This window comes from Rhodococcus sp. BP-261 (genome assembly GCF_019835205.1).
GTDB classification, from domain to species: Bacteria; Actinomycetota; Actinomycetes; order Mycobacteriales; family Mycobacteriaceae; genus Rhodococcoides; species Rhodococcoides kyotonensis_B.
Genome location: NZ_JABUCO010000024.1, coordinates 1 through 57671, shown reverse-complemented (window position 1 = coordinate 57671; position 57671 = coordinate 1). Strand labels below are relative to the sequence as shown.

Here is a 57671-nt window from a genome sequence, read left to right as displayed (position 1 = left end):
GTGGGGGCTGTCGTCGTCGGACGTGCCGTCGTCGTCGCGACGTCGGCGATCGCGGGTGCTGCGAACGCTGCGGCGGCGGGAGCTTCCTCCGGCTCCGGCGTCGGAGCGGTGATACCGAGTGCCACCAACGCCGGAAGGAGAGCGACGGCCGGCGTCGCCCAGATCAGTCGGCCGCGCGAGGGCGCGACGAACAAGTACAGGCCGCCTGCAGCTGCCGCACACAGTCCGACGACGAGGCCGGCGAGGGAGAAATCGACCAGAGAGGTCAGCACGAACAGGACGCCGAGCACGAGCGCGACCCATCCGATGATCTTGCCGAAACGTGGTCGTGGAGTCTTCGGGCGCTCGGCACCGGGAAAGACATAGGGCTGGGAAAATGGATCGGTCATGACGGAGTCCTCGAGAATCGGGCTGTGGATACGGCGCACGAGCACCGCGGATCGACAGACCTGACCGAGGGGCTCCGAGCAGGAATCCGGCGGCCGCGGGCTGCTTCACGACTGACATCGCCGAATTCCGAGCACCATGTCGGTCGACGCGCCCGTCTCGTTACAGACCGATCAGAACTCTTTCGAAAGGTCGTCCTCCCCGAACGGCTCGGCGAGTTCGACGCCTGCGAGAACTGCACGCCGGAGGGCCTTCGGGACCTCGAGCGAATCGTCCTCTCGAGCGAGGACTTTCTGCTCCTGCAGCGAACGCACCCGGTAGTCGATCAGCTGCGCGGTGCGGAGATCCTCGTCCTCCAACCCCTCGTAGTCCTCGTCGGCGTTGTCGAGAGGGAGGTCGTCGGTCATCGCAGCCAGCAACGTCTGCACGGCGAACGTGTTGGCGAGACCCATCGAAACGTCGTCCTCGCTCGACGTCAGCTGGTGGCGGATGTGGTGGGTGAGCAGGTCGCGGAGGGTGCCCAGCGACCGGGAGCGCAATCCGTCGACAGCAGGTCCCGGAACGACGGTCTCACCGTCGACCGCCAGAACGTCCGATGCGAACGCCACGGCCCATCGATCGAGAGCGGTGAGGTCCACGAGCTCGGTGTTCTCGTTCGAGTCGCTCAGCGCAGTTGCGAGCTCGGGAACGTCCATCATCGACAGCCCGGGCCCGACTCGGTCGACGATCTCGTCGAGGCCTGCAACCAACGGGAGAGCGGACAATGCGGCCGATTCGTCGTCCTCGGAGACGTCGGGAAGCTCGATGTCCTCCGGGGCGAGGATGTCGGGATCGTTGTCGATGAAGTCGGTGAGGTCTTCCATGACGTGCGCGAAGTCGTCGTCCGACCCGCTCCACCCGTCCGACTCGTCGAGGTAGGTCAGGAACTCGAGGACGGTCAGAATCATGTTGGATGCCGCTGCGGGGCCGTTGTCGGGATCGGAATCCTCGATGCGGGTGGCGGCGTCGACGAGGAAGTGCGCGTCGTTCGGCGTCCAGGCGGTGGGGGAGAACCCGGGGTTCGCTCGAAGCATCTGGCTGAGCGTGGTTCGTACGAGGGAGACGATTCGATCGGCGTGTTCCGCCATCTCACCTTCGTCGAGCCACACAGCGAAATCGTCGAGGACGGCGGACGGCAGGGCCGGTGTGCGCGTCGACGACGACTGCTGACGTCGTTGTCGTGCCTTGATCTTGGCTGCGCGCTTCTGTCCTCGACTTGCCGGTCCTTTGGATCCCATGACGTCGAGAGTAATCGGGTCGCTCGTCCCGTCACACATCGATGGGCCGTGGCATCCGTCTACCGGCTGCCACGGCCCATCGATGTCCGTCGAGAGAAGTTGACTACCTTGCCAATTCGACGTCCGTCGCGGTTGCGTCGTCGTCCGCGAACGGGTCGCCGTTGCGTGGGGCGTTGTACCGATCCAGGTCGAGGATGCCCTCGCGCTTGGCGACGATGGCCGGAACGAGCGCCTGGCCGGTGACGTTGACGGCCGTGCGGCCCATGTCGACGATCGGCTCGACAGCGAGGAGCAGTCCGACACCGGCGAGCGGAAGTCCGAGCGTCGACAACGTCAGGGTCAACATGACGGTGGCGCCGGTGGTGCCTGCCGTTGCGGCGGAACCGATCACGGACACGACGATGATCAACAGGTAGTCCGTGAACGTCAGTCCGACGCCGTAGAACTGAGCGACGAAGATGGCAGCGATCGCGGGATAGATTGCGGCGCAACCATCCATCTTCGTCGTGGCTCCCAGCGGCACGGCGAACGACGCGTACTCACGGGGCACGCCCAGGTTGCGCTCGGTGACGCGTTCGGTGAGCGGCAGCGTGCCGATCGACGAGCGCGAGACGAACCCGAGCTGTGTGGCAGGCCATACGCCGGAGAAGAACTGACGAACCGAAAGGCCGTGAGCACGAACGATGATCGGGTACACGACGAAGAACACGATTGCGAGCCCGACATAGATCGACACCGTGAAGACGCCGAGCGAACCGATCGCGTCCCATCCGTAGGTTGCGACGGCGTTGGCGATCAGCGCAGCGGTGCCGATCGGTGCGAGGCGGATGATCCACCACAGAACCTTCTGCACGATCGCGAGAAGCGATGCGTTGAAGGTCAGGAACGGTTCGGCCTTCTCGCCGATCTTGAGTGCGGCAATTCCGATCGCAGCGGCGATGACGAGCAACTGAAGGATGTTGAAGCTCAGGGAAGACGTTGCGGTGCTGGCGAATCCGTCACCGGCAGCCGTGGTCGTCACGGACGTCTTCGAGCCCAGAGCGAAGAAGTTGTTCGGTACGAGCCCGGTCAGAAACGACCACCACGAGCCGACACTGCTCGGATCCTTGGCCGACGACATCTCGACGCCGGTGCGTGAACCGGGTTGCGCGACGAGGCCGATCACGATGCCGATGATCACTGCGATGAACGCGGTGATCGCGAACCACAGAAGCGTCTGCACGGCCAGCCGGGCAGCGTTGGCGACCTGACGAAGATTTGCGATGGAGCTGACGATCGCAGTGAAGACCAGAGGTACGACGGCGACCGTGAGCAGCTTCACGTAACTGGAGCCGATGGTCGCGACGGTGCCGACGAGCCAGTTCTCGTTGCCGTCGGCGGCGTCGGGCATCGACCGAGCAATGAGGCCGATGACCACACCGAGCACGAGGCCGGCGACGATCTGAGGTCCGAAGGACTTCGCCCATGCGGGCACGCGAGATGGACGGGTAGCGCTGGGCGCAGACATGAACATGCCTTTCGAGAAAGAGAAAACGAGGAAAAGTCCCCGAATCAGAGAAGAAGGTGCCGAGTCGAATCGGTCACCGACAGATAGCGCTCGCCTGCAAACGGAGGTCGACGTAGCGTCGACTGGTCAGGAGGGGCATCACTTACTGGAGGTTACCCCTAGGCCCGAACGCCGCCTCCAGCGCCCGGGCCAAGGCATCACCTACGGCGGGAGATCGCGAAGGTGTCGGCGACGGTCTGCGTGCCCCATACGAACGGCGGAGGGCCACCCGTCAGTCGGCGCGCAATCTTGCGGTTGTCGTCGAAGACCCGCTGTATCCAGAGTAGGGCCGTCGCCACTGCCACCTGCACGAGGTGCGCGACCGTCTCTGCGAAGCTCTGCAGCACTGTGTGGGGAGGCTCCACATCGTAGGACTGCGCCACCAGGCTGACGTACTCGTTCAACGTCTTCGAGCATGCGTTCAAGTGGTCGATGCAGTGGTAGGTGTTGGCATACAGAACGAATGACTTCTTGCGGACACCGTCTCTGGGAATTTTCTGCCAGTGATCGGTCGTCGGAAAATCTGGACGCGAGATCGATTCCGCCGACCACGGTTTTGGTCCGATTTCCCGGATCTCGAACATGTCGAATTCGCCGTCGGGTTTCGAATGCCACTCGTCGTGCAAGTCCGCGAAATGCACGATGATCTCGCTGACATGTGTCGTGAAATCGCGGATCAGGTTCGCGGCCGTCTCGCTCACCCGGTCGGGATCGAACCGAAACATGGCCTGACCGATGTCGCTGAATGCCTCGTCGATCGACGTGGCGGCCATCGCGATTCCAGTTGCCGCGCGCCGGACGCGGTCGTAGTGCTCGTAATCGTGCTCGTCGTAGTCCCGCTGTGTAGTCATGCGCGGGAAGGTAGCGGAAGCTACCGACAAGAAAGGTCGAATGATGTTGCGCGACAGTAAAAATCAACGATTCAATAATTTACACGGAATCCGCCGATGAGGGTGATGGCGTTGCCGTCGGGGTCCTCGATCGCCGACAGTCGCACGCCCTTGCTCGCGTCGACGATGTCTGCAGCGACGATTCCACGCGTCGCGAGTTCCTCGATGTGCTTCTCGAGATCGTCGACGGCGAAGTTCAGCATCGACGAGCCGGCACGCTCGGGATCGACGGTCACCTGCACCCAGGCGCCCTCGATGACCTGCCACTCGACGAGGGTAGGCATCGGGTTGTTGTCCGCAGGTCGAGAGAAGAACGCTTCGTAGAAAGCATTCGCCTTGTCGAGGTCCGCGACGGGCACGACTGCGAGGACGTGTGCGAGAGCCATGGCTTCTCCGATCGAAGTCGAAATACGGTCGGAGAAGTCGACCGTCGTCGACCCTGAAAGTCATCGTGCGTGCGAATGTACAGCCGGCTGTACATTCGCGCGCACGTGCGGCGCAGCCGCCCGTCAGGCGAACGTCTTCTTCAGATGCGCGACCACACCCTCGACAGTGGCAGGCGATTCACGATGGCCGAGGTAGCCGTCCGGCCGAATGACCAGGGCCGACGGGCCGTCGATGCCGTACGCCTTGGCGAATTCGCCCTCGGAGTCGACGACGACGGTCAGCACTGACTCGACCGGCCTCGACGACAGCAGATAGACGTCCACCAAGCCGTGCGCGGCGGCTGTCGCGGCGTCGGCGAGATCCTCCATCTCGTCCGGTGACCCGTCGGCATAGAGCAGCAGGGTGTGATTCACCCCGCCGAACAGTTCGAACAGCCGAACGGGATAGGCCACCATGTCGCGGGTGAGACCGCGGGCGTCGGGCGCACGCTCGCCGGGCTGCACCGTCGTCGCCGACGCGTCGGCCCCGGAGATCAGGGGGCTGTCGGCGTAGGAGATCAGCAATTGAGCCTGCCTGCGCATGGCCGTCTCGACCGACGTCTCACCGGCCCCGATTCCCTCGCGCGCGCTACGTACCGTCCGACCGACCACTTCTTCGCCGACGGGCCGGCGTTCGGCGTCGTAGGTGTCGGTCAGTCCTGGAGCCGCGACGCCGCGGACGGCCAGCGCGACCTTCCACGCGATGTTCTGGGCATCCTGGATTCCGGTGTTCATACCCTGTGCGCCGGTCGGTGGATGGATGTGTGCGGCATCCCCTGCGACGAACACTCGACCACGACCGTAGGCGTCGACGATGCGGTGGCTGATGCGGAACACCGACGACCAGCGCAGGTTCGACGCGGTGGTCGGTTCGGGGGACAGCTGGTCGAGGACGGCTTGGATGTGTCGTAGCTCGGGTGTGGCGCCGCCCGCGAAGCCGTGTGCAATGCCGTCGGCTCCCGCGTCGGGTGCCGAGAGTTCCGGAGGCACGAGCATCGACATGCGGTAGCGGCGTCGACCCGGAAGCGGAATCGCGACGAGGATGCCGTCCTGGGATCCGTCGTCGGCGGTGTGCGAGATGCGAATGCCGTAGCCGGAAGGCAACGACCAGTCCACCTCGACGTCGCCGAGCATGTAGCCCTCGGCGAATGCGTCGCCCTCGAAGGTCAGGCCGAGTTGTTTGCGCACGACACTGTGTGCGCCGTCGCCGCCGATCAGATACTGCACGCGCTGGGACGTTCCGTCGCTGAGCGTCGCGGTGACGGCATCGTCGTCCTGCGTGAAACCCGCGAGAGCAACTCCGCGTTCGACGGTCCCGCCGAGTTCGGCCAACCGTTCGCGCAGGATGCGCTCGGTCTCGTACTGAGGGAGCATCGCGAAGCCGTAGGGGACGTCCGCGGGCAACGAAAGCTCGATGCGTCCGACCTCGGAGCCGTTCTGGAACATGATCTGCCCGCGCATCATGATGGCCGCGTCGAGAACGGCGTGCAACACACCGATGTTCTCGAACACTTCGAGCGTACGAGGCTGAATGCCAACGGCTTTCGCGTACTGCGGCGGTTCCGTCAGCGGGTCGATCACACGGCACCCTATGCCCCGTCTGCGCAGCTCGATCGCGGCCGTGAGGCCGATCGGCCCGGCTCCTGCCACCAGTACCTCGACGTCCATGTCGCCACCCATCGTCTCGTGGTCCTTCTTGCCCGACATTGTCGAGCGGGGATACGGCTACGAGAGAGGTAAACGCCGGAAGTCATGCGGAACGGGTGAGGAGCCGGACCGGTGGGTCAGAGCTCGCTGGTGATGCGGTGATAGATACCGCCGGAGGTCAGGCCGCCGTCGACGACCATCTCTGTTCCGGTGATGTAGCGGGACGCGTCGGACAGTAGGAACGCAACCGACTCGGCGATTTCCGACGCGTCGGCGACGCGTCCGGCGGGCACCGACTTCAGGCTCGTGTCGACGAAATCGGACGACCCCGAATGCAGCAGGGGAGTGTCGACGAGTCCCGGGTGAATGGAATTGACGCGCACCCCGTGTTCGGCGAACTCGAGCGCGCCTACCTTGGACAGCCCGCGGACACCCCACTTGCTGGCGCCGTATCCGGCCGCGAAGTAGCCGACCATGCCCGCGATCGACGAGACGTTGACGATCGAGCCGCCGTCGCCCCTCTTCAGAAGCGGCGCACAAGCTTTCATGCCGTAGAAGACGCTGGACAGGTTGATGTCCATGACCCGTCGCCAGTCCTCGATCGTGGTGTCCTCGATCCCGAACCGGTGGCTGACGCCCGCGTTGTTGACGAGGCCGTGCAGATCGTCGTCGGCTGAGGCGATACGGGAGGCGAGTTCGGTCCACGACGCGGGTTCGGTGACGTCGAGCTGGAAGAACTCCGCCTGTCCGCCGCCCGAGACGATCTCGTCGACGACGGACAGCCCGGGTTCGACAGCGATGTCGGTGACCCACACCTTGGCGCCACGAGCGGCCAGCATCGACGATTCGACTCGTCCCATACCGCTGCCGGCACCGGTGACGACGATGGATCTGCCGTCGAAGTTCATGGCGCTATCCCGTCTTCAGCTCGGTGCCCCTGGTCTCGGTCACGAAGAAGACCGCGACGAAGGTGAGCAGCGCGCAGAAGACGAAGTAGCCGGCCGGGGCGAGGGCGTTGCCCGTCAGCGAGATCAGCCACGTCGCGATGAACGGAGCCGTACCACCGAGCAGCATGTTGGTGGTGTTGTTGCCCAGAGCGAGACCGCTGTAGCGAACCGACGTCTTCAACATCTCGACGTAGGTGACGTACGACGCGCCGTTGACCACCGAGACCGCGATGAACAACACCGACTGGCCGACGACGGCCTGCCACAGGCTTCCGCCCGCCATCATCATGAACATCGGAACGCCGAGGATGATCGACGCGAGGCTGCCGCCGAACAGCACGGGCTTGCGACCGTACCTGTCGGCCATGTACCCGGCGATGGGGAGCGTGATGACACCGAGCACCAGAGCCAGCGACGTCGACAGGAACGCTGCCTGCGCGCTCTGGCCACCCTCGGTCTTCAGATACGTGGCCGCGTAGACCGAGGCGATGTAGTAGCCGCCCGTGATGAGAGCACCGAGGAAGATGATCTTCACGACGCTTCCGCCGGACGTGCTCAGCAGCTCCGAGATGGGCAGCTTCTTCGTCTCGCCCTTGTCCTCGAGCTCCTTGAACTCCGGGGTGTCGTCGAGCCTGCTCCGAATCCAGATGCCGACGCCACCGATGACGAGACTGAGCAGGAACGGGATGCGCCACGCCCACGAGAGGACCTGCTCTTCGGTGAAGATCGTGTTCAGTCCGAGCGCGCACAGCGACGCCAGCAGCGATCCGAGGTAGGTGCCGGTATTGACCATCGACGTCTGCGTGGCACGCCAACGGGTGGGTGCGGACTCGGAGACGAACGCGTTCGCGCCGCCGAGCTCACCACCCGCCGCGAAGCCCTGCAGGCATCGGCAGAGCACGAGCACCGACGTCGCCCACACACCGAGTGTGACGTAGGTGGGAAGCAGGCCGATACCTGCGGTGGCGATGACCATCAGCAGGATCGTCCAGGACAGGGCGTTCTTGCGGCCGTACTTGTCGCCGATGTGTCCGAAGAAGATGCCGCCGGGCACGCGCAGGAAGAACGCGACGGCGAACGCCGCGAACGTACCGAGCAACGCTGCGGTCGGATCCTCGGATACGAAGAACAGTGCGGCGATCGTGGTGGCCATGTAGCCGTAGATGCCGAAGTCGTAGTACTCGACGACGGTTCCGACGACTGCTGCGCGGATCACCGTCAACGGGGATTGCTTCACCGTGGTCGGCCCATCGGCGTGGTTGCTGTGCTCGGGGTGCACGGCGCTCTCGTTCGTGGTCATGACTGCTTCCTCAAAGGGTCAAGGGTAGGGAGTGCGGGGATCAGATCGCCAGAGCAGCTGCGGTGGACTTCACGAGCGCTGCAGTGCGGCCTGCGATGCGGCCCATCGTCAGCGCGTTCGCGACGGCGTTGCCGCCACCGACGTAGCGAAGGCCGAGAACGCCTGCCCCTGCCTCACCGGCTGCGAACAGTCCGGGGATCGGAACACCGTCGGTGTCGAGAACGGCTGCGTTCCGGTCGATTTCGAGGCCGGCATGGGTGCAGACCAATTCGGCGGGAAGGATGCGTGCGGCGTAGAAGGGCCCTCGATCGATCGGGTCCGGATCCGTCGTACTGCCCTTGTTCGCCAACGTGCGATGGCGAAGGAAATCCGGGTCCTCACCGTTCGGCAAGTTCTGGTTCCACCGCGCGACCGTGGCCTTCAGGGTGTGTGCGGGTACCTGCATCGACGTGGCCAGCTCGTCGAGCGAGTCCGCGCGCAGGGTCCGTCCCGCCTCGGCTTCCTCGGCGACGCGGTCGGCGGCCCAATCGGCATATCCGACAGGCAAATTTAGGCGGGCGTTCTCGTCGAAGACAATCCACGCCGATCCACCCTGATGATCGATGATTCCCGTGGAGACCGCATACGAGGCGTCCTCGTCCATGAACCGTCGACCGGCGGCGTTGACGTAGACGCGCGACTTCGGCGGAAAGCCCGACTGCCAGTGGTGGTACCGCTGGAAGTAGACCGTCGGGAGCATGAGTCCCCAGCCGTCCCCGGTGATCGACGCGTCGACCGCGTCGGCGAACCGCAGATGGTCGCCGCGGCTGCCGTCGGCGGCGACGACGAACAACGATTCGCCCGCTTTGTTCGCAACCGGGTAGTGCTTGTCGACGAACGTCGGATCCTGCGCGAAACCTCCGGATGCGACGACCACGGCACCCGCTCGAAGTTCGACGTCGTCGGCGATCACACCGACGACGCGGCCGTTCTCGGTGAGCAAGGCCTGAACCCGGGTGTCGAGAACGACCTCGATCCCGTGCCGTCGTCGCGCGGCGTCGAGTACCTGGACGAGGCCGTATCCCTGATCCTTCGGCACGTGCCCACGCCAGACGTCCTCGACACCTGCCTGGCTGAGCCCCGGCTGGTGCGCGTTGCCGGACACCTTCGCCGGGATCTCGACACCGAGCTCGATGAGCCACTCGAGCGTCGGGCCCGCGTTCTCGCAGAACGTACGGATCAGTCCGGGAGCCAGCATCCACTGGTTCAGATCCATGTAGTGCTGGAAGAACTTCTCGGCGCTGTCCTCGATGCCGAGTTCGCGCTGGACGGACGTTCCGGCTGCGGTGAACAATCCAGCGGACAGGGCCGTCGAGCCTCCGAGCTCCTTCATCGCCTCGAACAGCAGCACGGACGCGCCGTTCTCGGCGGCGGTGACGGCCGCCGCGAGCCCCGCACCGCCACCACCGATGACGACGACGTCGTAGTCGATGTCGGTCGAATCAGACATGGCGCGATCCACCGTCGACGGCGATGCTGTGCCCGGTCACGTAGCGGGCGCTGTCCGACAGCAGGAACAGAAGCGGTCCGAAGACTTCCTCCGGGGCACCGAGGCGGTGCAGCGGAACCGCGTCGAGAGCCTTCGCGAGGGCCTCGGGATCTTCCTGGACCCACCGCGTCATCTCGGTGTCGATGTAGCCCGGCGCGATGGAGTTGACGCGGATGCCGATGTCGCCGAACTCGACGGCGAGCGACTCCGTCAGATGCGCGACGGCTGCCTTGGATGTGCAGTAGGCGCCGCGACCCTTACGGACGCGCAGAGCCGACACCGAGGACATGTTGACGATGGCGCCGCCCTCGCCCATGTGGCGGGCCGCGGCCTGGGAGCCGAACAGCACTCCTTCGACGTTGACGCTCAGCGTCGCGTTGATCTGCTCGGGCGTGATGTCGGCGGCCAGCGCGAACGGGAAGATGCCTGCATTGTTGATCCAGAAGTCGATACGACCGAACTCGGCCAGAGCCGTCTGCGCAAGAGCTTCGTGGTCCTCGGCAACGGTGACGTCGATGCGGGCGCCGACGACCTTGCCCGGCTCGGAGACGAGCGCGTCGGTGGCCAGCTCGCCGTTCAGCTGCTCCGCTGTTTCCTTCATCTGCGCGTCGTTGATGTCGGCGCCGACGACGTTCACACCGCGAGCCGCGAGGCCCTTGGCGAACACCGAGCCCATTCCGCGCGCCGCGCCGGTGACGACGGCGACCTTGCCCGCGAGTTCGGGGTAGACCGCGGTCATCGTGCGGTCGACGACGCGTCCGGGATTGGTGCCTGTCATGAATTCTCTCCTCGTGCAACAGATGTCTCGATCGGGTCGGTCGTGCGGTCCCGTCGGGGAGGGCTTGCGACGTCCCGAGATGTGTGCTATAATCGCACGCAGCGTGCGATACTATCGAACTGTAGGTGGTCCACCTCACACACGTCAATAGGGGCGACTCATGACTCACGTTCAGCCAGGTCGAGAGGCTGTTCAGCTCGACTCGGGCATGTCCAAGACGCTGCATCACGGCCTCGTCGTTCTGGAATTGCTGGCCGAGCGACCGAACGGTCTCTCGATCACGGAGATCGCCGACGGCATCGGGGTGCATCGCACGGTCGCTCATCGACTCGTGCGGACGTTGGAAGCGCACCATCTGTGTCGGCGCGACGACTTCAAGCGAATCACGTTGGGCGCCGGTCTCGTCGCGCTCGCCGAACCCGTCGAGCAGGATTTGCGGACCGTGGCGCGCCCGGTGCTCGAAGAACTCGCCGATCAGCTCGGCGCGACGGTGCACCTCGTCGTGCGCGAAAACAGTAGCGAGGTACGGGCATTGATGGTCGTCGAGCCGCGCGGAGCGAAGGTGCACGTCGCGTTCAAGGGCGGCCAGGTGGACCCGATCGACCGAGGCTCGGCAGGTTTGGCGATGTTGGCATCGTTGCCGGCCGTGGAAGGCGAGCGCGAGGAAGTGACCCGGGCCCGCGCCGTTGGCTACGCGGTCACCCAGGGTGAGGTCATTCCGTCGGTAGGTGGTGTGTCAGCGGTGATTCCGGGCCGCCGCGGGGACGCGTTGGCAAGCCTCGGCGCATCAGTCTTCGAGATCGACGACGAGAAGCGCCTCGGTGCAGCGGTCGTCGCCGCGGCGGCACAGTTGGGGCGGTTGTTGCGTTAGGCCGGAACGATACGGCCTCGGACGTCACCGAAGCCGATGCGGGGCCCGTTCGGTCCGGGTGCGCTGGCGGCGATGACGACGTCGTCGCCGTCCTCGAGGAACGTACGGGTCTCGTCGCCGAGTGAGACCGGTTCCCTTCCGCCCCAGGTCAGTTCGATGAATGCCCCGCGTTGGTGCTTCTCCGGACCGGAGATGGTGCCCGACGCGAACAGATCACCCGTGCGTGAGGTGGCGCCGTTGACGGTTTCGTGGGCGAGCATCTGGGCGGGGGACCAGTACATCTCGCGGTACGGCGGACGCGCGACGTCGTATCCGTTCCACGTGACCGTCAGATCGATATCGAGTGCCCAGGACTGTGTTTCGCGCAGATACTCGAGCGGCTCGGGATCCTGCACAGGCGTCGAGACACGAGCCGCTTCGAGCGCGAGCAACGGCACGACCCACGGCGAGATCGACGTCGCAAAGCTCTTTCCGAGGTTCGGCCCCAGCGGAACGTATTCCCACGCCTGGATGTCGCGTGCGGACCAGTCGTTGACGATCACAGCGCCGAACACATGCTCCGCGAACCGATCCGGGGTGATCGGTGCATCCGACGGGACGCCGACGACGAAGCCCATCTCGGCCTCGATGTCGAGGCGCGTGCTCGGACCGAAGGTCGGCGACGCCTCGTCGGGCGCTTTACGCTGGCCGTTCGGGCGCGTGATGTCCGTTCCGGACACGACGACGGTGCCGGAGCGGCCGTGGTAGCCGACGGGGAGGTGCTTCCAGTTGGGCATCAACGGTTCCGAATCGGGCCGGAACAGACGACCCAGGTTGCTGGCGTGGTGCTCGGACGCGTAGAAGTCGACGTAGTCGGCGACGTCGAACGGCATGTGCATCGTGACCGTGTCGATTGGATGTACCGCGTGCGCCGGAACCGAATCGCCGGTGATGGCGTCGGTGATCGCGTCGCGAACCTCGACCCATCTCGTGCGGCCCTGGGCCATGAACGAATTCAACGACGCCTCGGCGAATACGTCGTCGTCCAGCGCAACGGCGAGGTCGACGACGTTGTCGCCGTAGCGGATTCCCACTCGCCGGTCCGTTCCTGCGGTGGAGAAGACACCGTAGGGCAGATTGTCGATTCCGAACTCGGAATCAGGAGAAATGTCGATGTGTGTCATGAAGGCTCCTTCGGAGCTCGTGAGCAGAAATGTGTAGAGGGCTATACATTCGCGCTCACGTGGGGTCGATGAGTCCTAGTGCGACGAGGTCGTCGAGGGGTTCTTGGATACTGCAGGTACCGAACGACAGAAACACTCGCTCGGTGTCGATCGCAGCGACTTCCTTCGCGACGACGTCAGGATCGCGGATCGCGAGGATGCTGCTCAGTTCGTCCGTCCCGGCGCCCCCTGCCGCGGCCTGCGCTGCCAGCAGCACGTTGAGATAGCCGTGCTGTTCGAAACCGTTGTCAGAGCCGGTGTTTCGGATCGCGTGATGCAAACCTGCAGTGGCTTTGAACCGAATTCCGCGACGCGACGCCTCGGCGATTCCGGCGGCCAGTTCCGCTTCGCCCGGATACAGATCGGCCGTGATGCCTCCGGTACGGAACTTCGCGCGGTAGCCGCGGCGTTCGACCGCGTCCAGCATCTCGGGTCGACGGTCGTCGCGGGGGATCTCGACGTAGACGTCGATGTCGTCACCGACGGCGTCGAGTGCACTCAGGTCGGTGCCGTCGGGAATCGCCACCTCGACAGCGACGACGGATACGCCCGAGATCGACAGCGCCGCTTCGATTCCGGGGACAACGCTCGACGGGCCCCCGGGCGCCGTCAGCGAGACGCGCACCGGCGACGGGACCGACGTCAGTTCACGCAGCCGGGGAATCGGGAACACGAACGGTCCGACGAGATCTGCAAAGGCCGCGTCGCGGTAGCTGAGGTGCTGCGGCACCGCGGCGCCCAGAGGTGCATTGCCGGGCGGGAACAGTGCTGCGTCGTCGCACAGACCACGGAAGACAGCAGGGATCACGACGCGGGTCCCCTGCCTGCCCACGTCCATGCGTACGCGGTGTCCTCGCAGGCGAGCGCGCCTTCTCCGAGTTCGAGCGGCCGGAACGTGTCGACCATGACGGCGAGCTCGTCGAAGAACTCGACGCCGATGCTGCGTTCGTACGCACCGGGTTGCGGGCCGTGTGCATGGCCGCCGGGGTGGATCGAGATCGAGCCCTGTCCGATACCCGAACCCTTGCGGGCTTCGTAGTCACCACCGACGTAGAACATGATCTCGTCGGAATCGACGTTGGAGTGGTAGTACGGCACCGGAATCGACAACGGGTGGTAGTCGACCTTGCGCGGCACGAAGTTGCAGATGACGAAATTGTCGCCCTCGAACGCCTGATGCGCAGGCGGCGGCTGGTGCACGCGACCGGTGATCGGCTCGTAGTCGGAAATGTTGAACGTGTACGGGTACAGGCAGCCGTCCCAGCCGACGACGTCGAACGGGTGGTTCGGGTAGACGTAGCGGGTGCCGACGATGCCGGTGGAGCCGCGGTGCTTGACGAGGACCTCGACGTCGGTGTCCTCGACGAGCAGCGGTTCGCTCGGCCCGTGCAGGTCGCGTTCGCAGAACGGTGCGTTCTCGAGAAGCTGGCCGTACTTCGACAGGTAGCGCTTCGGCGGCACGATGTGGCTGTTCGCCTCCATCGCGTAGGCGCGGACCTCGCCGTCGGGAACCCAGCGGTGCGTCGTCGCGCGGGGGATGAGTACGTAGTCGCCTTGACGTGCCTGCAGTGCGCCGAAGACGGTTTCGACTGTGGCGCTGCCGGATTCGACGTACACCATCTCGTCACCGATCGAATTGCGATACAGCGGCGACGGTTTCGCTGCGACGACGTACGAGATGCGGATGTCGGCATTGCCGAGAATCAGACGACGGCCGGTTACCACATCGGTCTCCGCGACGACCTCCGGCGGGAAGAGATCGTGCAGCTTCAGGTGGCGCGGCTTGAGCGGGTGGTTCGGCGTCGTCGACTGATCGGACAACTCCCAGACCGTCGCATCGACGATCGCCGACGGGATGTGGCGGTGATAGAGCAACGACGAATCGGAGGAGAAGCCCTCCTCGCCCATCAGCTCCTCGTAGTACAAACCGCCGTCGGGAGTCCGATGCTGAGTGTGACGCTTCGGCGGTACCGATCCGAGTTGCCGGTAGTAGGCCACGGGAATCTCCTAAATGTATCCAGAGCTGATAATAAACACATTAACTAGTTGGACGTGACCCACGCAACCCCTCAGGGCGTCAGTTGCGCCCTCTGACATCGAACTGGCTGCGGTTGGTGATCAGCTTGTTCAGGAGCATCACCAGAATGCGCTGCTCGGGCTCGGTCAGCACGCTCGCCCATGCGTTCTCGCGTTCGTTCTGGTCGGCGAAGGACTCGACCATGCGGGCGTGGCCTTCCTCGGTGAGTGCGAGACGCACCGAGCGGCCGTCCGTTTCGTCCGGGGTGCGTGCGAGCAGGCCGTCGGAGATGAGGGTTTTCGACAGATTCGACACCGCGGCACGGCTCATGCCGGTCAGTTCGGCTGCGCGTTTCGGTTCGATCGGGCCGGCCAGCCACGTCACGAACAGCAGACGGAACGACGACCAGGACCAGCCGCGCGGCCGATGGATGGATGCCTCGAGGTCGTACGTGACGATGTTCGACGCGCGGTTCAGTGTCAGCAGTACCTCGGTGGCGAGCTGGTGCTCGAAACCGTATTCGGACGCGAGCTTGGTGTTGGCGGTCTCGATGAACGACCAGAAATCGGGTTCGGCGGAATCGGTCACCCGACCACTGTAGTCAGTGACGGCATTTAGTTAACAGATATATCAAGCGTCGTCGCGCGACACGGTGCGGTTCGCGATGAGCCACCGGCCGTCCCGGAGAACGACGCGATCGTGCACGGCGGTGAAGCGAACGATTCGCGTGTCACCGCCGCGGGGAGTCGCGACGATCTGCAGGTAGCAGTCGACGGTCAGTTCGTCGTCGGTCACGCGGTCGATCGCCAGGTTCGTGATGACGTGGCGACGCCTCTCCTGGGCATCCGCTGCGCTGTCGGAGAACCGTTGCGCGAATGCGGTCAGGGCTGCGGAACCGACCTCGGGTTCGGGGTAGCTGGGCGAATCGAAGACGCCGTCCCCGGTGAACGTGGCGGCCCACTCGGCCGCTCGCCCCGAATCGATCGCGTGACTCTGGCGACCGTAGAGCAGCTGGACGGCGACGGCGGTGGCGGTATCGATCATCGGTGTAGTCCTCGAATCCGACGGCGTTGGTGCGATAAACGCACGCGCAGTGCGATTGAACGCGTCGAGAGTATGTCGGTGCCTCGAGTAGGGTCAAGTAGCCGGATCGGGGAGAAGCGGGAGAGCGGGGAACGACGTTGGTACTGAAGGTTCATCGCGCGGCACGGTCCAGCGCGCTCGCCTCCGGGCTGGTCGAGGTTCTGTCCACCCCGCTCGCCGATCCCTTCGTCGCCGAGGTCGTCGCCGTGCCTGCACGTGGTGTCGAGCGGTGGTTGACGCAACGGCTGTCGATGTCGCTCGGCTCGTCCAAGGCCGACGGAATCTCCGCCAACATCCAATTTCCCTCGCCCGCAACACTTGTCGATCAGGCTCTTGCTGCGGTCGACGGACTCGACGCAGACCAGGACCCCTGGGCCAGAGGCCGGATGCTGTGGACGATTCTGCAACTCGTCGACGAGTCTCTGGGGCAGCCGTGGTGTTCGGTACTGGCTGCCCATCTCGGCCACGGTGTCGACGAGGAGCGAGCGGGACGACGTTGGTCCACCGCGGCGCACCTGGCCGATCTGTTCCGAAGCTACGCCGCCGATCGACCGTCCATGCTCGTCGACTGGGCTGCAGGCGTCGACACCGACGGGCTGCGTGCATCGCTGACGCCGGACCTTCTCTGGCAGGCGGAGTTGTGGCGGGCGGTGCGGGCACGGATCGATTCGCCGAGTCCGGCGGAACGGTTGGAGCCCAGTTGCGCTGCGCTCGTTGCCGATCCGTCGGTTCTGGACTTGCCGGAAAGAATCTCGCTCTTCGGCCCCACCCGCCTGACTACCGATCAGCTTCGGGTGATCGCCGCGATAGCGGATCGACGCGACGTCCACATGTGGATTCCGCATCCCAGCCCTGCGATGTGGGACGGTCTGACCGCGGCGCCCCGACCGCGTCGTCGGCGCGAGGACCGGTCGGCCGTCGCAGTGTCGCATCCCCTGCTGTCGAGCCTGGCACGTGATGTTCGCGAACTGCAGGGGCGACTCACGAGTCTCGACGTCGCGATCGATCATTCCGTCGTGCCGGACGACGCGACGCGTGCGACGCTGCTCGGGCGGGTGCAGTCCGACATCGCACACGACCGGACGCCGACCCGTTCCGCGGAACCGGACGGCACCATCGCGGTACACGCCTGCCACGGCGCACCGAGACAGGTGGAAGTACTTCGTGAATCCCTGCTGCGCCTGTTCGACGAGGATCCGACGTTGCAACCACGCGACGTTCTGGTGATGTGCCCCGACGTCGAGACCTATGCGCCGCTGGTGCGGGCTACGTTCGGACAGCGTGGGCTCGGACATCCGGGACACGAATTGAGGGTTCGTCTCGCCGACCGCGGTTTGCGGCAGACCAACCCGTTGCTGGCAGTCGTCGCGGCGTTGCTCGACCTTGCCGTCGACCGGGTCACGGCAAGTCAGGTGCTGGACCTCGCGGCCTTCGAGCCTGTGCGACTGAGGTTTTCGTTCACCGACGACGACCTGGAACGGCTACGTGAGTGGACGCAGGCATCCGGTGCGCGGTGGGGGATCAATTCGCGCCAACGCACGAGATACGGGCTGGGCGACTTCGGTCAGAACACCTTCAATTTCGCGATGGACCGGCTGCTGCTCGGCGTCGCCGCCGACGAGACCGCGCACGAATGGCTCGACCTTGCACTTCCGCTGGACGACGTGGACGGCAACGACATCGATCTCGCCGGAAGACTTGCGGAATTCGTCGACAGGCTCGCCGTCGTCGTGCGGGATCTGCAGGGGCCGCAGGCGACAGCGAGGTGGCGAACCGCTCTCGTGCGTGCGCTCGACCTGCTCACCGACACGACCAGTGCTCAGTCATGGCAACGGGCACAAGCGCTTCGAGAACTGCACGACGCGACCCAGCACGGTGACGAATCCGAACTCCGGCTGGCCGATGTGCGCGCGATGCTCACGCGGGCGCTGGCCGGACGACCGTCGCGTGCCAACTTCCGTACCGGAGAGCTGACCGTGTGCACGATGGTGCCGATGCGCTCGGTTCCGCACCGGGTCGTCGTGCTCCTCGGTCTCGACGACGAGGTATTTCCCCGCGCGGGTGGCGTCGACGGCGACGACATCATGGCGCGCAATCCAGCTCCCGGTGAACGCGACGTTCGCAGCGAGGACCGCCAACTGTTGCTCGACGCGGTGATGTCGGCAGGAGAGAAGTTGCTGCTGTTCTACACCGGCGCCGACCCGGTGACCGGGATGGTCAAGCCGCCCGCGATTCCGCTCAGCGAATTGCTCGACGTCGTCTCCACCACGGCCGGCGCCGACGTGGTGCGTCGGCACCCGCTGCAGCCGTTCGACGCGCGGAACTTCGACCCGCGCGCACCCCTCAGTTACGACCGTGCAGCGCTGGACGGCGCGCGTGCAGCGGAGCAGGAACCCGTACCCGCACCGGCATTCCTGGACGCTCCTCTGCCACCGAGGCAATCCGGCGACATCGATCTGAACGAACTCATCGCCTTCGTCGAGCATCCGATCGCGGCATTTCTGAAGCAGCGCATCGGAATTCGAGTGCCCGATCTCGAGGACGACGTGTCCGATTCGTTGACAGTCGCGCTGGACGGGCTGCAGAAGTGGGACATCGGCGACCGGATGTTGGCCGAGAGGTTGGCAGGAACTCGGGTCGAGGATTTCCGCGCTGCGGAATGGCGTCGGGGAACGCTGCCGCCGTTCGCACTCGGGGAGGCGCAGCTGCAGGACATCACCCGGGGTGTCGATGCGCTGGTCGAGGTCGCCGAAGACGTGCACGGCGGTGATCCGGACGTTCTCGACATCTCGATCCGTCTCGAATCGGGGCGGCGTATCACCGGTACCGTCACCGGAATTCACGGCAGCACGATTGCCAGGACGTCGTACTCGCGGCTGGCAGCGAAACATCGCATCGCCGCGTGGGTGCGGGTGCTCGCCGCCCAGGTTCAGGACGATTCACGTCGGTGGACGGCCGTCACCACGGGCCGAGGACCGGGTCGTCGTGCAGCGTGGCGGTCGACGATCGACGCGCCGATGGATTCTCTGGACCAACTCGAGCGGCTCGTTCGACTGCGCGACGCCGGACTGGCGAGCCCATTGCCGGTCGGTCCTGCGGCGTCGGCTGCGTACGCAGAAAGGCGTTGTCGCGGTGCCTCTCCCGACGAAGCGATGGACGCCGCCGAGAAGGCCTGGAACGACAAGTTCGGCGACGTCACCGACAAGAGCATCGGCTATGTGTACGCCGGCGCCCCGTTCACGGCCGTTTCCGACTCGCCGCCCCGTCCTGACCTGCCGCGATGGGGCGAGGAGACGACGGCGTTCGGAACGGTCGCATGTCAGTTGTGGAGTCCGCTTCTGGACGCCGAGACCGAGGGGCAGCCGTGAACGACTTCGATCTGCTCGCACCGTTGCCCACCGGCACGACGGTGCTCGAGGCCAGCGCGGGAACGGGCAAGACCTATGCCATCGTCGGTCTCGCGACCAGGTACGTCGCGGAGGGCGTCGCAGACATCTCGCAGTTGCTGCTCGTGACTTTCTCGCGTGCGGCGACGCAGGAACTGCGCGAGCGGACACGCAATCGCTTCGCGGAAGTGGCTGCAGCGCTGCAGGATCCGTCGGCGTCGACGCACGCGGATGCGCTCGTTCGCTTTCTGGCGGCCGCGTCGGAGCACGAGGTCTCCGTACGTAGGCTCCGGCTGCTCAGGGCGCTGTCGGACTTCGACTCGGGCACCATCGCGACGACACACAGCTTCTGTCAACGCATGCTCGACGGTCTCGGCATCGCCGGAGAGCGCGAGCCCGAGGCAACATTGGTCGAAGCCGTCGACGACATGACCGCGGAGGTGGTCGACGACATCTATCTGCGGCGGTACGCCCGGTCCGAATTCGACCCGCCGATCGGACCGGCCGACGCGCGGCAAGTGGCGCGGCAAGCAGTACGGGACAGGCAAGCTCGGCTGGTTCCCGAACCGGGCGAGGATTCCGAGGCAGGGCATCGAGTTCTGTTCGCGGAAGAGGCTCGCGCGGAGGTGCAGCGGCGCAAACGGGCTGCCGGAGTGCGCGATTTCGACGACTTGCTGGGCCTTCTCCACGGCGTACTGACGGACCCCGAACACGGCGAGTCCGCGTGTGCCCGGGTGCGGGAGCGATTCCGCGTCGTCCTCGTCGACGAATTCCAGGACACCGATCCGCTGCAGTGGGACATCTTGCGACGCGCGTTCCACGGGACGTCGACGCTTCTTCTGGTCGGTGACCCCAAGCAGGCAATCTATGCCTTCCGCGGGGCCGAGGTGCTCAGCTACCTCGACGCCGTTGCCGTCGCGGATCGGCACCTCGAATTGAAAACCAACTGGCGCAGCGACTCCGGATTGTTGCAGGCGCTCGAGACCGTGTACGCGGGTGCCGCGCTCGGCCACGACGACATCGTCGTCCACCCCGTCGGATCGAGCAACGACGTGTCACGAATGGCGGACGCCCCGCCGCTGAGGGTGCGCTACTTGCCCAGAACGGGGGCCGGTCCGCTGGGCCGAGCGGGCTTTCCCGTCGTGGGTGTGCTGCGGGATCGCGTCGCCGACGACGTCGCCGCCGATATCGTCGACCTGCTCGAATCCGGGACGCAACTGACGCTGAATGGGTCGGGACGCGCCGTCGAACCCGGTGACATCGCCGTACTCACACGAAACCGCGGGCAGATCGCGATGGTGCGTGACGCGTTGGATCGGGCGGGAGTGCCGTCCGTTCTCGCCGGTGGCTCCAGCATCTTCGAGACCCCGAGTGCGACGCAGTGGCTGTGGTTCCTGCAAGCGTTGGAGCAGCCGCATCGATCCGATCGGGTGCGTCTCGCCGCGCTGACCCCGCTCCTGGGTTGGACCGCGAAGACTCTCGACGAGGGCGGCGACGATGCGGTGGCCGACGTCAGCACCAGCCTGCGTGAATACGGAATGCTGTTCGCGCAGGCCGGGTTCGCTGCCGTGTTCGAGAAACTGTCGTCCGAGACGCGTCTCGAGGCGCGCCTGCTCGGCTTACGTTCCGGGGAGCGCCATCTCACCGATCTCCGACACGTCGCGCAACTGCTCAATCGTGCGGCGGTGGAAGAATCGTTCGGTCCGAGCGCGCTGACGCGATGGCTCACCGACCGCATCGAGGATCCTGCGTCGGGCAGCGTCACCGATCGCAGTCGGCGGCTCGACAGCGACGCGGCCGCCGTCCAACTGGCGACGGTACACGCCAGCAAGGGGTTGGAATTCCCGATCGACTACATCCCGTACGCCTGGGACGCGGCGAAGAATCCTTACCCGAGCACCCTGCTGCTGCACGATGACGACGGTCGCCGCGTTCTGGACGTCGGTGGACGCACCGGACACGGCTATGCTGCGCGAAAACTCCTCTCGGACAAAGAGGAAGCCGGGGAAGAGCTCCGCTTGCTCTACGTCGCGTTGACGCGGGCACAGTGTCAGGTCGTGCTGTGGTGGGCGCCCTCGTTTTCGACATCGGCATCCCCGCTTCATCGGCTGCTCTTCGCGCGCGTTCCCGGCATCGCTCAACCGGACGAGAAGTCGAAGGTGCCCGACGACGCCGCCGTCGGACACCTCTTCGAATCCTTGGCCGGATCGGCAGGGGGACTGATCTCGGTCGAAGCCACGCGGGGAGCGTCGCCGCGACCGATTCGGGCAACATCGGCAGGTGCCGGGATCGAACTCGATGCTGCGACATTCCGACGCACCCTCGACATGCAGTGGCGTCGGACGTCGTATTCGGCGTTGACGGCGTCGGCGCACGACGCGCCGGGTGTCTCCAGCGAACCGGAATCGCCCGTCAAGGACGACGAACCCGAGGAAGCGCCGCCGATCGACGACGCACTGGACGGAATACCGTCGCCGATGAACGGACTACCTGCAGGTGCGGCGTTCGGCACGTTGGTGCACGAGATCCTCGAGCATCTCGACACGTCGGCCGTCGATCTGGACGCCGAGGTGCTGGCGAGATGCACCGAGGCCGTCGACGAGCGTCTCGCAGACATCGACCCGCGCGCGCTCGCCGACGCGCTCCTGCCGGTGCTGCGTACACCGCTCGGCTTCGGCACACTCGCCGACATCGCGCCGACGGACCACTTGGCGGAGTTGGACTTCGAACTTCCACTGGCAGGTGGCGACGACCCCGTCACGAGGATCGTCACCCTTCGCGGCATAGCTGCGCTGATGCGCGAACACCTGCCGTCCGACGATGCGCTCTCGTCGTACGCCGATCAACTCGAGCACCTCGAATCCTCGCCGCTGCGTGGATATCTCACCGGGAGCATCGACTCGGTGTTGCGCATCGCCGGTCCGAGGTACGTCGTCGTCGACTACAAGACGAACAGACTGTCGCGGGGTGATCTGACGGTCATGCATTTCACCCGCGAACGCATGGCGCAGGAAATGCTGAGGTCGCACTACCCGCTGCAGGCGTTGTTGTATTCCGTTGCGCTGCATCGGTACCTGCGATGGCGCCAACCCGGATACGATCCCACACGGCATCTCGGCGGTGTTCAGTACCACTTCGTCCGGGGCATGGTCGGTCCCGAGACCCCGGCGGGTTGCGGTGTGTTCGACTGGAACCCACCCGTCGAACTCGTGACATCGGTATCGGATCTATTGGCGGGAATCGAACCATCATGATCGACGCGCAACTCGTGCAGCGCGCCAAGGGCCGGCTGCGTGTGTTCAACGAAGCGGGCGTGCTCGCGGCCGCGGATGTCCATGTCGCACTGCGGCTCGGCGCACTCGGGGGAGAATCGTCCGACGACGTCATGTTCGCGACGGCGCTCGCGGTCCGCGCCGTACGATCCGGCTCGGTCTGCCTCGACCTGCACCGGCTACGCGACATCCCGGTCGACGAGGATTCCGACATCGATGTCGACGCCCTGCCGTGGCCCGAGTTGGCCGACGTGCTGGCCGCGCTGCGCGCGAGTCCACTCGTCGTCGGCGGACAACGGGGTCCGCTGCGGCCACTCCGGTTGGTCGACACGGACGAAGGTGAGCTGCTCTACCTCGATCGGTACTTCCTGCAGGAGCGCACCATCCGGCACGTGCTCGACAGCAGGGGACTCACCCGGCCGAGCGTGGACGCCGAAGTGGTTCGCGCGCAACTGGATTCGCTGTTCGTCGACGCCACAGGTGCACCGACTCCAGCGCCGGATCGCCAGCGGATCGCCGCAGCGCTCGCGGCGACACAGTGGACTGCCGTCATCGCGGGTGGTCCGGGAACGGGCAAGACACACACCGTCGCGCGAATCCTCGCGATGTTCGTGCGCCAGCTCGGCCCGTCGATCCGTATCGGTCTCGCAGCGCCGACCGGCAAGGCCGCGGCTCGTCTGCAGGAATCGGTGACCGAGCAGTCGGCGGAGCTCGGGCTCCCCGACGGTCTGACCGCGATGACCCTGCACCGGTTGCTCGGATGGCAACGAGGAAGCAAGAGCCGATTTCGGCACAACGCGTCGAACCGGTTGCCGTACGACGTCATCGTCGTCGACGAGACGTCGATGGTGTCGCTGACGATGATGTCTCGACTGCTCGAGGCCGTCCGAGCCGATACCCGGTTGATCCTCGTCGGCGACCCCGATCAGCTGACGTCGGTCGATGCAGGCGCTGTGCTGGCCGATCTCGTGGCGCGACCCGTGCGCGCAACCACGAATCCGGCGCTCGCCGACGTCATCGCCGAAGACCTCGACGCGCAGGACGACCCGAACGAGGCAGCGCTGGCGCCGGTCGAGCGACACCGTCTGAGCAGCGGCGTGGTCCGGCTGAGCCGTGGGCGACGGTTCGGCGGTGCCATTGCCGAGCTCGCCGTCGCCGTGCGCGACGGTCGGCCGGACGACGTGATGACGTTGCTCGACAGCGGCCACGAGCAGTTGTCGTTCCACGCCCCGACGGACTTGGACGCCCTGCACGCCGACATCCTGAGCACCGCAGCCGCGGTCACCGACGCTGCGCGCGCAGGTGCCGCGTCGGATGCGCTGACGAGACTGGAGTCGCATCGATTGCTGTGTGCGCATCGGCAGGGCCCGTTCGGCGTGCAGGACTGGGCACGCCGGGCGATGGAATGGGTGGGGGAGGCGTCGGGCGCTTTTCTCGATCCCGCCCGCTGGTACGCAGGTCAGCCCTTGCTGGTCACGGCCAACGATCACGAGGCGCGGATCTACAACGGTGATACCGGAGTGGTGGTCGACGTCGGCGACGGTTCCCTGATGGCAGCTTTCCAGCGGGGTTCGCAGCCCCAACTGGTGCATCCGAACGTGTTGTCGTCGGTGCAGACGGTGTACGCGATGACGATTCACCGCAGCCAGGGAAGCCAGTACGACACCGTGTCGGTGATGCTCCCGGCTCAGGCGTCGTCGCTGCTGACGCGAGAGCTGCTGTACACCGCGATCACCCGCGCCCGACGACACGTGCGGATCATCGGTACGGAAGCCGCGGTGCGCGCGGGCGTCGAACGCCAGGTGCTACGAGCCAGCGGACTTCGCCGCACTGTCCGGCCCTGACGAGGTGGCGCTGCCGCCGACGCGCAGGCTGTCCGCAGTGTGCGACCACGAGCGGGCCTGACGCCGCCACACCCGCGACGACATCTCGGATCCGTCGGTGCGGCAACGGTCGGCGTGCTCTGCGCATGCGCGGGCATGAGCGCGGGCGAGAATGCGGAGTTCGCGCAGATCGGCGGTGCCGCAGACCGATCTGACGGTCGCCGAGTCCACGATCGATCCGACGAGCTCGCAGAAGGTGTGCAGCGACCGAAGCGGCGTCGGTAGCGAGTCGACCGACGGTGTGACCGATCGCGTGGTGGATGCACGAGGACGGGCGACGTCGGTGACGTGTGTCAGCGCAACCGGGCCGCTGCCTTCTTCGCCGGGGCCGACCGTCCACGCGCTGAGAAACGACGGATGCGGGACGTTCCAGACTTCACGGAACGTGGCAACTGCGACGGTTGCGAGCAGGTCGGCCTCGTCGCGTGGGCCGTCCAGCGTGTAGTCCATGATCGTTCCGTCGACCGTCGGCCGGCCGGGTTCGGACCATCCGAGGCCGTGCAGCCTGCGATCGCTCGCGTCGCGGTCCGGGTCTTCCGGATACAGGTAGGACGGGAGAGCCGCGACGCACACCATGCGCTCGGCGTCGACCGCCACTACGTCGACGTACGGGCGCTGACCACGTTGGCCATGTGATGCCTGGGCCGATGTGATGGTGATGTAGGTGCCCTCCGGCATGGTCGCGACATGCACCGCGAGATTGCTCTCGAATCGATGCCATGCGTCCGCCACGACCGCGTCGAACCCCGCGTCGAACCCGCCGACGCGGCCTTCACGTCCAGCACCCACATGCGCTCCTTCGTCGATCACCGTGTGCACTCTCGAAGTCCAGCAGAAGTGAAGATAGCCGGTGGGTCCGACAAAAAGCGTGAGGCGCTCGCGGTGGCGAGCAGGGGGACGAGGACTCAGTACACGTCGCGCAGGTAGCGCTTGTCACGCTTGAGTTCGGCCACGTAGTCGTCGGCCTGATCGGATGTGCGCCCGCCGTGCTCGACGATGACATCGTGCAGCGCGGCGTCGACGTCCTTGGCCATGCGCGTCGCGTCGCCGCAGACATAGAAGTAGCCGCCCTCTTCGAGCCAGGCGTACAGTTCCTTGCCGCTCTCGCGCATCCGATGCTGGACGTAGATCTTCTCGTTCTGATCGCGCGAGAACGCGAGGTCGAGCTTGGTGAGCACACCGTCGCGCGAGAAGCCGTCCAGCTCGTCCTCGTAGAGGTAGTCGCTGCCGCGATGCTGGTCGCCGAAGAACAGCCAGTTGCGTCCCGACGCGTGACGCGCACGTCGTTCGTGCAGGAACGCGCGGAAGGGCGCGATGCCGGTGCCGGGCCCGACCATGATGACGGATGCATCGTCGTCGGTGGGAAGCCGGAAGGACTTGTTGGCCGACAGGAACACCCCTACCGTTGCGCCCTCGGACACTCGGTCCGCGAGGAATGTCGAACACACACCACCGCGATCGCGCGCGGCCGACCGGTAGCGCACACTCGACACCGTCAGATGCACGGTGCCTTCGTGCGCGAGCGGCGACGACGAGATGGAGTACACGCGGTGTTGCAGCGGGCGCAGGAGGCCGAGCAGTTCCGCCGGTTCGAGCGCCAGCTTGTCGTCGAGAGCGAGCACGTCGAGGACGTCCTTACCCCAGGTCCACGCGTCGAGTGCTTCGCGGTCTCCGGTCGACAGGACGTGGCAGAGCTCGTCGTCGCCGGTGCGCTCGGCAACCGTTTCGAGGAGATCCATCGACGGAACGCCGATCTCGTACGAATGGGTGAGCAACTCGTCGAGTCGTTGTTCGGCGCCTTTCACGACGACGGTCGTATCCGGTGACACGCCCACACGGCCGATCAACGCGTCGACCAGTTCGGGATTGTTGACCGGCTTCACACCGAGGCCGTCGCCGACTTCGTAGTTCAGGCCGCTGTCACCGAGCGCGAACGCGTAGTGCCGTATTTCCTTGGTGGACTCGGGGCCGGACAGGACGCGGTTGGCCAGCACCGTCGCTCGGTACGGATTCTTGCGGTTCCACGGCGAGCGCTTCGAGGCGGCTCTGGCAGGCGTGGCCGCAGGTGCCTCCGGCGCGACGTCGCTGTTCGGACGGTCGACCGTCCTGGTTGCCCCCTGTGCTTCCCGTCGTGCGTCGATGTCTCGTCCCGCCTTACCGTATTCGTCGTAGCTGGTCTCACCCAGCGCCACTGCGAAAACAACTTATCCAGTGTAGGGGCTGAACCGGCGGCCACAGCGTCTGGGAACGTTGTGTGTTGTCCGGCATTTTCTCGTCGACCTCGGTGCACGTCACAATCGGTTCCGCAGGTCGACCGGCTCGGAGATCTCGATTCGGCCGGGTCTACGGCTGTACCCGCTGCAGGACTTCGATGCCGTGGGCTTCGGATCGGACCACGTAGCCCGACGCCAACGCCGCGTCGACGGCTTTCGCATCGCCCTTCGCGTCCGCCGGCCATCCAGCAGGATCTGCGCGATCGACGACGATCCAGTCGGGCGTCGTCGTATCGGTCGATCGCTGCGGAAACACCGAGACATCGTGCGTCGCGACGAACTGCGGAACGAGGTTGTTCGACGCGGCGATCGTCTCGTCGTCGGGAATCATGCGTGCAACCTCGGCGGTCTCGACAGCCTGCGGGTCGATCCGCCAGCCGTCCGGAGTGACCAGGCGCGCCATCGGCAGGAACGGCAGCGCGACGAGTGCGACGGCCGCCACCGCCGTAAAGATCGTGCGTTGACCCCGCAACGAGAGTTGTCCGTGGCGTCGACTACGGGCGACAGCATCGACGAGTGCCGCGAACACGACGACCATCAGGATCGCGTTGTAGTGGAAGATCGGTTTCCAGAAGTTGGAGTTGTCGCTCAGGAACCGCCACGCGACGGTGGGAACGGCGACGAGCAGCAGCGGCGACCGCAGCGCCGCGAAGGCGGTCACGGCCAACAGAAGAAACGCAGTGGCGGCGCGGGAGTCCCCGTCGACGAAGCCGTGGGCCGTGTCTGCGATCCCCGATCCGAGCGGCGGCATCTTCGAACCCTGGCCGTACGAGTCGTTGCTGCTCAGCAACGGAATGATGACCTTGACGGCCAGAACGAGCCAGCCGAGGCCCCACACGATGGTCAGCAGGCCGAGCAGGCGGTTGCGGCCTACGGTCCAGAACGCCACCAGGGCGCCGATGACGGCGACCGTCAGACCCATGTCCTCCTTGACGAAAACGAGAGGTAGCGCCCACAACAGCGCAGGCAGCCACTTGCGTTGCCCGAGAGACACCATCGACATGGCAAGCAACGGCATCGCGAACGCGATCTCGTGGAAGTCGAAATTCAACGCAGCCTGTACTCCCCACGACAACCCGTACGCGACGGCCACGACGACGCCGACAACCGTGCTGAATTCACGGACCGCCCAGCGTGTCAAGGGAATTGCCGCAGCCGCGAACAGCACGGCCTGGGCGACCAACAGCGTCTCGGCCGACGGAAAGACCCGATAGACCGGCGCCAGCAGCGCAGTGATGGGGGAGAAGTGATCTCCGAGGGTGTTGTACCCGGTACCGAGCAGATTCGACGTCGGGGCATGCAGTTCCGCGTACGACGAGATCTGCTGGACGAAGATGCCGAGATCGAAGCCGGACGTCCGCAACTGGCGGTGTCCCATGACCGACAACATCGCGTACAGCGGCGCGAGCAGGACGAATGCTGCAGCAGCCACCACGCGATCGGCGGTGAGAAGGCGTCCGGGCGTACCGACGGACGGCGAAACGAGTTCTGGTTCGGCCGTCGTGAGCTGGGGTGCTTCGGTGGCTGTCACAAAGAGTGCTGTTTACCGGACGGACCTAGGACGAACCTGAGAATCGCAGGTGGAAGGGGTGGTCGGTCCTTCGATGTCCAGATCGGGCACCCTCGCATCGAAGATGTGTCACTATGGCGCGGAGAATTCGGGCCGATGGGGAGTCGGCGGGGGCGCTTCGGTGAGCACAGGATCGTGCGCGTGCGTAGGGCGGGGGAAGTAGATGGATCTGTTTCAGATCGTCGTGATCACCATCGTGGCGGTCGCCTCGGTTGCGGTCATCGCCGGTTTCCTGGTGATGGTGGTCGGCAGCGAACGTCGGGCCACCGGGCGGGCGAAGACACGTATCGCTCCCGGCTGGTACCCGGACGCGCACGACGAGTCGCTTCTGCGGTACTTCGACGGCCGCGTGCCCACACAGAAGACCGCCAAACGCGAGGTGATCTGACGACCGGTCAGGCGTCCTGCTCGGCCCGTCTCCGTCGTCTGCGTGACCGTCGTGACGGGGGTTGCGACGAAAGATGGTAGTAGAGGGCGTCTTCGGAGTCCTCGACCACGACACGCACCTCGTCGCCGACCTCGAGATAGTCGTCGACGGCGATGCGATCCTTGACGCCGATGACGGCCTTGACCGAACGAGCGGGAATGAGTCCCCGCCTGCCGTCGGGCCCGACGGCGAGGGCGTACCTCGGGCCCGTCCGCGTCACACGCGCCGAGATGATCTCCGGATCCTTCGGCACCGGCGTCGGCTCGGCGACCGGATCGCTCGACACGGACGTTTGCGAATCCAGTTGCGCTGCAAGCTCATCGGCCATCAGATCGACCTGCAGCAGAAGTTCCGCCATCTGCCGTGCGCGGTCGACATGCTTCTTCGACGCCTTCAGCGGCTCACCGGGTTTGTACATGTCCTCGTGCGTCAGTTCGCCCCACGCGTCCTGCAGTCGCGTCTTCACCTGAACCTCGACCTTGACGTCGAGGTCACCCTGATGCGTGGCTACCCGCACGAGCAAGATCGCGTGATAGGCGCGATATCCGTTCGGCTTGGGGAATTCGACGTAGTCCATCGGTTCTCTGGCGAACCGCACGGAACAGTCGGGGTCGTGGCACGCGGCCTCCAACGCGTCGACGAAGGCGTGAAGATCGCGGGGACTCTTGCACAGAACCTTGATTCCGATCAGATCGCCGAGCGCGTCGACGACATCGTCGACGTCGGTCGGCGGAGCAATACGTCCCTCGGCGATCTTGCGTCGCAGTTTGTCCGCGGCACGTGCTGGATCCTTGATGCGTGCGGTTCCGGCGTTGAGACGGTCTCGGTCGACGTTGTCGAGAATCTCGTCGGCGATGGTCTCGAGAAAGTTCTGAGCAGTCACGAGCGCCGCCTGCCAGGCTCGCCCTCGCTGCAGATAGAGGTCGTCGACGAGTTCGTCGATGGTGCTCGCCGCGGTCACCTGACGAAGGCTAGCGTAGGGAACCCGAAATCTTTCCTCCCACGTGTCGGTCTCGAGCATTATCGTGTTGAGGCATGACGGCCACGGTTGCTGAGGGTGACGCGTTCGTTGCACAGTTCGACCCGTACCGGCGCGAGCTGCTCGCGCACTGTTACCGGATGACGGGGTCGATCCACGATGCCGAAGATCTCCTGCAGGAGACCTACATCCGAGCCTGGCGCGGCTACAGCAAGTTCGAAGGCCGATCGTCGATGCGGACGTGGCTCTACCGGATCGCCACCAACACGTGTCTCACCGCGCTGGAGGGAAAGTCGAAGCGGCCGTTGCCCACCGGGCTCGGTGCGCCCAGTTCCGATCCGACCGACGACCTCGTCGAGCGGCACGAGATTCCGTGGCTCGAACCCATCGCGGACTCCGACTTGAGCGACTCCGGTGACCCCGCATCGATCGTCGTCGGACGCGAGTCGATTCGCTTGGCGTTCATCGCTGCACTGCAACACCTTTCGTCCCGTCAACGGGCGGCGCTTCTGATGCGCGAAGTACTCCAGTGGAAAGCGTCGGAGGTGGCCGAGGCGCTCGCGACGACCACGACGGCCGTCAACAGCCTGCTGCAACGTGCGCGCGCCCAGCTCGACGAGATCGCACCCTCCGAGGACGGCGTCGTCGAGCCATCGTCGGCGCAGACACAGGAACTACTGACGAAGTATGTCGACAGCTTCGAAAACTACGACATCGCCCAACTCGTGGAGCTGTTCACTCAGGATGCCGTCTGGGAGATGCCGCCGTTCGTCGGGTGGTACCAGGGTGGAGAGAACATCGGCGCCCTCATTCGCGGAAATTGTCCCGCCAAGGGCGCAGGCGACATGCGGATGGTCGCCACCTCGGCCAACGGGCAGCCGGCGTACGGGCTCTACATGCGCGACGCGTCGGGGACCCATGTGCCGTTCCAACTGCACGTGGTCGACATCGCCGACGACAAGGTCTCGCACGTCACGTGTTTCTTCGATCTGACTCTGTTCGAGCGTTTCGGGTTGCCCGAGCGTCTTCGATAGGCGGCGCGCTGGGCTCGCTACCGAGCCCAGCGCCCTGACCACCTACTCCGACGGCACCGCGCTGGGGTCCATCCACATGACCTCCCAGACGTGGTTGTCCAGGTCGCGGAACGCGCGGCCGTACATGAAGCCGTGGTCCTGTGCCTCCATCCACGACGTACCGCCGGCGGCGATGGCCGAATCGACGAGTGAATCGACCTCGTCACGGCTGTCGGCCGAGATGCACATCAGCACCTCACGCGATCGAGTGGTGTCGGCGATGTCGTCCGAGATGAAGTCCTTGAAACGGGCGTCGGAGAGAAACATCACCGTCGCCTGGTCGCTGATCACCATCGAAGCAGTGTTCTCGTCACTGAACACCTCGTTGAATTCGAAGCCCAGTGTCGAGAAGAAATTTTTCGTCGCCGCGACGTCCTTGACCGGCATGTTGGCGAACAGCATTCGTGCCATGTGAACAGCTCCTCAATCTGTGATCGTGTCGGTGAGAACCGCGATTGCCCTCGCTCGTATGGACGGGACCACATCCGGAAACTCATCGCAATTCGGGCAAGCAATTTTTCGCAGCATTCGGCGGCGCGACGAGTCTGTAGCAAGATGGACCCACGGGAACGAGCCGACGGCGCGTTCCCGTTGTTCGTCGAAGAGGAGAATTCATGGATTTGGGACTGGCGGGTAAGGCGTTCGTCGTCACGGGCGGAACCGAAGGACTGGGTCTGGCCAGTGCGCGCGAACTACTGCGCGAGGGAGCGAAGGTGACGGTGACGTCCCGGTCCCAGGACAAGGTGGACGACGCCGTCTCGGAACTCGGAACCCACCGGCCCAACGCGGTGCATGGAATGGTTGCCGACAATGGTCATCCCGCGACGGCGGGTTTGGTCGTCGACTCGGCCCTCGCGCACTGGGGCAAACTCGACGGCCTCGTCGTCAGTGTCGGAGGACCACCGCCCGGTACTGCACTCGGTTCCTCGGATGGCGACTGGCAGAACTACTTCGATTCGGTCTTTCTGGGGGCGGTCCGACTGGTACGCAGCGCAGCAGCTGCGATGACCGAAGGCAGCGCCATCGTGCTCGTCTTGTCCAGTTCGGCGAAGAGTCCGATCACCGGATTGGGGATCTCGAACGGTCTTCGTCCTGGTTTGGCGATGGCGGCCAAAGATATGGCCGACGAATTGGGCCCGCGTGGAGTTCGAGTCGTCAGCGTGCTTCCGGGTCGGTTCGACACCGCGCGCGGCGGCGAAGTGAGCGGCGAGGCCGCCGCGCAGATCCCGCTGGGGCGAATCGGTGATCCCGAAGAGTTCGGACGGACGGTGGCGTTCCTTGCATCGCCTGCGGCGTCCTACATCACAGGGTCGGCGGTTGCCGTCGACGGAGGCGCACTCCGCGCCCTGTGAGCGCGTCCTGAAACTACTCAGCCCCGGAAGACAGTCGACTGTCTTCCGGGGCTGATGTGCGCACGAAGGAGGGGGATGGGGATGCAGCGGGGGTTTAACCTGCCACCGAAGCGATCCGAGCCAGCATGCGCTTGAGCACCGATCCGTCGGTTCCGAGACCGTCGAAGGTGGAGCCGGTCTCGTCTGCGCCGTTCGCGGTCTTCGCGGCGAGCTGTCGAACAAGTTCACTGCGACGTTCGATCGCGCCGAGAATATCGGCGTCGAGTGCGACTACCTGCTCGTGGAGCTTCTCGATCTCCCCTGCACCCGACGGGGTCTCGTCGGCGCTGACATCGAGTGAATCGATCTGCAAAGTCACATCGTCTCCTTTTGTTCGCGTCCTGGGGAGGAAGTCGCTCTGCCCCGTGGATCTGTTACATGGTCGCTCTATGTGTCAACGATGTTTCGTAGCCCTTAACAACATGCCCACCGAGATGGCCTGCGCCAACCCTTCGACGGTGTGATGCTGCCAACAATCCGAACCGAGAGGCCCGGGTCGGCTTTCGACAACCCAGTCCCACAACGCACCGAAGGCACGGAAGTAATCCCGTGCCTCGCGTGCGTGAGTCGTTCCACAGTCTGTATTCGGAGCCGAGCGCGATGTGTATTGCGACCGTCGTGCGCAGAAATGTAGAGCCCGCTCTACATTTCTGCGCACGGGTGCCGGCGGCGCCTACCCTCGGGCGGCCTTCAGGTGATCCGACGACACCGCCTTCAGGTGCGTCAGATCCGACGCGACGGTGGCGAGCGTGTATCCCTCGGCGAGCCGACGTGCCGCGACGTCACCGGACGGTGTGTGAATGCCCGCGGCAATTCCGGCAGCAGCTGCCGCCTTCTGCACGCGGACGAGTGCAGCCTCGAAGGCCTCGTCGACCGAGGTGTCGCTGGGGGATGCCCCACCGACTGCCAGGCGCAGGTCCGACGGTCCCACGTAGACGCCGTCCAGACCTGGAACCGCGCAGATCTTCTCGACGTTCTCCAAGCCCTGCGGCGTCTCGATCATCGCCAGGACGACGGTGTCGCGGTTCGCATCTGCCGGCGTCGGACCGATGCGCAGCTGTGAACGCATGGGTCCGTACGACCGGATTCCGGCCGGAGGGTAGGTAGCTGCCGACACCGCGGCGGCTGCGTCCTCGGCGGTGTCGATCAGAGGGACGATGACACCTGCGGCTCCCGCGTCGAGCGCACGGCCGATCGCCGTCGCGTCGTTCGCCTCGACGCGAATCATGCCGGCGGGCCCGTTCGCCGCGTCGATGGCGGTGAGTCCGGCGAGCATTCCCGAGTAGCCGATCAGTCCGTGCTGAAGATCCAAGGCGATGTAATCCCAGCCGACGTGGGCAAGCCATTCAGTGGAGACCGGGCTGTCGATGACGGACCAGTATCCGAGGATGCGCTCCCGGTTTCGGACGCGGGCGGCGAATTCCTGTGCAGTCATGTCTGGTGCGCCTTTCAGCGGTTGTAGTTCGGCATCGGCCCGCGCAGCGCGGCACCGACCTCGTCGCATGCGGTGACGACGTCGTCGTCGAGTGGACCCTTGCGGACCGCCGCGATGTTGGCGACGAGATGGTCGACCTTCGAGCCCCCGAGGAGAATCGGCCCCGTCGCAGGCTTGGACACGAGCCAACGCATCGCGAGTTCGGTCATCGGCATCCGCGCGTCTTCCGCGATCTTCGTCAGCTGTGCGATCGCGTCGAAAATTGCTGTGTTCCAGTACCGTTCGCGGTACATGGCCGCGAGTCGGGAATCGCCGAACCGGCCGTCGGTCGGTTCTGCTTCGAACGAGTGCTTTCCGGTCAGCAACCCCCCGCCGAGCGGGTTGTAGACCATCGTGACGAGGCCGGTGACCTCCGCGAACTCGGCGTACTCCTCTTCGATCCTGCGAGCGAGGAGGTTGTACAGCTGCTGCGCGACGATCGGTCGCGGCGCACCGACTGCGTCGGCGACGTGGTTGATCTCGCCGATCTGCCACGCCGCGAAGTTCGAGACACCGAGCGCGCGAATCTTGCCCTCTTTCACCAACTCCGCCACCGTGGAGAGCGTGTCGGCGAGGTCGGCCGCGCGATCGGGCTGATGCAGATAGAACAAGTCGACGTAGTCGGTGTTCAGTCGCGTCAGGCTGGCCTCGACGCTGAGGCGAAGTCCGGCGGGGGAGAGCGGACTGTTGTCGCCTGCATCGGGATTCGGCATCCCTGCCTTCGTCGCGACGGTCACCTGGTCGCGTCGTGACGCCAGAAGACCGGCGAGGATGCGCTCCGATTCGCCTCCGGCATACCCGTTCGCGGTATCGATGTGGGTGATGCCCGCATCGAGCGCGGCGTCGACCATCCGGGCTGCGCCGTCCGCGTCGACGGTGTCGCCGAACGTCATCGTTCCCAGAACGAGGGGCGAGATGTCGAGCGAAGTCATGCTGTTACTCCTACAGAGGTCTGGGCGAGACGCGAGACGATGTGTCGCGGCTTGATTCCGTGCATCGCGGCGGGGTCCAGAGCCGCAGCGCGCAGTGCACGAGTGTACGGCTCCTTCGGCCTGGCGAGAACGTCGTCGGTGTCGCCTGCTTCGACGATTCGGCCCTTCGACATCACGACGACGGTCTCGCTGATCTCGCGCACCACACCGAGGTTGTGCGAGATGAACACGTACGTAAGGCCTGTGTCGCTCTGGATTTCGCGCAGCAGATCGAGTACCTGCGCCTGCACCGAGACGTCCAGTGCGCTCGTGGCCTCGTCGCACACGAGGATCTCCGGTCCGGCGGCGAGCGCACGCGCGATACCGATGCGCTGACGCTGACCACCCGAGAATTCGACGGGCCGACGATTCAATGCGGTCTTCGGCAATCCGACGCGGTCGATGAGCTTGGCGGCCTTCTTCGCTCGCTCGGACTTGTTGCGAATGCCCTTCAGTCGCAATGGCTCACCGACGATGTCGACCGCGGTCAGATGAGGGTCGAGTGAGCCGTACGGGTCCTGGAACACCATCTGCACACGAGACCGGAACGGGCGCAACGCCTTTTCCGACAGCTGAGAAATGTCGGTGCCGTCGACGACGATCTTTCCCGACGTCGGCGTCAGCAACCGGACGATCGATTTGGCGATGGTGGACTTGCCGCAGCCCGATTCGCCCACGACGGCCAGCGTCTTGCCCTTGTCGACGGAGAAGCTCACCGAGTCGACGGCACGGAAGACGCCGTCACCGACGGGGTATTCGACGACGAGATCTTCGACGGACAACAGTGGCGCGGTCATACTGCTACCTCTCTCGGTGCGGTGCCGTAGGGAGCGGGGTCCGGCGATCCGTCCCACGACCCCAGGTGCGGAATCGCGTCGAGCAGCTTCTTGGTGTAGGGATTCTGCGGCGCTGCGACGAGTTCCTCGGCGGCGCCGTTCTCGACGAACACACCGCTCTTCATGACGTAGATCCGATCGGAGACGAGCCGCGCGACGCCGAGATCGTGTGTGATGACGAGCATTCCGATGCCGGTGCGTTCCTGTAACTCCAACAACAGGTCGAGAATGCTGGCCTGAACGGTGACGTCGAGGGCGCTGGTCGGCTCGTCGGCGACGATCAGCTCGGGGCCCGACGCCAGTGCGCTCGCGATCAGCACGCGCTGCAGCATGCCGCCGGACATCTGATGGGGATACTTCTTCAGCTGCGTCGACGGATTCGGGATGCGCACCTGCTCGAGTAGTTCGATGCACCGAGCCGTCTGCTTCGCCTTCCCGGACACACCGCTGTGCCTGACGGCTTCGGCGAGCTGGCTGCCGATGGTGTGGACCGGCGACAGTGCCGTCATCGGATCCTGTGGGATCAGTGCGATGTGCTTGCCGCGAATCTTGCAGAGCTGCTTGGTCTTACCGAGGATTTCGGTGTCCTTGAAGGTCACCGATCCGGAGAGCACCGCGAGATCCGTCGGAAGGAGCCCGAGCAATCCCATGGCCGTCGTCGACTTTCCCGAGCCCGACTCGCCGATGATAGTGACGGTTTCGCCGGCGTCGATGCAGAAGGAAACGCCGTCGACGGCGCGCACGACGCCCTTGTCGGTGACGAGTTCGATCTGGAGGTCGTCGACCTTCAACAGAGTGCCCATGTCAGGCGCCTTTCTTGAAGCGGGGAAAGATTCCGAAGCGGCCGAGTCCGGCCGGGCGGTCTCGCAGGCCGTCGCCCAGTAGGTTGACGCCGACCACGAGCAGCACGATGACGAGGCCCGGCAGGGTGACGAGCCACCACGACGTCGTGATGTAGTCCTGGCCGTCGGAGATGATGCGTCCCCACGTCGCGAACGGGCGCTGCGGTCCGGCACCGAGGTAGCTCAGTGCGCTCTCGAGCAGAACGGCCTGGGCGAGGAGGAGAAGAACGACGAGCGACGCCTGCTTGAAGATGTTCGGCACGACGTGGCGAAGCAGAATCGCGACACGTCCGAGGCCCAGTACTCGCGCGGCGGCCACGTACGGCTTCTCACGTTCGACGAGCACCAGAGAGCGCGTCAGACGGGCGATCTCGGGCCATTGCGCGATCGCGATGACGAACGTGATGACGGGGATCGACGGACCGAACAGTGCGACGACGAGCAGAAGCATCATCAACAGCGGAAGCGACAGCTGCGCTTCGAGCAGCCGGGACACGACGGTGTCGACCCACCCGCCGAGGAAGCCTGCGAGCGAGCCGAGAATCAGCCCGATCAGGCCGGAGACGAGTACGGCAAGGATGCCCACGGTGAGCGACACCTGTCCGCCGTAGAGGACACGGGAAAGAAGGTCGCGACCGAGTTGGTCCGTGCCGAAAAGATGCCCGTCGGTCAATGGTGGCAGCCGACGCTTCGCGAGGTCGGTTGCGTCGGGAGATGCGAGCGGAAGCACCCGCGCCAGCGCGACGGGCAGAATGACCGCCAGGGCGCAGAGCGTGCCGACCCAGATCTTGACGCGGCTGTCGCGGCTGCGGCGCGTGGCACCTGCGGTGGCGAAGTCCTTGGCGGTGACGGCACTGGGCCGGGAGGTCTTCGGGGTGTCGACGACGGTCATCAGTTGGCTGCCTTCCCGAGTCGGACGCGGGGGTCGAGGAGTGGGTAACAGAGGTCGACCGCCAGCTGTACGAGCACCGCGAGAACCGCGGTCACCAGCACCGTTGCCTGGATCAGCGGGTAGTCGCGTGTTTCGAGTGCGCGGACGACCAGGGAACCGACGCCGGGCCACGCGAACACGACCTCCACGACGACGACACCGTTGAGCATCGACGCGAAGCGCGTACCCAAGGCGGTGACGACGGGGATCGACGAGTTGCGGAGCGCGTATCGCCACGTGATCTCGCGCTCGGAGACGCCGCGCGAGCGAGCCACGGTGACGTAGGGCGACGCGTAGGCGTTCACCATCTCGCGTCGGACCATCCTGGAGATGAGTGCGATCTGCAGTACCGCGACGGTGAGGGCGGGCAGAAGCAGGCTCGACCATGTCGTGAACCCGGCGGCCGGAAGCACCGGCACCAGGACGGCGAAGAACGTGAGAAGCATCAAGCCGGTCCAGAAGTCGGGCATCGACTGACCCGCGATCGTGACGATGTTGGCGCCGAGTTCGCGGCGGGTGTCGGCCCGGCGTGCCATCCAGATTCCCAGGGGAATCGAGACGATGGTGGTCAGCAGGATCGCCGCGAATGCCAGCGTGACCGTGTACGGAATGCGTTGCAGGACGACGTCGAGCGCAGGTGCCTGGAACGAGTACGACGTACCGAGGTCGAGGGTGAACAGACCCTTCAGATACAGCAGGTACTGGGTGAAGACCGACTGGTCCAAGCCCAGGTTCGTGCGAATCTGCGCCAGATCCTCGGTGGTGGCGAGCGGGCCGGCCATCGAGTAGGCCGGATCACCCGGGGCCATACGGATCAGCACGAACACCGTCGTGAGTGTCAGGAAGATGGTCAGAAGGCTCTGTCCGAGCCGGCGCACCACGTACCGTGCCGTCGGCGCGGTGAGGAACGCCGGGAGCGCCGAGTCCTTGCGGGACTTGGCGGCGGGAACGCTCGGGGGAGCGGCAGTGAGCTGCGTCATTTCCCCACCTTCGTTCCGCGAAATGCCTGGGTCATCGTCGACCTTTCGATAACACTGCTGCGTTCGAATACTTCGCGGGTGGCACGCACGTGCCACCCGAACGTTTGTAACTCAGCTCACAATGTCACTACTGCGCGATTTGCGCAAGTCCGAATTAGTTTCTGCGTATTTCGAGCAATTCGGTGTACAGTCTGGGTTGTGTCCACGATCACTTTCGTCGAGTCTGCCCGCGCGGCATCGATTCGACGCCCACATCTCGATGTGACAGTCACGAGGGGTCAACGATGACCGAAAGCTTTGTCAGTCAACCGTTCTCGCGACGGAACCTGTTTCGCGGCGGGTTGATTCTCGGCGCGGGCCTGTCCCTGGGCGGCGGACTGACCGCGTGCGCAACACCTACGGGTAAGCCCGGTCCCGACACCGTCAGCCTGGCGATGAACCGTTCGATGGTCAGCCTCGACAACAAGCTCCTGCAGTTCGACGCGGCACTGACGGTGCAGCGGGCGGTGCGCGAGGCGTTGACGACGATCGATACGTCGCTGAAGGTGCAGCTCGTTCTCGCGGACAGCTTCGAGCTCGTCGCCCCGACTCAGTGGCTCGTCCACCTGCGCCCGGGCGTCACCTACTCCGACGGTAGCCCGGTGCGCGTCGAGGACGTCGACACCGCACTGAAGATGTACAGCCAGGTGAGTGGTTCGTTCGTGGGCGGCTTCTTCCCCGAGTGGCCGACCGTCGGCAAGATCGACGAGTCGACCTTCACGCTCGACACCGAACGACCGGTGCCGGTGCTGGACTACTTGATGTCGAACATCCTCATCACGCCTGCGGCTCAGAACGTTCCGGAAGACCTGCAGGGTGGCGTCGGAACCGGCCCGTACATCGTGACCGAGGCGGACCGCGGCACCGGCAACTATTCGCTCGCCCGCAACACGAAGTACTGGGGTGCGGCGCCGTCGGTCGAATCGGTGAACATCCGTTTCGTTCCGGACGAGTCCAACCGGGTCGTCTCGCTGCGCAGCGGGGAGGTCGACGTCATCGACGCGATCACGCCGGACGCGGCCGACCAGCTGGCCGGGCTGGCGGGAGTGACGGTGGAACGCGTCGACGGTGTTCGGTTGAACCAGCTGTTCTACAACTTCCGCAAGCCGCAGGGGCATCCGCTCGCCGACGCGCGCGTCCGAAAAGCGTTGAGCTATGCGATCAACGGCAACGCGCTCATCGATCAGGTGATGCAGGGAGCGGCGACGCCGTCGCGCGGCGTCGTACCGGGAATTCTGGACGGTGCGATCGAGACCGGCGAATACGTCTACGACCCACAGCGTGCTCGGGCTGAACTCGATGCGCTCGGTGTGCGTGATCTCGAACTCAAGATCATCTGGGAGACGGGTGAATTCGCCGCCGACACCGACATCATGGAATCGGTGTTGCAGATGTTGTCGGCGGTCGGCGTTCGCGCGACGCTGCAGCAGTTCGAGCCCGGTGGCGACATCTCGACGTGGCGACAGGGCAAAGCCGGCGACTGGGACATCCTGGGTAACGGTTTTCCCAGCCCGACGGGCCTCGCGGTCACGATCATGCAGGGCATGTACGCGGGAACGGCCGCGAAGGAAGAGACGCGAGACACCTACCACGGCTACATCTTCCCGGAGATCTCCGCGCTGATCGCGAAGGGTTCGGAGGATCCGAATCCGGTGACGCGCAAGGAGACTCTCGCCGAAGCGCAGCGTCGCATCTGGGAGACCTGGCCGTGCCTGTGGTCGTTCGTGCCGAAGACGGTCATCGCACGCAACAACCGAATCGACGGAATCGGTCTGCGTCCCACCAACTCGTACGACATGGCTGCGGTCACCCTCCGAGCTTGATCGAAGAAGAAAGAAGAACATGAGCGACACGAGCTTCCTCACCCCCGGCGACCTCCTCGCCGACGGCGTACTCCGCGACACCGACGAGACGGGGCGTTCAGACGCGTTTCTTCCTGCCCCGCAGGTGCAGAACCACGCCGCGAATCTGGCGGTGTTGCCCGACGGGTCGCTCGCGTGCGTGTGGTTCGCCGGAACGCAGGAGGGTGTCCCGGACATCAGCGTGTGGTTCTCGCGATTGGAATCGGGGGCGCAGGTGTGGAGCGAACCCGTGCAGCTTTCCGACGATCCGACGCGGTCCGAGCAGAATCCTGTTCTGTTCGTGCGTGATTCGGGCGTCGTGTGGCTGCTGTGGACGTCGCAGCATGCAGGCAATCAGGACACGGCACGTGTACTTCGTCGCATCTCCACCGACGGTGGCCTCAGCTGGGGTGATGCTCATGTTCTGATTCCCGAGACGGATGCCGGTGGCGTGTTCGTGCGTCAGCCCGTCATTGCGCTGTCGTCGGGTCGCCTGCTGCTACCGGTCTTCCACTGCGTCAAGATCGAGGGGCGAAAGTGGGTCGGTGACCGCGACTACAGCGGCGTGATGATCTCCGACGACGACGGTGAGACCTGGCGTGAGTCGGTCGTGCCGGACAGCCTCGGGTGCGTGCACATGAACATCGTCGTTCGCGAGGACGATTCGCTGGTCGCCCTCTACCGCAGCCGGTGGGCCGACTTCGTCTACCGCAGTGTCTCGACCGACGGTGGTGAGACCTGGAGTGTTCCTGTGCCGACCGAGCTCCCGAACAACAATTCGTCGGTTCAGGCGGTCGGTCTCGACGACGGACGGTTGGCTCTCGTCTACAACCACTCGTCGGCGCTCGACGCCACGTCACGTCGTACGTCTCTGTACGACGAGATCGACGACGACGGTCTGGCGGAAGGCGGCCAGGCCGACGGTTCCGCCGCGGCGATCGAGGCCCCGATCGACGACGGGGACGCGCGTGCCGCGTTCTGGGGCGCTCCTCGGGCGCCGATGACGCTCGCGGTCTCGTCGGACGGCGGAGTCACCTGGCCGGTTCGACGCAACCTCGACGAGGGCGACGGGTTCTGCCTGACGAACAACTCGCGAGACGGCTCGAACCGCGAGTTCTCGTACCCGTCGATCACCGAGACCGCTGACGGGCGAATTCACGTCGCCTACACGTACTTTCGTCAAGCGATCAAGTACGTGCAGCTCGACCGAGCGTGGATCGGCGGGTCGGAATGAGCGGACATGCCATCGTGACGGGAGTGAGCAGCGGCATCGGCGCGTCGATCGCCGCGAAGCTCCTGGGCGAGGGCTGGCGTGTGACGGGTCTGAGCCGGACGCGCCCGTCCGAAGGATTCGGCGGCGACTGGGTGGGGATCGACCTGTCCGATACTGCGGCCGTCGCAGATCTCGTTGCGACACTGGATGATCCGACGGCGGTGATTCACGCCGCCGGCGTCCAGCGATCGGGCCGCCTCGGTGCTCTGGACGCCGCACACGGCGAACAGATGTGGCGCGTGCACGTCGCTGCTGCGGAAGTGCTGGTGAACGGATTGGCGGACCGGATCGCCGACGGTGGGCGCGTCGTGTTGATCGGCAGTCGCACGATGACCGGCGTTGCCGGTAAGAGCCAGTACGTCGCAACCAAGTCGGCACTGGTCGGCATGGCCAGGTCGTGGGCGATGGAATTGGTCGACCGCGGCATCACCGTCAACGTCGTCGCCCCCGGTCCTACCGACACGCCGATGTTGAACGACCCCGGCCGCAAGAGCACTCCGCCCGTGACGCCACCGCTCGGGCACTTCATCGATCCTGACGAGATCGCCGAGTTGGTCGCGTTCCTGCTGTCCCCGCATGCGCGGAGCATCACCGGACAAACCATCGTCCAATGCGCTGGGACGTCGCTATGACGGGGCGGTTTTCGAAAATTCTGCGCGAAACGCGCAGAAGTGGTAGCTTTATGTGCGCGGAAAACGCAAAATCGGAAGGGAGGGCACGTCGATGAGCGGCGAGCGTCCCGACCTCCTCGTGCTTGCCGACGATCTTTCCGGCGCCGCGGAGTGTGCTGCGGTCTTTCTGCATCGAGATGTCGACATCGCGCTCGACATCGACCGACTGCAGTCCGAGGCCGACGTCCGTGTTCTCGATCTCGGGACGAGGATCATGACAGCTGCCGACGCGGCTCGGCGACTGCGAGAAGTGCTCGACGGGGTGCCCGGGGACGTCCAGGTAGTCAAGAAAATCGATTCGATGTTGCGTGGCAACATCGCGGCCGAGCTCGAAACGCTCTCCGAGACAGGGCCTGTCGTAGTTGCGGCAGCATTGCCTGCACTGAACAGAACCACCGCGAACGGCGTCCTCCACATCGACGGTGTCCCACTGCATCTGAGCGGTCGGTGGGGCATGGAACGAACAGCACCACCGGAGTCCATCGACGACTTGCTCCCCGGAATCGCGACGGTTTCGCTGGGTGTCGGGGTGACCGAGGACGAGTTGCGCTCCGCGCTGTCGTCGGGTGCCGTCGCGGTGTGCGACGCGTCGACGGACGAGGATCTCGATACAGTTGTCGCCGCAGCGGCCTCGGTACCGGGCGTACGTCTCGTCGGCACGGCTGCGCTCGCTGCCGCCGTGGCCCGCACACTGCCGACCCGTACCGTCGACATGAGAAATCCGGAGCCTGCCCCGGCGCTGGTCGTCGTGGGAACTGCAGAAGCCGTTGCCGTCGAACAGGTTCGCTACCTCGAGCGCTCCGGCGCAACTCACGTGCAGGTCGACGTCGACGACCTGCTGAACGCACGTACCGATCCCGACACCGTCCGATCGGCATTGGCCCTCGGTGTCGCCGTACTGACGGTGTCGGGTCCGGTGGAACCGAGCAGGGCTAGCTCGGTGGCCTCGGCCCTCGGCGAACTCGTCGCAGCGGTGGTGCGCGGACGCTCGGTCGGTCTCGTTCTTACCGGAGGCGAGACCGCCCGGCGCGTCATCGATGCACTCGGTATCACGACCTTGGAACCCGTCGCCGAAGTGCACCGCGGCGCGGTCGTGTCGCGGACGAGCGACGGCACCCGAATAGCAACGCGGCCAGGCAGTTTCGGAGACCACGACAGTCTGGTCTCGATGAGCAACCATCTGCGCGGCATCGACGACAACGTATTCTTTTCTCACAGTGAGGCATTGGCATGACAACAGCTCTTCCGCCCTACATCGCGGTGACCATGGGTGACGGCGCCGGAATCGGCCCCGAAGTGATCGTGCCCGCCATGATCGACCCGGCGACACTGGAACGCTGCCGTCCGGTCGTCGTCGGCGACGCCAAGCGGCTGAGGCTCGCGGCCGAGGTCCTCGGCGTCGACGTCGAGATCGCGGTGGTGAACGCGGTAACCGAAGCCGAGTTCACGCCGTCGCGCATCAACGTGATCGACCTGGACCTGCTACCCGACGACCTGCAGTGGGGCGAGCTGTCCGCGGTCGCGGGCGACGCGGCCTACCAGTACATCCGGGTGGCGAGCGAACTCGCCGTGCGCGGCGAGGTCCAGTCCATCTGCACCGCGCCGCTGAACAAGGAGGCGCTGCACGCCGCCGGACACATCTTCCCGGGTCACACCGAGTTGCTGGCGCATCTGACCGGTACCGAGGAAGTGTCGATGATGTTGTCGACGCCGAAGTTAAAGGTCATCCACGTGACGACGCACATCGGTCTCCTCGACGCCGTCGCGAAGATCGAGCCGGGCTTGGTGGAGCGCACGATCCGGCGCGGCCACGAGGCGCTCCTTCGATCGGGCACGGCGAACCCTAAGATCGGAGTCTGCGGAATCAACCCGCACGCAGGCGAGAACGGGCTGTTCGGGTACGGCGAAGAAGATCTGAAGATCGTGCCTGCCGTCGAGAAGTTGAAGGCCGAGGGCATCGACGCCGTCGGGCCGCTGCCTGCGGACACCGCGTTCTTCCTCGCCGGCCGCGGTGACTACGACCTCATCGTCGCGATGTACCACGACCAGGGGCACGGACCGGTGAAGGTGCTGGGAATCGAGGCAGGCGTCAACATCACGGTCGGACTTCCTGTCATCCGTACGTCCGTGGACCACGGAACAGCTTTCGACATTGCAGGTAAAGGAATCGCCGAGGCCGGTAGCATGGTCGAGGCACTGCGGCAGGCTGCCGAATTGGCAACCAGCCCAGCGTTACTGAGCTGAATCGAACGCCGGACAGGCAGGGGTGGCGGTGCGGGAATCGGAGATCAGGCGGAACGAGATCGTCAGGCTGGCCAAGAACGGCGGCCTGACGAGCGTCGACGAATTGTCCTCGTTGTTCGAGGTCACCGCGTCGACGATCAGGCGCGACCTCAACCACCTGACCGAACGCGGACTGCTCGCCCGAACATACGGCGGCGCCATTGCGTTGAACGGGCACCACGAGGCGTCGATCAAGCAACGGTCGCTCGAAGGCTACGACGCGAAGCGCATCATCGCGGCGTGGGCTGCCGAGCAGGTTCTGCCCGGGGAGACGGTTCTGCTCGATGCCGGAACGACCGTCGGCGCCATGGGTGAATTCCTCCGTGGTGCGACGGATCTGACGGTCATCGCCGCAGGCCTGACCGCGTTGGAAGCGCTGGCCGACGCGGAGTCGGTGCGCGTCGAGTGCCTCGGCGGCACACTGCGGCACCTGAGCCAAGGTTTCGTCGGACCGTTGGCTGAGGCGTCGCTGCAGAGGGTGTCGTTCGATCGTGCGTTCCTCGGAGCCGATGCCGTCACCGCCGAGTTCGGTATCTGCGAGGCGGGTTACGACCAGACTCGCCTGAAAGAACTGATGATGGAACGCGCGGGCAAGATCTACGTTCTCGCTCATTCGACGAAGCTCGGGCAAAGGCCTTTTCACGCGTGGGCTCCCATTCCGGCGGGGACGACGCTCGTCACCGATTCGGGCGCCGCACCTGAGCAGATCGAACCGTTCGAGAAAGCTGCGATCGACGTGGTGATTGTCTGACGTGCATCCGGGGTAGCCAACACCCGTTGTCTACTGCAAGGAGTGCACGATGCGTTATGACTACCTCATCGTCGGGGGCGGTATGGTCGCCGACAACGCAGCACGCGGTATTCGTGAGAAGGACAGTTCCGGATCCATCGGGATTCTGAGCGCCGATACCGACGATCCGTACACCCGCCCCGCGCTGTCCAAGAAGTTGTGGACGGACAAGGATTTCGGGCGCGATCAGGTTCCGCTGAACACGGTGGCCGACACCGGCGCGGAGATCCACAAGTCGACGCGTGCCACGGCGGTCGATCGCGAAAATCGTTCCGTCACAACCGACTCCGGCGAAACGTACGAATACGGCACCCTGCTGTTCGCAACCGGAGCGTCGCCCGTGCAGTTGGAACTGGCGCCCAGTCCACGCGTCATCTATTTCCGAACCTATGCGGATTACCGTGCGCTACGCGAACTGTCGAAGACCGCGTCGCACATCGCCGTCGTCGGTGGCGGCTACATCGGTACCGAAATCGCGTCGGCACTGTCGCTGAACGGAGTGAAGGTCACCCTCGTCACCTCCGACGACGTGCTCGGCGGGCACATGTTTCCCGAAGTCCTCGCGGCCTCGTTCGACGAAGGTTTCACCGAACACGGCGTCACCGTCCGGCGCTCGGTCAAGGTCGAATCCGGAGCCGAGGCGTCGGCACGCGTCCAGTTACAACTCGACGACGGGTCGAGTGTCGAAGCCGATGGCGTCGTGTTCGGACTCGGTGTGCGCCCGAACGTCGAACTGGCCGAGGCCGCGGGCCTCGAGGTCGACAACGGAATCATCGTCGACGAATACCTCCGCACCGGCGATCCCCACGTGTACGCGGCAGGCGACGTCGCCAACTACCCGGACGCCATCCTCGGGCGTCGTCGGATCGAGCACGTCGACAACGCCAACGAGATGGGCAAGGCCGTCGGACGACTCATGGCCGGTGGCACGGACCCCTACACGTACACGCCGTACTTCTATTCCGATGTCTACGACGACGGCTATCAGGCCGTCGGAACCGTCAGCACGTCGCTGAAGACGGTGGAGGACTGGAAGACCAAGCCCAAGGAGGGCGTCGTCTACTACGTCGACGACGACGGCGTGGTCAACGGCGTCCTGATGTGGAACGTCTGGGAGGGGCTCGACGAGGCGAAACAGCTCATCGCCGACGGCGCGAAGCCCCCGTCCGGCAACTAGGCTCCGTTCGCGGCACGCGGCGCACGAATCTGGGACAGTGGACAGGGTCCAGGAGACCCAGGAGCCGAACATGACCGAACATCCCGCGCTCGGAAGCGACCGAGAGCGCGTCGAAGAGCAGGTACGACGGTGGTGCGACGACGCGCGCCTCGACGGGCGGCGCCCACCACTGTCCGACGCCGCGGCCGTCGCCATCGCCGCGGGCAGGCTGGACGAACCGACGCGGACGATTCTCGCGGCACGACGCCGCGCGGGAAGGACACTCCCGTCGATCGGTGGGTTCGCTGCGATTCGGGTGCTCGCCGACGAGCGTGAGCGGTGGCTCGCCAAGGACACCCGGAACAAGCCCGGGTCGGCGATCGTCTACCGCATGCGGGCAGCCGAGCTGGGTAAACGGCTCGACCATCTCCGTACCACCGTCGTGATGTCCAACAAGCACTACGCGAACGGTGTCCGTGCCGTCCGACGCGAACGCCGCGACGGACTGCATCTGGACCTCGACCAACGGGATGCCTTGTTCGATGCACTGCGTCACACGCCGGTCCCCAAGGCGGAGGCAGGAACGGTCGTCGAACGCGCGGGGTTCTCTGCACTCGACTCCGCCGCCGACAAGGTGGTGGACGCGTCGAGGAACACTCGGTTCCGTGAACTCGGCGACCGTGCGTCCAGCTTGATCACGCAGTTCACCGATCGGCGCGACGACGTGTTCGACGACAGGTACGAGACGCTGCTCTTCCTCGCGGGCTCGTCGTACGACCGCGTGCAGGCGTCGCCTGCGTGGCGTTCGGAACATTTCGTGGTGCAGCGCACGCAACTCGATCTCGCGGACGAGCTGACCCAGGTTGCCGTCGACGCGAACGCGCTGCGCGAGATCTCCTCGGAACTCGAAGGCGTCGCCACGATGATGTTCGACGACGTCACGCGCGACCAGGTGGCGACGCGTCGCACCGCGTTGGACGCCGTGTGGAGGCAGTTGATCGATCGTGTCGCGGCGCTCGTTCGGGTCGCGGACCTGGTGACCCGTGCCGAGGGGGAGGTACGCACGATGGACGTCGTGCAGAAGGCACGCAGTCTCGACGACCGCATCGACGCACTCATCGCGCGTGCGGGCAATCGCGAATTATCCGCGGACAACACGCATTTCGTGGGCGATCAGCTGCGGTGACCATGTGCGCGAAAATACATAGCGGGCTATGTATTTTCGCGCACATGACTGCCGGCCCTAGGCGACGATCGCGAACAGCACCGCTGCCACCGCGAAGCTGACCACGGACAGGATCGTCTCGAGCACCGTCCATGTCTGCAGCGTCTGCTTCACCGTCATGTTGAAGAACTTCGCGATGATCCAGAAACCGCCGTCGTTGACGTGGCTCAGGATGATCGATCCCGCCGCGATGGACATCGCGACCAGTGCCGTGGCCATCGGCGAGTAGTTCTGTGCCGCGACGAGCGGTCCGACGATGCCGCCGGTCGTCACGATCGCGACCGTCGCGGAACCCTGCGCGATGCGCAACGCGCAGCTGATGACGTAGGCCAGGACGATGATCGGGAGTCCCGCTGCGGACATCGCGTCGGCGAGCGCGGTGCCGATGCCGGTTGCGGAGATGACCTTGCCGAAGAACGCGCCTGCGCCGACGACGAGAAGCAGCATGCCGACGGGCCGCAGCGATTCGCCGGTCAGTGTGCTCAGTTCCTGGACTGTGGACCCACGCCTGATGCCGAGCACGTAGAACGCGATCAGGACGGCGATCAACAGTGCGACGGCAGGCGTGCCGAGGAACGTGAGAACCTCGAGCAGATTGCCCGGCTCGAGCAAGATGCTGCCGAACGTCGCTCCCAGGATGAGCACGAGCGGCACCGCGATGATGGCCCCGATGACGGCGACGGACGGGGGAGTGGTCACGACGGGACGCTTCGTGGTGACCGACGTGCCGCCGCCCGCGCTGTCGCCGTTCTCGTCGGCCTCGTTGATGAAGTCCTCGGGCACGTCGACGATGACGCGCTTGCCGATCCAACTACCCCACGCCAGACCTGCGGCGAGGAATCCGGGTATACCGCACACGAATCCCATCAGGATCAGCCAGCCGAGGTTGACCTCCAGCAGACCACCGAGCGCAACGGGTCCCGGGTGCGGGGGCAGGAACGCGTGCGTCATCGACAGGCCGGCAAGCATCGGCAGGGCATACAGCACCAACGACTTTCCGCCTTGGCGCGCGGCCACGTAGACGAGCGGGGCGAGAACGAAGATGCCGATGTCGAAGAAGACGGGGATGCCGAAGATCAGGCCGAGCAGACCCATCGCGACAGGTGCACCACGCTCACCGAAGATGCCGAGAAGTTTCGACGTCAACGCCTGTGCGCCGCCGGATCTTTCGAGGATTGCGCCGAGCACGGTACCGAGTCCGATGATGACGGCGATGTGCCCGAGGATCCCTCCGAATCCTGTTTCCAGCAGGGACTCGTTGCTCTTGATCGCCGTGCCGACGATCTCCGAAACAGGTAGGCCCGCTGCAAGAGCCAGGCCGAGACCCACGATCAGCAGCGCGACGAACGGTTCGAGTTTGACCTTGATGATGACGACGAGAAGCACTGCGATGGCGACGCCACACAGTACGAGAAGGCCAGGTGTCGACGTCCTGAGCCAATCGACGACGCTACTCATGGGGTGCCTTTCGATAGCGGGAGTGGAGCCTGCGGAACGACCCGGGTGGGCGGGAGTGGAGCCTGCGGAACGACCCGGGTGGGCGGGAGATGAAGCGGAGAGGTGGGGTTCATTGCTGGGGACCGAGAGATTCGACGAATGTTCGTGCACGTGAGGCGATGTCGTCCCAATTGCTCGCCGCGACGCTGGCAGGGGGGACGACGTCGGTGCCCGCGGTCACCGCGACGGCACCGTGCTTCAGGAACTCGGCCGCGTTGGACGCGTTGACGCCCCCGGACGGCACGAGTCGGGCGTCCGGAAGTGGGCCGAGAAGGTCCTTGAAGTGCGCAGGCCCGAGTGCACGGGCGGGAAATATCTTGACTGCTGCTGCGCCGAGGTCGATCGCGTTCATGACCTCGGTCGGAGTCAACGCACCCATCATGACCGGAATATTCTGTGTTGCAGCCACTTCGGCCACTTCCGGGCGCAACCCGGGAGTGACGAGGAATTGCGCACCGGCGTCGATCGCCGATCGCGCCTGCTCGCCCGTCAGGACGGTACCCGCACCGATGACGGCGCCGGCGTCGGCTGCGTCCCGAAGCAGCTGCAGAACCCCCGGCGTCGTGAACGTGAGTTCGACGGCACGTATCCCGCCGCGCGCCACCGCGTCGGCCAGAGCTGCGGGGTCGGAGATCGACGGGGCTCGCACGACGGCGAGTGCACGGTCGTCGAGAATGGTCTGTAGTGCGTTCATGTCATCCGTCTCAGTGAATGACCGGCCAGGTTGCCGGTCGGTTGTCCGTCGTCGATTGCGAGTGCGCCGTTGACGATCACATGGCTGATCCCCACGGCCTGTTGTTTCGGCTTCTCGAAGGTAGCTGTGTCGGAAACCGTTGCGGGATCGAACAATACGAGGTCTGCGGCGTTGCCCTCGGCAATGGTGCCGCGATCGCTCAAACCGAGACGTCCGGCGGGCCGGCCCGTCAGATGGTTGATGCAGTCTTCGAGTCCGAGGAGTCGTTCTTCCCTGACATAGTGTCCGAGGTACCGCGGAAACGTGCCCCACGCGCGAGGGTGGGGGCGTTCTCCGACGAGGATCGCGTCGCTGCCACCCATGTGGTGCGGGTGCGCCATGATGGCACGAACGTTGTCCTCGTGGCCGACGTGCTGCAGGATGGTCGTCGCAAGTTGGTCCTTCTGCAGGATGTCGAAGAAGACGTCGACGGGGGCTTCGCCACGGTCGGCTGCGATGTCAATCATCGTCCGTCCGACGTAGCGGTCGAGTTCCGGATTCGCGACGCCGCTGAGTTGGATCGTCTCCCATTCGACCGTGACCCCATGGCACCCGTCCGAGCCGTTGACGTCGACGTCTTCGGCGATGCGGGCGCGCATCTCCGGGTCGTCCATCCGGGCCAACGCCTGGTCCGGCCCTCCCGACATCGCCCAACTCGGCAGGAGCGCCGACAGAGTGGTCGCACCGGGAAGATACGGATACGTGTCCAGGGTGACGTCGCACCCGTCGGCGATGGCAGCGTCGACCATGGCCAGAAATTCACCTGCCCGACCGCGGTTCACCCCGAAGTTCATGGTGGCGTGGGTCAGGTGCAGGGCGCATCCCGTCTCGCGGGCGAGATCGAGCATCTCCTTGTAGGCCTCGAGCGCACCGGCACCGTACGACCGGGTGTGTGGTGCGTAGAAGCCGCCGAACTCCGCGACCACTTCACACAGCGCACGAAGCTCGCTCGTGTCCGCGTACATACCGGGGGTGTAGGTCAACCCACTCGACATTCCGACGGCACCCTCGGCCAACCCTTGCGCGAGAAGCTCTCGCATGTGGGCTGTTTCGCGTGCGGTCGCGGGTCGCTGATCGCCGCCGACGGCAAGGTATCGCAGCGTTCCCTGCGGAACGAGGTACGCCGCATTCGGGGTGATGCCTCGGTCGAGACGCGCCAGATATTCGGCGACGGACCGCCACGAGAAATCGAGGTCCGACGGGTTTCCGTTCCACCCTGCGATCTGTCGACGAACGATGTCGAGTGTCGCGTCGTCGATGGGTGCGTACGCAATTCCGTCCTGGCCGATGACTTCGGTCGTGACGCCCTGGCTGATCTTGGGGAAGTGACCGGGATCGGTCAGCAGCCCGAGATCGGAGTGCGCGTGCATGTCGATGAACCCGGGCGACAGGACGTGTCCCGGAGGCACGTCGATGATGCGATCCGCCCCGTCCAGAAGTCCTGGAGCGGTGACGGATTCGATCCGTCCGTTCTTCACGAGCACGTCGCGCCGGGTACGCGGGGCACCGGTTCCGTCGACGACGTCCGCACCGCGAATGAGTAATTCGGTCATGGTCGGTCCTAGAAGAAGGTGTGGACGAGGTCGACGACGCGAGGGTCCTCGGCATCGGCGTCGTCGATCACAGGAATAAGCCGCCATTTGTCGAATGCCGTACAGGGATGCGAGAGACCCAGTCGTACAACGGATCCGATCGGTGCAGCTGCGTCGTCGTCGGGGAAGCGGAGGAATGCGTGCTGATCGTTGAGGGCGGTGACCTCGGCCGCATCGATCGACTGAGGCGTCGGAAGGCCCTCGTCGAACGGCAGGTCTCGCTTACCCGCGTCGAGCAGCGCCAGACCGGGCTCCGGCCGCGAGACGACGCGGGCCCACCCGTGCATCGCCGACGTCAGCGCATCGTCGGAGCGGGCAGGGATCATCGGCGAAATCTGCGAGTAGAAACCGTCGTCGTGGATGATGTACGCCCCGGAACGGAGAACGACCGACGTCGGAACGCCTCGCGCACCGTCCTCGTCCGCGAACGACGCCAGCCGCTCGACCACGAGATCCTGATACGCGCTGCCGCCTGCAGTGATAACCGCGGTGCCGGAGTAGAGGCCGGCAGCGTCGAGTTCGCGGTGCAGCGCGCCGACGGCGTCGAGATACGTTCGAACCGCATCTAGGCCGCTGTCCGATCGGTCGTGGCTCAGAGCCCCCTCGTATCCGCCGACGCCGACGAGGTTCAGTCGTGGAGAGTCGGCGACAGCTTTCGCGACGGACCGCGCCTCCTCGATGGTGCGCGCGCCGGTACGGCCGTGTTCACCACCGAGTTCGACGACGATGTCGACGGGTCGCGTGCCCGTGGCGTTGTCCAGGATGCGGTTCATGGCGCGAACCGTGTCGAGGCCGTCTGCCCAGCAGACGAATTCGAATTCCGGGTGCTCGTCGAGTTCGCGCGCGAGCCACGTCAGGCCGACTGGGTCGACGAGGGCGTTGGCCAGCATGATCCGGTCCACACCGAAACTGCGTGCGGTCTGAACCTGCCAGATGGTTGCGAGTGTGATGGCCCAGGCGCCGGATTCGAGCTGACGTCTCCACAGGGTCGGCGCCATCGTCGTCTTGCCGTGCGGGGCGAGCTTAACGCCGGATTTCTCGGCCCACGTCGCCATGACGTCGACGTTGTGCTGCAGTCGGCCGTCGTCCAGCGTGAGCAGCGGGGTCTGGAACTGGCTGAGAGTCGGTCGCGTCGCGAGGAATTCGCGGATTCCCAGTCCCCACGCCTGCGGGGGAACAGATTTGTGTTCGGGTCCGAGCACTCGCGACGCAAGGGCGTCGACGACATTCGAGTCGATCAAGACAAGACCTCCAGGCCTGACTTCGCTATGCGTTGCGTATTTTGCAACGCAAGTTGCGCAAAATGTTTGTGCTCAGTAGTGTGCAACGAACTGGGGGAAAGTCGCAAGCATTCGAAGGAGATCGATGTGACGTCGCCGCGAGCGATCTGCGTCGGCGAGGGGTTGGTGGTCCTCGTTGCGGAACCGGGCCCATTGGAGAATTCCGAAACGTTCACCAGGTCGGCCGGTGGTGCGGAAGCCAACGTGGCGAGAGTGCTCGCTCAGTTGGGCGTGTCGTCCTCGTGGATCTCGAGAGTGGGCAACGACGGCTTCGGTCGTTACCTGTTGACGCAGCTCGTCGACGCCGGCGTCGATGTTTCCGCTGTCGTCCTCGACGAGACCCGACCGACCGGCATGTACGTCAAGCAGCGCGGCGGTGGAACGGGGTCCGAATGGGATCTGCCCGACGGGGACAGTCGGATGACGTATTTCCGGACCGGCTCCGCTGCAAGTGCGTTGTCGCCCCGCGACATCGGCGGGGGAGCTGCTGCGGATGCGATCGGGTCGGCCGAAATCGTGCATTTCTCGGGCATCACGGTCGCGTTGTCCGAGTCGGCCGAACGGATGACACGCGCGTTGATCGCCGGTGACGGTCTCGTCAGCTTCGATCTCAATTACCGGCCCGCGTTGTGGGCCAACAGGATCGACGACGCATCGCGAGTTCTCGCCGACCATGTGCGTGGCAGCGACGTCGTCCTGATGGGAGCCGATGAGGCGGGCGTGGTCTTCGGTCTCGACGATCCGGCCGCGCTGCGCGCCGAGTTTCCCGAACCGCGACATCTCGTGATCAAGAACGACGCGCATGTCGTGACGGCGTTCGACGGCGACGAGCGTGTCGACGTTCCCGCCCTCCGGCTCGATGTGGTGGAGAAGATCGGTGCGGGCGACGCCTTTGCCGGCGGATTCCTCGGTGGCTTGCTGAACGGGGTGTCGGCGGAAGGGCGAGTCCGCCTCGGGCATCTGTGCGCGGCGGGTGCGCTCACGGCTCGGGGTGACGTGGCGACGATTCTCGCCGGGCCCAGTCTCGATGCAGCAATCGGTCTGTCGGCCGACGAATGGACGCGAATTCACTACGGGGAGTTGGTGAGTGTATGAGTCAGAGTTTGTCGCGAGCGTTGACGATCCTCGGTCTGCTCGGCGACGAGGGCCGGTCGCTGGATCAGCTCGCCACCGAACTGGGTGTCCACAAGACGACGGTGCTGCGTCTGCTGCGGACGATGGAAGCCGACCGGTTCGTCCAGCACGACGCGGAGCATCGGTACATGCTGGGATCGAGATTCTTCGAACTGGCCAGTCACGCGCTCGAGCAACGTGACGTCAGGACCGTCGCGCGCCCGCATCTGGCTGCGCTCAACGCGTCGACCGGTCAGACCATCCACCTCGCCACCTACGAGAACGGCGAGGCCATCTACATCGACAAGTTCGACGCCAAGCAGAGCGTGCGCATGTACTCGCGCGTCGGCAGACCCGCAGCCTTGCACTGCACCGCGGTGGGCAAAGTCCTGGTATCGGCGAGGCCTCGGTCCGAACAGGTCGAGATCGCGAACAATCTCGGTTACCAGCGATTCACACACAAAACGATCGATTCGGCCGAGCGCTACCTCGCCGAACTGGAACTCGTTGCGCAGCAAGGCTTCGCGGAGGATCACGAGGAACACGAGTCGTTCGTCAACTGCGTGGGCGTGCCCGTGCGCAACGGAGTGGGCGACACCGTGGCCGCTGTGTCGATGTCCGTCCCCGACATGCTGTTGGACCACGCTCAGGTACTGGCAACGCTGCCCGAGATCTTGGCTACCGCAGCGGCGATATCGGCAGACCTCGGGTGGAGGTCTGCCACAGAAACTTCGACCATCGAAGACAACATGAACGTGAAAGGAATCCGATGAGCGAGAAGATCGCAGTCCGCACCGATGCAGCTCCCGCACCCGCACACACCTTCTCCCAGGGCGTACGCAAGGGCCCGTTCGTGCAGGTGTCGGGGCAAGGACCCGTCGACCCCGAGACCAACGAGTACCTGTACCCGGGGGACGTCGCTGCGCAGACGACGCGCACGCTCGAGAACGTGCGCGCCATCGTCGAGGCGAGTGGAGCGACGTTCGACGACGTCGTCATGCTCCGCGTGTACCTGACCAAGCGCGAGGACTTCGCGATCATGAACGACGCGTACGGCGAGTTCGTGCAGAAGCACACGAAGGGTGACGTGCTGCCCAGTCGTACGACAGTGTTCACTGGGCTGCCCCGCGAGGAAATGCTGGTGGAGATCGACGCGGTGGCCATCGTCTGACGCACTACGCGTTGCTGATGCGTCGGGTGTTCCGACCGCATCAGGCGTTGTCGAAGAACGCGGCGGTGCGGAGCGTGAGGCGGAGTGTGGCCACGATGCGGTCCCATGGAACGGCCTCCGCTTCGTACTCGTCCATCGCGTCGGTGTCGCCGCGTTCTTCTGCTTCGAGTGCGCACTCACGCCACGACCGAGCTTGGTCGGAGCAGAACGCTTCGTAGCCGGCGATCTTGGTCCTGTCCTGGCCGCATACCGATACGACGAGTTCCACGTCGACGGCACCCTCGGCCGCCGAGTCCAACTCGAGCAGAGCCAGCAAATCGGGCGGCACGTCGCAGTCGCCGTCGTGGTGCGCATCGTCGTCCGAGGCCGTGAAATCCGGTTCGGGGCGGGGATCCGGTCCTGTGTACGCGACGACTCCGCCGAGGTGGTCGGCGAAGGACGCGTCGACGCGCATGACGAACTCGGCCAAACGATGGAAAGCGGCGTCGAGATGTCGAGGCACTAGAGGTTGTGCGTCGACGCTGGCCGCGACGTGCACACGGTCGTCGACCAGGAGGAATTTCAACCGGGAGTGGCGGCGATTGAGGTCGGCGACCAATTCGGCTGCACGCGTACGACCCGAGATCCGCTCCACGACCGGCGCGTGGATACGTACTTCGGTCGGACCGGCCACATAGACGTATGCGGTGACCAGCCCCAACATGATGGCGACGCTCTTGTCGGCGGAGAGCTCGACGTCGAGTCCCGTGACGTTGCGCAAACAGCTCAGAACCACGCGCTCGAGTTCGTCCTCGCGATCGGTCATCACGGCAGTGGTCGGGTCGTATGCTTCGGCGCCCCTGGAATCCTCGTCACCGCCGAGAAACGCGGGGTGCGGAACGCCCCACACGGTTCTGATTTCGCCGACGGCCAGGAATGCCAGATGATCGGCCCACGCGGCCGACTTCTCGACGACGTTCGTGGACGATTCGGCATCGTGCGCCCATGGAGGAACAGGCGCCGACAACGCGGTCGTGGTGCAGACGATCGTGTCCGACGGCGTCCTGCGAAAGGTCATGGTCGGCCGTCGTCGGTCGTCCGGAACGAATGCCGGACACAGCGTGATTTCGGCGGTGCCGTGCGCAAGCCGATCCGCCAACCGGCGAGTGAATGCACCCCAGTCCTTCCCGGTCGCCTCGTCAAGATCCAGCCCATCGAACGTCGACATGTGTTCCCCGTTTCTGCCGCTTCGGACTTCTCGAACGGGTGGGAAGGTAGACGGGGGTACCGACAGGTTCAGGGCAGTCAGTGACTCGGACGGACGACCAGCGCTGGAACCAACAGCTCTGCCGACGTCAACGAGCCGTGATGACCGCGGAGTCGAGCCGCTATCGACTCGGCATCGGTTCGCACCAAGGCGGATCGATCGTGCGCGAGCGCAAGTAGGTCGCCGATCCGCCCGTACGCGGCCCGCGACACGGCCGGGCCGAACCAGCCGTTGTCGACGGCCTCGTCCTTGGTGACGACAGTGAAACTTCTCCCCAGTTCGGCCTTCCACGCGTCGTACACCTCCGACGTTGCTCCCTTCCGGGTGTAGACGTACCTCATTCGTGCTTCGCCGCCCAGCTGTCCGACGCCGGCGCGTAGGGCAGGCGACGCGTCGTAGTCGACACGGTCCCCGACCTCGACCATGCCGTGGTCCGAGACGACCACCAACGCTCCGTCCGTCGGAACCGTCTCGGCCAACGATTGTGCGAGCCGATCGACCTGACGGAGCTCCGCCCGCCACGCGTCGGAACTCGGTCCGCGTACGTGTCCGACGAGATCGAGGTCGCCGAAGTACGTATAGGCCAATGTCGGACCAGGGGAGGACAGAACGTCGGCGACATTCCCGACGAGGTCACCGGATGTGATCGACGTTCGGAACGACGCCCCGCGCAACGATGCACGCGTCAGACCGGACCCGTTCTGCAGCGCGGGGCCGACGTGGAAGATCCCGACGCCCGACGCCACACCGTGTTCGAACGAGGTGCGTGTCGGTTGAAAAGTCTCCGGAACGAGGTCGGGGGAAAGTTCGTCAGAGCTCGACGACCCCTGCAGTGCCCACTTCAGGGAGTTCATCAGCCCCTTGTGGCCGGGTGGTGAGACGAGATAGCCGACGATTCCGTGCTCACCGGGAGGTAAGCCGGTGCCCAAGGAGCTGAGACTCGTGGCGGTCGTGCTCGGAAAGCCGGCGGTGATCGAGTTGCTCGTGTGCGAGGTCAGAAACGGCGCGTCGTCCGGGTGTGCCGCTAACTGCTCGGCGCCCAGGCCGTCGACGACGAGAAGGCAGATGCGTCGGGCGCCCTCGAGTTCGAAACCGATTCTGTCGGTCGTGTCCGGGACGCCGAGATGGGCGAGGATCGATGGGACGACGTCGGCAAGCGACGCGGATCCATATCGGGGTTGCAGAAGCATGCCACCACCGTAGGACGCCGGGGCAACCGCTCGCTGTGTGTTGTTAACAGTTTCAGCGCGCTGACCAGGCGATTTGCGCAAGTGTTCTCGTTGGCGTAACTTTTGTCGAGTCAGAGCGACACGGACACCGACCCGAGCCGAGAGGCGCGGGACACGAGGTTGGACGAGGTTAGCACTGACGCCCCCGGATAAGGTAAGAAAGTAACCGCGTCCGGGATACGAACGTGTAAGCCCCAGAGCAAACGCTAAAGCGAGAGCGATGGTGTGCGCGTGTTCTTTGAGAACTCAACAGTGTGTCGATGAATGTCAGTGCCGAATGTTTTTGGCGCTCATGCCTTTCGGGGTGTGGGTGTGACGTCTTCTTGCTTCATTCTTCCCGTCTGGG

The 57671-nt window shown here is 65.1% G+C and carries 50 protein-coding genes and 1 pseudogene (1 of these 51 running past the window's edge); 18 read left to right on the top strand and 33 right to left on the bottom strand.

The features are described 5' to 3' along the window. From HQ354_RS21165 to HQ354_RS21120, 10 genes are all read right to left on the bottom strand, one after another. Positions 1 to 389 carry the 5' portion of an excalibur calcium-binding domain-containing protein gene (locus HQ354_RS21165; protein WP_068427201.1) on the bottom strand. It extends 328 nt beyond the left edge of the window, so the window shows 389 of its 717 coding nt (coding positions 1-389); it begins with the start codon at positions 387 to 389; the stop codon falls past the left edge of the window. A 171-nt stretch (positions 390 to 560) separates the two neighbouring features. Further along, entirely contained in the window at positions 561 to 1664 is a 1104-nt protein-coding gene (locus HQ354_RS21160) for a hypothetical protein (RefSeq protein WP_240930903.1), read from the bottom strand. Between the two features lie 103 nt (positions 1665 to 1767). Continuing rightward, on the bottom strand, positions 1768 to 3171 hold the full coding sequence (locus tag HQ354_RS21155; protein ID WP_167675487.1) for a dicarboxylate/amino acid:cation symporter: 1404 nt from the start codon (positions 3169 to 3171) through the stop codon (positions 1768 to 1770). Between the two features lie 197 nt (positions 3172 to 3368). Next, entirely contained in the window at positions 3369 to 4061 is a 693-nt protein-coding gene (locus tag HQ354_RS21150; protein ID WP_167675489.1) for a hypothetical protein, read from the bottom strand. Between the two features lie 71 nt (positions 4062 to 4132). After that, positions 4133 to 4486 (bottom strand): VOC family protein, encoded by a 354-nt coding sequence (locus HQ354_RS21145; protein WP_167675491.1) that lies wholly within the window; start codon positions 4484 to 4486, stop codon positions 4133 to 4135. Between the two features lie 123 nt (positions 4487 to 4609). Beyond that, the gene (locus HQ354_RS21140) at positions 4610 to 6193 is read right to left on the bottom strand and encodes an FAD-dependent monooxygenase (RefSeq protein WP_167675532.1); all 1584 of its coding nucleotides are present in this window, start codon (positions 6191 to 6193) and stop codon (positions 4610 to 4612) included. Between the two features lie 116 nt (positions 6194 to 6309). Beyond that, the gene (locus HQ354_RS21135) at positions 6310 to 7080 is read right to left on the bottom strand and encodes an SDR family NAD(P)-dependent oxidoreductase (RefSeq protein ID WP_167675493.1); all 771 of its coding nucleotides are present in this window, start codon (positions 7078 to 7080) and stop codon (positions 6310 to 6312) included. 4 nt (positions 7081 to 7084) lie between these two features. Continuing rightward, positions 7085 to 8419: an MFS transporter gene (locus HQ354_RS21130; RefSeq protein WP_240930904.1), complete on the bottom strand. Its 1335-nt coding sequence runs from the start codon at positions 8417 to 8419 to the stop codon at positions 7085 to 7087. A 40-nt stretch (positions 8420 to 8459) separates the two neighbouring features. Beyond that, positions 8460 to 9908, bottom strand: a complete 1449-nt coding sequence (locus HQ354_RS21125) for an FAD-dependent oxidoreductase (RefSeq protein ID WP_068427208.1) — start codon at positions 9906 to 9908, stop codon at positions 8460 to 8462. After that, entirely contained in the window at positions 9901 to 10725 is an 825-nt protein-coding gene (locus HQ354_RS21120) for an SDR family NAD(P)-dependent oxidoreductase (RefSeq protein WP_068427145.1), read from the bottom strand. Before HQ354_RS21120 ends, HQ354_RS21125 begins: the two co-directional genes overlap by 8 nt. Positions 10726 to 10933: 208 nt before the next feature. On the opposite strand from HQ354_RS21120, the gene HQ354_RS21115 reads away from it, so the two are divergent. Further along, positions 10934 to 11596 (top strand): IclR family transcriptional regulator, encoded by a 663-nt coding sequence (locus tag HQ354_RS21115; protein ID WP_240930920.1) that lies wholly within the window; start codon positions 10934 to 10936, stop codon positions 11594 to 11596. Here HQ354_RS21115 and fahA read toward each other — a convergent pair. The 5 genes from fahA to HQ354_RS21090 all read right to left on the bottom strand — a co-directional run bounded on the left by fahA (position 11593) and on the right by HQ354_RS21090 (position 15859). Then, the gene (gene fahA, locus HQ354_RS21110; RefSeq protein ID WP_068427149.1) at positions 11593 to 12759 is read right to left on the bottom strand and encodes a fumarylacetoacetase; all 1167 of its coding nucleotides are present in this window, start codon (positions 12757 to 12759) and stop codon (positions 11593 to 11595) included. The genes HQ354_RS21115 and fahA overlap by 4 nt on opposite strands. Before the next feature lie 55 nt (positions 12760 to 12814). After that, entirely contained in the window at positions 12815 to 13636 is an 822-nt protein-coding gene (locus HQ354_RS21105) for a hypothetical protein (protein WP_167675495.1), read from the bottom strand. After that, positions 13603 to 14796 carry a homogentisate 1,2-dioxygenase gene (locus HQ354_RS21100; RefSeq protein ID WP_068427151.1) on the bottom strand — a complete coding sequence of 398 codons (1194 nt, stop codon included), beginning with the start codon at positions 14794 to 14796 and terminating at the stop codon, positions 13603 to 13605. Before HQ354_RS21100 ends, HQ354_RS21105 begins: the two co-directional genes overlap by 34 nt. 79 nt (positions 14797 to 14875) lie before the next feature. After that, positions 14876 to 15403, bottom strand: coding sequence for a MarR family winged helix-turn-helix transcriptional regulator (locus HQ354_RS21095; protein WP_068427152.1), 528 nt, complete (start codon positions 15401 to 15403; stop codon positions 14876 to 14878). Positions 15404 to 15445: 42 nt separating this feature from the next. Continuing rightward, positions 15446 to 15859 (bottom strand): nuclear transport factor 2 family protein, encoded by a 414-nt coding sequence (locus tag HQ354_RS21090; RefSeq protein ID WP_167675501.1) that lies wholly within the window; start codon positions 15857 to 15859, stop codon positions 15446 to 15448. Positions 15860 to 15996: 137 nt separating this feature from the next. On the opposite strand from HQ354_RS21090, the gene recC reads away from it, so the two are divergent. Genes recC through recD form a run of 3 tightly spaced genes read left to right on the top strand, consistent with a single transcriptional unit; the run spans position 15997 to position 24400 of the window. Next, on the top strand, positions 15997 to 19266 hold the full coding sequence (gene recC / locus HQ354_RS21085) for an exodeoxyribonuclease V subunit gamma (RefSeq protein WP_222635498.1): 3270 nt from the start codon (positions 15997 to 15999) through the stop codon (positions 19264 to 19266). After that, a complete protein-coding gene (locus HQ354_RS21080; RefSeq protein WP_222635499.1) occupies positions 19215 to 22538 on the top strand; it encodes a UvrD-helicase domain-containing protein in 3324 nt (1107 codons plus the stop codon). Before recC ends, HQ354_RS21080 begins: the two co-directional genes overlap by 52 nt. Beyond that, the gene (gene recD / locus HQ354_RS21075; RefSeq protein WP_222635500.1) at positions 22535 to 24400 is read left to right on the top strand and encodes an exodeoxyribonuclease V subunit alpha; all 1866 of its coding nucleotides are present in this window, start codon (positions 22535 to 22537) and stop codon (positions 24398 to 24400) included. Before HQ354_RS21080 ends, recD begins: the two co-directional genes overlap by 4 nt. On the opposite strand, the gene HQ354_RS21070 is transcribed toward recD, so the two are convergent. The 3 genes and pseudogenes from HQ354_RS21070 to HQ354_RS21060 form a co-directional block, all read right to left on the bottom strand. Continuing rightward, on the bottom strand, positions 24362 to 25228 hold the full coding sequence (locus HQ354_RS21070) for a hypothetical protein (protein WP_261768980.1): 867 nt from the start codon (positions 25226 to 25228) through the stop codon (positions 24362 to 24364). The two genes, recD and HQ354_RS21070, sit on opposite strands and share 39 nt — an antisense overlap. 116 nt (positions 25229 to 25344) lie before the next feature. Beyond that, a pseudogene (locus HQ354_RS21065) lies at positions 25345 to 26707 on the bottom strand (sulfite reductase subunit alpha). Between the two features lie 75 nt (positions 26708 to 26782). Continuing rightward, positions 26783 to 28243, bottom strand: coding sequence for a DUF2079 domain-containing protein (locus HQ354_RS21060; protein WP_308115256.1), 1461 nt, complete (start codon positions 28241 to 28243; stop codon positions 26783 to 26785). 202 nt (positions 28244 to 28445) lie between these two features. On the opposite strand from HQ354_RS21060, the gene HQ354_RS21055 reads away from it, so the two are divergent. After that, a complete protein-coding gene (locus HQ354_RS21055) occupies positions 28446 to 28670 on the top strand; it encodes a DUF2510 domain-containing protein (RefSeq protein ID WP_068427164.1) in 225 nt (74 codons plus the stop codon). Positions 28671 to 28677: 7 nt separating this feature from the next. Here the strand turns inward: HQ354_RS21055 and HQ354_RS21050 are convergent, their stop codons facing one another. Continuing rightward, a complete protein-coding gene (locus tag HQ354_RS21050) occupies positions 28678 to 29670 on the bottom strand; it encodes a S1 RNA-binding domain-containing protein (RefSeq protein WP_222635503.1) in 993 nt (330 codons plus the stop codon). Between the two features lie 74 nt (positions 29671 to 29744). Here HQ354_RS21050 and HQ354_RS21045 point away from each other — a divergent pair, with 74 nt between their 5' ends. Continuing rightward, entirely contained in the window at positions 29745 to 30722 is a 978-nt protein-coding gene (locus tag HQ354_RS21045; protein ID WP_068427166.1) for a sigma-70 family RNA polymerase sigma factor, read from the top strand. A gap of 42 nt (positions 30723 to 30764) precedes the next feature. Here the strand turns inward: HQ354_RS21045 and HQ354_RS21040 are convergent, their stop codons facing one another. Beyond that, entirely contained in the window at positions 30765 to 31172 is a 408-nt protein-coding gene (locus HQ354_RS21040) for a VOC family protein (protein ID WP_068427168.1), read from the bottom strand. Between the two features lie 203 nt (positions 31173 to 31375). Between HQ354_RS21040 and HQ354_RS21035 the strand changes: the two genes are divergently transcribed. Continuing rightward, positions 31376 to 32113: an SDR family oxidoreductase gene (locus tag HQ354_RS21035; RefSeq protein WP_068427169.1), complete on the top strand. Its 738-nt coding sequence runs from the start codon at positions 31376 to 31378 to the stop codon at positions 32111 to 32113. Positions 32114 to 32207: 94 nt separating this feature from the next. Here HQ354_RS21035 and HQ354_RS21030 read toward each other — a convergent pair whose 3' ends face one another. From HQ354_RS21030 to HQ354_RS21000, 7 genes are all read right to left on the bottom strand, one after another. Beyond that, positions 32208 to 32471 (bottom strand): hypothetical protein, encoded by a 264-nt coding sequence (locus tag HQ354_RS21030; protein WP_068427171.1) that lies wholly within the window; start codon positions 32469 to 32471, stop codon positions 32208 to 32210. Positions 32472 to 32825: 354 nt separating this feature from the next. Further along, on the bottom strand, positions 32826 to 33587 hold the full coding sequence (locus HQ354_RS21025) for an HpcH/HpaI aldolase/citrate lyase family protein (protein WP_114332155.1): 762 nt from the start codon (positions 33585 to 33587) through the stop codon (positions 32826 to 32828). Positions 33588 to 33601: 14 nt separating this feature from the next. Beyond that, on the bottom strand, positions 33602 to 34558 hold the full coding sequence (locus tag HQ354_RS21020) for an aldo/keto reductase (RefSeq protein ID WP_068427175.1): 957 nt from the start codon (positions 34556 to 34558) through the stop codon (positions 33602 to 33604). Continuing rightward, complete coding sequence (locus HQ354_RS21015) at positions 34555 to 35394, bottom strand: ATP-binding cassette domain-containing protein (protein WP_068427176.1); 840 nt, start codon at positions 35392 to 35394, stop codon at positions 34555 to 34557. The genes HQ354_RS21020 and HQ354_RS21015 overlap by 4 nt, the downstream gene beginning before the upstream one ends. Next, positions 35391 to 36236: an ABC transporter ATP-binding protein gene (locus HQ354_RS21010; protein ID WP_068427178.1), complete on the bottom strand. Its 846-nt coding sequence runs from the start codon at positions 36234 to 36236 to the stop codon at positions 35391 to 35393. The genes HQ354_RS21015 and HQ354_RS21010 overlap by 4 nt, the downstream gene beginning before the upstream one ends. A gap of 1 nt (position 36237) precedes the next feature. Continuing rightward, a complete protein-coding gene (locus HQ354_RS21005; protein ID WP_243636957.1) occupies positions 36238 to 37167 on the bottom strand; it encodes an ABC transporter permease in 930 nt (309 codons plus the stop codon). Beyond that, a complete protein-coding gene (locus HQ354_RS21000; protein WP_240930905.1) occupies positions 37167 to 38186 on the bottom strand; it encodes an ABC transporter permease in 1020 nt (339 codons plus the stop codon). Before HQ354_RS21000 ends, HQ354_RS21005 begins: the two co-directional genes overlap by 1 nt. Positions 38187 to 38470: 284 nt before the next feature. Between HQ354_RS21000 and HQ354_RS20995 the strand changes: the two genes are divergently transcribed. The 8 genes from HQ354_RS20995 (at position 38471) to HQ354_RS20965 (ending at position 47425) form a co-directional block, all read left to right on the top strand. Then, a complete protein-coding gene (locus HQ354_RS20995) occupies positions 38471 to 40048 on the top strand; it encodes an ABC transporter substrate-binding protein (protein WP_222635504.1) in 1578 nt (525 codons plus the stop codon). 19 nt (positions 40049 to 40067) lie between these two features. Further along, a complete protein-coding gene (locus HQ354_RS20990) occupies positions 40068 to 41300 on the top strand; it encodes an exo-alpha-sialidase (RefSeq protein WP_068427180.1) in 1233 nt (410 codons plus the stop codon). Then, positions 41297 to 41971, top strand: coding sequence for an SDR family NAD(P)-dependent oxidoreductase (locus HQ354_RS20985; protein ID WP_068427216.1), 675 nt, complete (start codon positions 41297 to 41299; stop codon positions 41969 to 41971). Before HQ354_RS20990 ends, HQ354_RS20985 begins: the two co-directional genes overlap by 4 nt. Positions 41972 to 42062: 91 nt before the next feature. After that, positions 42063 to 43244, top strand: coding sequence for a four-carbon acid sugar kinase family protein (locus tag HQ354_RS25740; protein ID WP_068427181.1), 1182 nt, complete (start codon positions 42063 to 42065; stop codon positions 43242 to 43244). Next, a complete protein-coding gene (gene pdxA, locus HQ354_RS25735) occupies positions 43241 to 44254 on the top strand; it encodes a 4-hydroxythreonine-4-phosphate dehydrogenase PdxA (RefSeq protein ID WP_068427182.1) in 1014 nt (337 codons plus the stop codon). Before HQ354_RS25740 ends, pdxA begins: the two co-directional genes overlap by 4 nt. A 28-nt stretch (positions 44255 to 44282) precedes the next feature. After that, a complete protein-coding gene (locus HQ354_RS20975) occupies positions 44283 to 45044 on the top strand; it encodes a DeoR/GlpR family DNA-binding transcription regulator (protein ID WP_254303537.1) in 762 nt (253 codons plus the stop codon). A gap of 49 nt (positions 45045 to 45093) precedes the next feature. After that, positions 45094 to 46260 carry an NAD(P)/FAD-dependent oxidoreductase gene (locus HQ354_RS20970; RefSeq protein ID WP_068427187.1) on the top strand — a complete coding sequence of 389 codons (1167 nt, stop codon included), beginning with the start codon at positions 45094 to 45096 and terminating at the stop codon, positions 46258 to 46260. Between the two features lie 70 nt (positions 46261 to 46330). Then, complete coding sequence (locus HQ354_RS20965) at positions 46331 to 47425, top strand: hypothetical protein (protein ID WP_068427219.1); 1095 nt, start codon at positions 46331 to 46333, stop codon at positions 47423 to 47425. A gap of 57 nt (positions 47426 to 47482) precedes the next feature. Here HQ354_RS20965 and HQ354_RS20960 read toward each other — a convergent pair whose 3' ends face one another. From HQ354_RS20960 to HQ354_RS20945, 4 genes are all read right to left on the bottom strand, one after another. After that, positions 47483 to 48922 (bottom strand): GntP family permease, encoded by a 1440-nt coding sequence (locus tag HQ354_RS20960; protein WP_068427188.1) that lies wholly within the window; start codon positions 48920 to 48922, stop codon positions 47483 to 47485. 109 nt (positions 48923 to 49031) lie between these two features. After that, positions 49032 to 49655 (bottom strand): bifunctional 4-hydroxy-2-oxoglutarate aldolase/2-dehydro-3-deoxy-phosphogluconate aldolase, encoded by a 624-nt coding sequence (locus HQ354_RS20955; RefSeq protein ID WP_068427189.1) that lies wholly within the window; start codon positions 49653 to 49655, stop codon positions 49032 to 49034. Further along, positions 49652 to 51247 (bottom strand): amidohydrolase family protein, encoded by a 1596-nt coding sequence (locus HQ354_RS20950; RefSeq protein WP_068427190.1) that lies wholly within the window; start codon positions 51245 to 51247, stop codon positions 49652 to 49654. Before HQ354_RS20950 ends, HQ354_RS20955 begins: the two co-directional genes overlap by 4 nt. An 8-nt stretch (positions 51248 to 51255) precedes the next feature. Further along, complete coding sequence (locus HQ354_RS20945) at positions 51256 to 52527, bottom strand: alanine racemase (RefSeq protein WP_068427191.1); 1272 nt, start codon at positions 52525 to 52527, stop codon at positions 51256 to 51258. A 126-nt stretch (positions 52528 to 52653) separates the two neighbouring features. On the opposite strand from HQ354_RS20945, the gene HQ354_RS20940 reads away from it, so the two are divergent. From HQ354_RS20940 to HQ354_RS20930, 3 genes are read left to right on the top strand one after another with little or no spacing between them, the layout of a single operon-like run. Next, the gene (locus tag HQ354_RS20940; protein WP_254303538.1) at positions 52654 to 53661 is read left to right on the top strand and encodes a sugar kinase; all 1008 of its coding nucleotides are present in this window, start codon (positions 52654 to 52656) and stop codon (positions 53659 to 53661) included. Further along, positions 53658 to 54452, top strand: a complete 795-nt coding sequence (locus HQ354_RS20935) for an IclR family transcriptional regulator (protein ID WP_068427192.1) — start codon at positions 53658 to 53660, stop codon at positions 54450 to 54452. The genes HQ354_RS20940 and HQ354_RS20935 overlap by 4 nt, the downstream gene beginning before the upstream one ends. Then, positions 54449 to 54850: a RidA family protein gene (locus HQ354_RS20930; RefSeq protein ID WP_068427194.1), complete on the top strand. Its 402-nt coding sequence runs from the start codon at positions 54449 to 54451 to the stop codon at positions 54848 to 54850. The genes HQ354_RS20935 and HQ354_RS20930 overlap by 4 nt, the downstream gene beginning before the upstream one ends. A 40-nt stretch (positions 54851 to 54890) precedes the next feature. Here the strand turns inward: HQ354_RS20930 and HQ354_RS20925 are convergent, their stop codons facing one another. Together HQ354_RS20925 and HQ354_RS20920 are read right to left on the bottom strand one after the other, a co-directional pair. Continuing rightward, a complete protein-coding gene (locus HQ354_RS20925; RefSeq protein WP_222635505.1) occupies positions 54891 to 56057 on the bottom strand; it encodes a hypothetical protein in 1167 nt (388 codons plus the stop codon). A 77-nt stretch (positions 56058 to 56134) separates the two neighbouring features. Next, a complete protein-coding gene (locus HQ354_RS20920; protein ID WP_068427196.1) occupies positions 56135 to 57286 on the bottom strand; it encodes an alkaline phosphatase family protein in 1152 nt (383 codons plus the stop codon). Positions 57287 to 57671 lie beyond the last annotated feature (385 nt).

Bases quoted from the DNA above. Each gene is read 5' to 3' on its own strand.
- HQ354_RS21035 (WP_068427169.1), top strand. From the start codon at position 31,376: ATGGATTTGGGACTGGCGGGTAAGGCGTTCGTCGTCACGGGCGGAACC.
- HQ354_RS21040 (WP_068427168.1), bottom strand. From the start codon at position 31,172: ATGGCACGAATGCTGTTCGCCAACATGCCGGTCAAGGACGTCGCGGCG.
- HQ354_RS21010 (WP_068427178.1), bottom strand. From the start codon at position 36,236: ATGGGCACTCTGTTGAAGGTCGACGACCTCCAGATCGAACTCGTCACC.
- HQ354_RS20965 (WP_068427219.1), top strand. From the start codon at position 46,331: ATGACCGAACATCCCGCGCTCGGAAGCGACCGAGAGCGCGTCGAAGAG.
- HQ354_RS21145 (WP_167675491.1), bottom strand. From the start codon at position 4,486: ATGGCTCTCGCACACGTCCTCGCAGTCGTGCCCGTCGCGGACCTCGAC.
- HQ354_RS21125 (WP_068427208.1), bottom strand. From the start codon at position 9,908: ATGTCTGATTCGACCGACATCGACTACGACGTCGTCGTCATCGGTGGT.
- HQ354_RS21155 (WP_167675487.1), bottom strand. From the start codon at position 3,171: ATGTCTGCGCCCAGCGCTACCCGTCCATCTCGCGTGCCCGCATGGGCG.
- HQ354_RS21005 (WP_243636957.1), bottom strand. From the start codon at position 37,167: ATGACCGTCGTCGACACCCCGAAGACCTCCCGGCCCAGTGCCGTCACC.
- HQ354_RS21105 (WP_167675495.1), bottom strand. From the start codon at position 13,636: ATGGACGTGGGCAGGCAGGGGACCCGCGTCGTGATCCCTGCTGTCTTC.
- HQ354_RS20950 (WP_068427190.1), bottom strand. From the start codon at position 51,247: ATGACCGAATTACTCATTCGCGGTGCGGACGTCGTCGACGGAACCGGT.
- HQ354_RS25740 (WP_068427181.1), top strand. From the start codon at position 42,063: ATGAGCGGCGAGCGTCCCGACCTCCTCGTGCTTGCCGACGATCTTTCC.
- HQ354_RS21160 (WP_240930903.1), bottom strand. From the start codon at position 1,664: ATGGGATCCAAAGGACCGGCAAGTCGAGGACAGAAGCGCGCAGCCAAG.
- pdxA (WP_068427182.1), top strand. From the start codon at position 43,241: ATGACAACAGCTCTTCCGCCCTACATCGCGGTGACCATGGGTGACGGC.
- HQ354_RS21045 (WP_068427166.1), top strand. From the start codon at position 29,745: ATGACGGCCACGGTTGCTGAGGGTGACGCGTTCGTTGCACAGTTCGAC.
- HQ354_RS21135 (WP_167675493.1), bottom strand. From the start codon at position 7,080: ATGAACTTCGACGGCAGATCCATCGTCGTCACCGGTGCCGGCAGCGGT.
- HQ354_RS20985 (WP_068427216.1), top strand. From the start codon at position 41,297: ATGAGCGGACATGCCATCGTGACGGGAGTGAGCAGCGGCATCGGCGCG.
- HQ354_RS21025 (WP_114332155.1), bottom strand. From the start codon at position 33,587: ATGACTGCACAGGAATTCGCCGCCCGCGTCCGAAACCGGGAGCGCATC.
- HQ354_RS20935 (WP_068427192.1), top strand. From the start codon at position 53,658: ATGAGTCAGAGTTTGTCGCGAGCGTTGACGATCCTCGGTCTGCTCGGC.
- HQ354_RS20955 (WP_068427189.1), bottom strand. From the start codon at position 49,655: ATGAACGCACTACAGACCATTCTCGACGACCGTGCACTCGCCGTCGTG.
- HQ354_RS20960 (WP_068427188.1), bottom strand. From the start codon at position 48,922: ATGAGTAGCGTCGTCGATTGGCTCAGGACGTCGACACCTGGCCTTCTC.
- HQ354_RS21055 (WP_068427164.1), top strand. From the start codon at position 28,446: ATGGATCTGTTTCAGATCGTCGTGATCACCATCGTGGCGGTCGCCTCG.
- recD (WP_222635500.1), top strand. From the start codon at position 22,535: ATGATCGACGCGCAACTCGTGCAGCGCGCCAAGGGCCGGCTGCGTGTG.
- HQ354_RS20920 (WP_068427196.1), bottom strand. From the start codon at position 57,286: ATGCTTCTGCAACCCCGATATGGATCCGCGTCGCTTGCCGACGTCGTC.
- HQ354_RS21120 (WP_068427145.1), bottom strand. From the start codon at position 10,725: ATGACAGGCACCAATCCCGGACGCGTCGTCGACCGCACGATGACCGCG.
- HQ354_RS21140 (WP_167675532.1), bottom strand. From the start codon at position 6,193: ATGGACGTCGAGGTACTGGTGGCAGGAGCCGGGCCGATCGGCCTCACG.
- HQ354_RS20930 (WP_068427194.1), top strand. From the start codon at position 54,449: ATGAGCGAGAAGATCGCAGTCCGCACCGATGCAGCTCCCGCACCCGCA.
- HQ354_RS21130 (WP_240930904.1), bottom strand. From the start codon at position 8,419: ATGACCACGAACGAGAGCGCCGTGCACCCCGAGCACAGCAACCACGCC.
- HQ354_RS21015 (WP_068427176.1), bottom strand. From the start codon at position 35,394: ATGACCGCGCCACTGTTGTCCGTCGAAGATCTCGTCGTCGAATACCCC.
- HQ354_RS21150 (WP_167675489.1), bottom strand. From the start codon at position 4,061: ATGACTACACAGCGGGACTACGACGAGCACGATTACGAGCACTACGAC.
- HQ354_RS20970 (WP_068427187.1), top strand. From the start codon at position 45,094: ATGCGTTATGACTACCTCATCGTCGGGGGCGGTATGGTCGCCGACAAC.
- HQ354_RS20925 (WP_222635505.1), bottom strand. From the start codon at position 56,057: ATGTCGACGTTCGATGGGCTGGATCTTGACGAGGCGACCGGGAAGGAC.
- HQ354_RS20990 (WP_068427180.1), top strand. From the start codon at position 40,068: ATGAGCGACACGAGCTTCCTCACCCCCGGCGACCTCCTCGCCGACGGC.
- HQ354_RS21115 (WP_240930920.1), top strand. From the start codon at position 10,934: ATGTCCAAGACGCTGCATCACGGCCTCGTCGTTCTGGAATTGCTGGCC.
- HQ354_RS21020 (WP_068427175.1), bottom strand. From the start codon at position 34,558: ATGACTTCGCTCGACATCTCGCCCCTCGTTCTGGGAACGATGACGTTC.
- fahA (WP_068427149.1), bottom strand. From the start codon at position 12,759: ATGACACACATCGACATTTCTCCTGATTCCGAGTTCGGAATCGACAAT.
- HQ354_RS21080 (WP_222635499.1), top strand. From the start codon at position 19,215: ATGTCAGTTGTGGAGTCCGCTTCTGGACGCCGAGACCGAGGGGCAGCC.
- HQ354_RS21090 (WP_167675501.1), bottom strand. From the start codon at position 15,859: ATGATCGATACCGCCACCGCCGTCGCCGTCCAGCTGCTCTACGGTCGC.
- HQ354_RS21000 (WP_240930905.1), bottom strand. From the start codon at position 38,186: ATGACGCAGCTCACTGCCGCTCCCCCGAGCGTTCCCGCCGCCAAGTCC.
- HQ354_RS20995 (WP_222635504.1), top strand. From the start codon at position 38,471: ATGACCGAAAGCTTTGTCAGTCAACCGTTCTCGCGACGGAACCTGTTT.